The following is a 40,387-nucleotide window of genomic DNA, read 5'->3' as shown; positions in this document are numbered from 1 at the left end:
GGGGCTGACGTGTCGTCCGACGGGGCTGACGTGTCGTCCGACGGGGCTGACGTGTCGTCCGACGGGGCTGACGTGTCGTCCGACGGGGCTGACGTGTCGTCCGACGGGGCTGACGTCTCGGCAGAGGGCTACGGGGAACACAGAGGTAACCCGGCCGTCATATGTTAGCGTTCACATCGCCTCGAACCCCACCCCGAGCCGTCGGGCAGAAACGGAGCCGTGATGACGCAGCGAACAGGCCGCCTGCCTGACCTCGGAGAGACCGCGCTCGGCATCGAGCTGGGCTCCACCACGATCAAGGCGTGCCTGATCGGGCCCGACCACGCGACCGTCGCCACCGGCTCCCATCTGTGGGAGAACGAGCTCGTCGACGGCCTGTGGACCTACTCGCTCGAGGCGGTCTGGGCAGGTGTGCAGGGCGCGGTGGCCGCCCTCGGTGACGAGGTCGAGCGCCGCTACGGCCGTCGTCCGGACACCTTCGGGTCGATCGGGGTCTCGGCGATGATGCACGGCTACCTCGCCTTCGACGAGGCCGGCGAGCTGCTGGTGCCCTTCCGCACCTGGCGCAACACCAACACCGCCGTCGCCGCGGCCGAGCTGTCGGAGCTCTTCGGCACCAACATCCCGTTGCGCTGGTCGGTCGCTCATCTCTACCAGGCCATCCTCGACGACGAGCCCCACCTGCCGAAGATCGCCTCGCTGACCACGCTCGCGGGCTACGTCCACCGCGCGCTCACCGGACACCACGTGCTCGGTGTCGGCGACGCCTCCGGCGTCTTCCCCATCGATCCGGCCACCGGAACCTACGACCAGCGGATGCTCGAGCAGCTCGGTCATCTGGCCGCCGCCAAGCGCCCCGGTCTGCGGGTCGAGGGGCTGCTCCCGCAGGTCCTCCCGGCAGGCGCCGCCGCCGGCCGGCTCACCGAGGAGGGTGCCGCGCTGCTCGACCCGACAGGCACGCTCCACGCAGGCATCCCGCTGTGCCCGCCCGAGGGCGACGCCGGCACCGGGATGGTCGCCACCAACTCCGTGGCCAAGCGCACCGGGAACGTCAGCGCCGGCACCTCGATCTTCGCGATGGTCGTCCTCGAGGCCCCGCTGGCGACCGTCCACCACGCCATCGACATCGTCACCACCCCGGCCGGCGACCCGGTCGCGATGGTGCACTGCAACAACGGCGCCAGCGAGCTCGACGCCTGGGCCGGGGTCTTCGGCGAGTTCGCGGCCGCGCTCGGCCACCCCTGCGAACCCGACGCCGTCTTCGGAGCCCTGCTCACCGCGGCCCTGAAGGGCTCGCCCGACGGCGGCGGCCTGCTGGCCTACAACTACCTGGCCGGCGAGCCCATCACCGGCCTCGACGAGGGCCGCCCGCTGTTCGTACGCACCCCCGGCGGCCGCCTCGACCTCGCCGGGTTCGCGCGCGCCCAGGTCTACGGCGTCTTCGGCACGCTCGCCCTCGGCATGCGCGTCCTCGCCGATCAGGGCGTCGAGATCGACGCGATGTTCGCCCATGGTGGCCTGTTCCGCACCGCGGGCGTCGCCCAGCGGCTGCTCGCCGCGGCCATCGGCGCCCCGGTCGCTGTCGGCCGTACCGCCGGCGAGGGTGGCGCCTGGGGGATCGCGGTCCTGGCTGCGTACGCCCGGGCGGCCGAGGGCGAGGACGACCTCGGCCTGAGCGCCTACCTCGCCGAGCGCGTCTTCGGTGACATCGACCTCGAGGTCGTCGAGCCGGACGCCGCCGACCTGGCCGGGTTCCGGACCTATCTCGAGCGTTACGAGGCCGGCCTGGACATCGAGCGCGCCGCCGTGGCCGCGCTCGCCCCGACCGCAGGAACCGCAGCAGAAGGAGACCAGTGATGACCGGCGTACCCGCCGCGCTTCGCACCGCCGTCGACGCCGCCAAGGAGCGCGTCGCCGCGCTGCACGCCGAGCTGCCCCGCTGGGAGCTGGTCGTGTGGACCGCCGGGAACGTCTCCGAGCGGGTGTCGAACCCGGACGGGGAGGACCTGCTGGTCATCAAGCCCTCCGGTGTCGCCTACGAGGACATCACCGCCGAGGCGATGGTCGTGTGCGACCTGGCCGGCAACCTCGTCGAGGGTGAGCGGTCGCCGTCCTCGGACACCGCCGCCCATGCGTACGTCTATGCCAACATGCCCGAGGTCGGGGGAGTGGTCCACACCCACTCCACCTACGCCACCGCCTGGGCGGCGCGGGGGGAGGAGATCCCCTGCGTGCTGACGATGATGGCCGACGAGTTCGGCGGCCCGGTCCCGGTCGGCCCGTTCGCGATCATCGGCGACGACTCGATCGGGCGCGGCATCGTGGAGACGCTGCGCGACTCGCACAGCCCCGCGGTGCTCATGCAGAACCACGGCCCGTTCACCATCGGCAAGGACGGCCGCGCGGCGGTCAAGGCCGCGGTGATGTGCGAGGAGGTCGCCCGCACGGTGCACATCGCGCGCCAGCTCGGCCAGCCGCTCCCGATCGACCCCCATCACGTCGACGCGCTCTACGACCGCTACCAGAACGTCTACGGCCAGCACTGAGCTGCGCCGTCCTCGAACCACATCCAGCACTGGAAGGACCCCCCACATGAGCAACCCCACAGCGCCGAAACCCTATGGCGACCGCGAGGTCTGGTTCTTCACCGGCAGCCAGGACCTCTACGGCGAGGAGACCCTTCGCCAGGTCGCTGAGCAGTCCCAGGAGGTCGCCCGTGCGCTGGACGCCTCCGGCGACGTACCGGCGAAGGTCGTGTGGAAGCCCGTCCTGAAGGACTCGGCGGCCATCCGCCGGGCGATGCTCGAGGCCAACTCCGACGACAACGTCCTCGGCGTCATCACCTGGATGCACACCTTCAGCCCGGCCAAGATGTGGATCGCCGGCCTGGACGCGCTGCAGAAGCCGCTCCTGCACCTGCACACCCAGGCCAACGTCGAGCTCCCCTGGTCGGAGATCGACATGGACTTCATGAACCTCAACCAGGCCGCGCACGGCGACCGTGAGTACGCCTACATCGCCACCCGCCTCGGCGTCGCCCGCACCACCGTCGTCGGGCACGTCTCCAACCCGGCGGTCACCCGTCGCGTCGGCACCTGGGTCCGCGGCGCCGCCGGCTGGGCCGCCACCCACGGGCTCAACCTGGTCCGTTTCGGCGACAACATGCGCAACGTCGCGGTCACCGAGGGCGACAAGACCGAGGCCGAGCTGCGCTTCGGCGTCTCGGTCAACACCTGGGGTGTCAACGACCTGGTCGCCGCCGTCGAGGCCGTGGACGAGGCCGCCGTGGACGCGCTCGTCGCCGAGTACGAGGACCTCTACGACGTCGTCCCCGAGCTCCGCCGTGGCGGCGAGCGTCACGACTCGCTGCGCTACGCCGCCCGCCAGGAGATCGCCATGGAGGCGTTCCTGGTGGAGCGGGACGCGAAGGCGTTCACCACCAACTTCGAGGACCTCGGTGGCCTGCGCCAGCTCCCCGGCATCGCGGTGCAGCGGCTGATGAGCAAGGGCTACGGCTTCGGTGCCGAGGGCGACTGGAAGACCGCGGTCCTGGTGCGGGCCGCGAAGGTGATGGGGGAGGGGCTGCCCGGTGGCGCCTCCCTGATGGAGGACTACACCTACGACCTCACCCCGGGCGCGGAGGTCATCCTCGGTGCCCACATGCTCGAGGTCTGCCCCTCGCTGACGACCTCCACCCCGCGCGTCGAGATCCACCCGCTCGGCATCGGCGACCGCGAGGACCCGGTCCGGATGGTCTTCGACGCCGATCCTGGCGAGGGTGCCGTGGTCGTCTCGCTGGCCGACATGCGCGACCGCTTCCGGCTGACCGCCAACGTGGTCGACGTCGTCCCCCCGACGCAGGCGCTGCCCAACCTGCCGGTCGCGCGCGCCGTCTGGGCCCCGCGCCCCGACTTCGCGACCTCGGCCGAGGCCTGGCTGACCGCCGGCGGCGCGCACCACACGGTGATGTCGACCGCCGCCGGGATCGAGGCCTTCGAGGTCTTCGCCAACATCGCCCGCACCGAGCTGCTGGTCATCGACGAGTCCACCACCCGTCGCGGCTTCGCCGACCAGGTGCGCTGGAACCAGGTGTTCTACCGGGTCGCCCAGGGGCTCTGACGCCACACGTCGAGGAGCTCGGCCTCGCGGGTCGGCGAGATGCCGGTGACGTACGCATCGGGGGTGGCCTCCAGCCAGGCGAGGGAGTCTCGGGCGGTCTCGGCGATCGGGCGGGTGGTGAGGCCGGCTGCCATGGCCGAGGTGGTGTCGTGGGCGAGCATCCCGTCGTACTCGGGGCGGGGGAGCCACAGCGGGATCGAGCCGGCGCCTGACCAGGGGTCGACGTCGTTGGCCTGGAGGAAGTCCTGGGGGAGCCAGCTCCAGGCCGGGGTGGTGCCGACGCCGCTCGCGGTCTCGGTCAGCAGGGTGCTGATCGGCATCGACGGACCGGTGGCGTCGAAGGTGCCATCGGTCCGGTTGGTGGCGCAGTGGAGGATCCAGTCCGCCAGGTCGCGTACGTCGATGACCTGGGTGCTGTCGTCGGGCGTGCCGGGAGCGAGGATCTCGCCGCCGGCTCTCAGGCGCCGCGGCCAGTAGGAGAACCGGCCGCTGGGGTCCCCTGGGCCCACGATCAGGCCGGGGCGGACGACGGTGGCTGAGGCCGCACCCGCACGGACGAGCTCCTCGCAGGCGACCTTCATCGAGCCGTACGCATCGGGGTCGTCATCCTCGACGTCGTCCGTCGCCGGAGCGAGGACAGGGAGCGAGTCCGGAGTGCCGCCGGGGGTGCCGTGGTCGGCGTACACGCTGATGGTCGAGACGAAGACCCAGTGGGCATCGCTGAAGGCGGCGACGGCAGAGCGAACCAACGAGGGGATCCGGGCCACGTCGACGACCGCGTCGAACTTCGCAGCCGTCAGGGCGGAGGGAGGTGTCTCGGTGCGGTCCCACGGCACCAGCTCCGCGCCCTCCGGGACGGTCCCCGACCGGCCGCGCGCTGCGCAGACCACCTCGTGACCGCTGCGTACTGCCGACTCCGCCACTGCGCGGGAGAGGAAGACTGTGCCGCCGAGCACCAGGATTCGCATGAGGACACGCAATCACCGCGAACGCCACGCGGCAAGCGATTCTGCTTCAGGCAGAGCGCTGCTCTGACTCACAGCACCTTGCGAGGGTTCATCACCCCGTCGGGGTCGATCGCCTGCTTGACGGCACGCAGGAGGTCGACCTCGACACCCGTCTTGTACGCAGCCGCCGCATCCCGCTTGAGCGCGCCGATCCCGTGCTCGGCGGAGATGCTGCCGCCGAGCGCGGTGACGGCGTCGTAGACGATCCGGGTCAGGGCGGGAGCGTCCCGCTTCAGCGCCGCGTCATCGCCGACGGGCGCGGAGATGTTGTAGTGCAGGTTGCCGTCCCCGATGTGTCCGTACGTCACCAGCCGCAGCCCCGGCAGCGCGGCGAGCAGCGCAGGGCCGACCTCGGCGACGAACCGGGACAGGGACGTGATCGGCAGGGTGACGTCGTGCTTGAGGGTGGTGCCCTCGCTCTTCTGCGCCTCCGATACGCCTTCGCGCAGCGCCCACAGCGACTCGCGCTGGGCCGGGCTGCCGGCGATCACGGCATCGACGAGCAGTCCCTGCTCGGCGGCGGCCCCGAGGGCCGACTCGAGGCGCTCGTCCACGTCGGTGGAGGTGCCGGCGAGCTCGACGAGCCCGTACCACTCGTGCCGCTCCGCGAACGGGTCGCGCACGCCGGGCAGGTGGGCGAGGACCAGGTCGAGCGCCTGCCGGCCGAGGAGCTCCCAGGTGGTCAGCTGACCGCCACCGTGCTCGCGGAGCAGGGGAAGCAGCTCGGTCGCGGCCTCGACCGACTCGAGCGCGACGAAGGCGGTCGCCCGGCGCGGTGTCGCGGGCAGCAGCCGCAGCACGGCGGCAGTGACGACGCCGAGCGTGCCCTCGGAGCCGATGAAGAGCTGCTTGAGGTCGTAGCCGGTGTTGTCCTTGCGCAGCGGTCGCAGCCCGTCCCAGACGCGGCCGTCGGGGAGCACCACCTCGAGCCCGAGCACCAGCTCGCGCATCATCCCGTAGCGCAGCACCGCGGTGCCGCCGGCGTTGGTCGCGATCGTGCCCCCGATGGTGCACGAGCCCTCCGAGCCGAGCGAGAGCGGGAAGAGCCGCCCGGCGGCCGCGGCGGCCTCCTGCGCGGTCGCCAAGGGCGTTCCGGCCTCGACGACGAGCGTGTCGGCGACCGGGTCGACCTCCCGGACCCGCCGCATCCGACCGAGCGAGAGCACGATCTGGTCGCTGCCGGAGTCGGGCACACCGCCGCCGACGAGGCCGGTGTTGCCGCCCTGCGGGACGACCCCGACGCCCGCCTCCGCGCACAGCCGGACCGCCGTCGCGACCTCGGCGGTCGAGGCCGGGCGCACGACCGCGAGGGCGGTGCCGGTGAAGCTGCCGGTCCAGTCGGTGACGTACGCCGCCATGTCGGCCGGATCGGTCAGCACCGCGCTCTCGCCGAGGGCGGCTCGCAGGTCGTGGACGAGGTCGGTCATCGGGTTCTCCTCGGGTCGGGTGGGGGAGGCGGGCGCGGTCATGCGGACCGCAGGCGTACGTGCTCGGGGCCGATCGCGGCGATGTCGGGGGTGCCGAGCAGGCACATCGCTCGGCGCAGCTCTTCGACCAGCAGCGTCAGGGTGGCGTCGACCCCCTGCTGGCCGGCGACCATCAGGCCGTAGAGATAGGGGCGGCCGATCACCACGCCGCGGGCCCCGAGCCCGAGCGCGGCCGCGATGTCGCCGCCGGAGCGGACCCCGGAGTCGATGTAGACCTCGGCCAGGTCGCCGACCGCGTCGACCACGGCCGGCAGCAGCTCCAGCGGAACCGGGGCGCGGTCGAGCTGACGGCCGCCGTGGTTGGACAGCACCACGGCGTCGGCGCCGGCCTCGACGCAGGCGACCGCGTCGGCGACCGAGAGCACACCCTTGACCACCACCGGGCCGTCCCAGTGCTCCTTGAGCCAGCCGATGTCCGAGGGCCGGATCGCCTGCTCGCGCAGCTCGTTGGACATGCCCCACCGGCCGTAGTGCGACCCCTCGGGGAACGTCGCGAACCGCAGCGGCTCGGTGGTCAGGATGTCGGCGACCCAGCCGGGGTGGCGGGCCATGCCCGCGAACGTACGCAGGCTCAGCTGGGGCGGGATCGCGAACCCGTTGAGCTTGTCCTTGCGCTTCATCCCGGTCACGGTCGTGTCGATGGTCAGCATCAGCGCCTCATAACCCTGCGAGGCCGCCTCGGTGATGTGGTCGAGCGTCACCGCCCGGTCCTTCATCAGATAGACCTGGAACCAGTTGCGTCCCTGCGGCGCCGCGTGGGCGACGTCGGTGATCGAGGTCGTCGCGTACGTCGAGAGCGTGTAGGGCAACCCCGCCGCGGCCGCCGCCGCGGCGACCGCCCGCTCGCCGGTGTGGTGGCTGAGCCGGGTGTAGCCGGTCGGCGCCAGCACGATGGGTGCCGCCGCGGGCCGACCCAGGATCGAGGTACGCACCTCCGGCTCGGCCACCTGGCCGAAGGCCGTGGGCCGCAGCTCGACGCGGTCGAAGGCCGCCCGGTTCCGGTGCATCGCGTGCTCGCCGTCCGAGCCGCCGTAGACGTAGTCCCAGACCGCCGTCGGCACCCGCCGGCGGGCGGCCCGCTCCAGGTCGTCGACGCTGAGACAGCGCGCCAGCCGCCGGTCGGCGGCCCGCCAGCGGAACGGCCGCGGCCGCAGGAAGGGCGCGAGATCGCGCCATCGGGGGACCTGCCGGACGACCTGCCGTACGACCTGAGAATCGGGCACGCTCTGGACTCCTCACCACTCATCGGATAAGTTCTGAACTTGTCATACAACTTAGCCCATCGAGGAGCATCCCGCCATGGCCGCCGACCGCATCACGTCACTGACCCTCTCCCACGTCGTCCTCCCGCTCGAGAACCCGGTCAGTGATGCCAAGGTGCTCACCGGGCGGCAGAAGCCGCTCACCGAGACCGTGCTGCTCTTCGTCGAGGTGACCACCGAGCAGGGCTTCGAGGGCATGGGGTTCAGCTACTCCAAGCGCGCCGGTGGCCCGGCGCAGTACGCCCACCTCAAGGAGATCGCCCAGGTCGCCATCGGCCAGGACCCCTCCGACATCGCCAAGATCTACGAGTCGCTGATGTGGGCCGGCGCCTCCGTCGGCCGCAGCGGTGTGGCGACCCAGGCCGTGGCCGCTCTCGACGTGGCGCTCTACGACCTCAAGGCCCGCCGCGCCGGCCTGCCGCTGGCCAAGCTGCTGGGTGCGCACCGCGACTCCTGCCGCGTCTACAACACCTCCGGCGGCTTCCTCCAGGCGAGCGTCGAGGAGATCAAGGAGAAGGCCACCGCGTCGCTGGAGGCCGGGATCGGCGGCATCAAGATCAAGGTCGGCCAGCCCGACTGGGCCGAGGACCTGCGTCGCGTCGCCGCGCTGCGCGAGCACCTCGGCGACACCCCGCTCATGGTCGACGCCAACCAGCAGTGGGACCGCGCCCGCGCCCGCCGGATGTGCCGCGAGCTCGAGCAGTTCGACCTGATCTGGATCGAGGAGCCCCTCGACGCCTGGGACGCCGTCGGCCACGCCGACCTGTCGCGTACGTTCGACACCCCGATCGCCACCGGCGAGATGCTGACCTCGGTGCCCGAGCACATGGCGCTGATCGACGCCGGCTACCGCGGCATCGTGCAGCCCGACGCGCCGCGCATCGGCGGGATCACCCCGTTCCTGAAGTTCGCCACCCTCGCCGCCCACGCCGGTCTGGCGCTCGCGCCGCACTACGCGATGGAGATCCACCTCCACCTCGCCGCGGCCTACCCGACCGAGCCGTGGGTGGAGCACTTCGAGTGGCTCAACCCGCTCTTCGAGGAGCGCATCGACATCCACGACGGCCAGATGTGGGTGCCGGACCGCCCGGGTCTCGGCTTCACGCTCAGCGACCAGATGCGCAAGCACACCGTGGAGACGGCTAAGTTCTCGGCATGACAGTTAGCGCCGGGCTGGCCGATCGCGTCGTCTCCGGGATCAAGGACCAGATCCTCGCCGGAGACCTCGCGCCGGGTGAGAAGCTGCCCTCGGAGTCCGACCTGGTCGGGACGTACGGGGTGTCGCGGACGGTGGCGCGCGAGGCGGTCACCCGGCTGCGCGCCGAGGGTCTCGTCGAGACCTTCCAGGGTCGCGGCTCGTTCGTCCTGGCGGTCCCGGCGCCCTCGCCGTTCGCGCTGGAGTCCTCCGCGATCCGTACGCAGCACGACGTGCTCGACATGGTCGACTTCCGGCTCGGCGTCGAGTGTGAGGCGGCGGCCCTGGCCGCCGCCCACCTCGACGAGCAGGGCTCGCGCGCCATCGAGGAGGCGCTCGCGGCGCTGGCTGCCGCGGATCCCGACGGCGCCGTGGAGGCCGACTTCGCCTTCCACCGTGCCGTCGCGGCCGCGACCGGCAACCGCTTCTACCTCGACCTGATGGACTCGCTGGGCCCGATGATGATCATGCTGCCCCGCACCCGGCTCGGCGACGCCTACTCGCCCAGCGACGCGCTCCACGTCGAGCGGGTGCAGCGCGAGCACGACAACGTCGCGGCCGCGATCCTCGCCGGTGACGCCGACACCGCCCGGGCGGCGATGCGGGTGCATCTGGGCAGCACCCGCCGGCGTCTGCGGCAGTGACCCTGGGAAAAGGAGAACGGGTGGCCCGGCGACAGCCGGACCACCCGTTCCCCATGGGGTCTATTTCTGTTGCTGCTCACCCAGCGGCGTGAAGCAGAACTTCCCTCCGGCCAGGCGCTCCTCAGGACCCTGCGGACCATCGTCGATCGCATCGCCGAGCAGTTCGGCGGCGAAGATCTCGGAGTCGTCCTGCGGGTGGTAGCCGATCGCCTCACCGGCCTCCAGCGACCACCAGCGACGGGTGTTGCGGGAGATGCCCCACACCACCCGGAAGCCGGGCTCGGGAGTGGCCAGGCACGCCTCGAGGAGCCGCGCGCCGTCGTCGGGTGACATCCACGTCCACAGCGAGCGGCGGTCCCAGGGCCTCTCGAAGCACGAGCCGATCCGCAGCGCGGTCACATCGATGCCGTAGCGGTCGTGGAAGAGGCTGCCGAGCGCCTCCATCGCGACCTTGCTGACCCCGTAGTAGGTGTCCGGTCGCGGAAAGGCGCCGGCGGCCAGCCCCTCGGCGGGGCCCTCGGAGCGCACCGTGTCGAGGTCGTAGAAACCGGCGGCGTGGTTGCTCGAGGCGAGCACCACGCGCGCCACCCCGGCGTCCCGGGCGGCCTCCAGGACCACCCGGGTGCCGTCGATGTTCGCCGAGAGGATGTCGGCCCAGGGCCCCTCGACGCTGATGCCGCCCAGATGGATGATCGCCTCGACGCCCTCGCAGGCAGCACTCATCGCCGCCTCGTCGGTCACCGACGCCTCGATGACCTCGACGGCCTCGCCCTCGGCGGGAGGCTCGGGACGTACGACGTCGAGGAGGCGAAGCACCCGGCCCTCACGGGCCAGGCGAGTGCGCATCAGCCGCCCGACGACGCCGCTGGCCCCGGTGATCAGAACGGTCTCCGTCATGCGCTGCGCAGCTCCTCGACGGCGGCGATGTAGTCGCCCAGGTCCGCGCCGTGCCTGTCGATGACCGACTGGGTCGCCTCGCGCCAGGGCGCGAGGTCGCTGATCTCGTTGACCGTGACGCCCTCGCCGCGGAGCTTCTCCAGGTCGGTCTCGACCTGGGCGTCCCACTTCTCCCGCTGGAACGGGGCGGCCTCGTCGGCGGCCTTCTGCAGCGCCTCCTGATCCTTGGAGTCGAGCCCGTCCCAGGTGTCCTTGTTGATGAGGAGCACCTCGGCGACGCGCATGTGCCGGTCCAGCGTGTAGTTCTTCGCGACCTCGTAGTGGGACGCGGAGTAGTAGGAGGGCTCGTTGTTCTCGGCACCGTCGAGCAGTCCGCTCTGCAGCGAGCTGTAGACCTCGCCGTAGTCCATCGGGGTGGGGGAGCCGCCGAGAGCCTTGATGAAGTCGATCTGCACCTGCGACTCCTGGACCCGGATCTTGAGTCCCTTGACGTCGGCCGGCGCCGTGATGGGCTTCTTCGAGGTGTAGAAGCTGCGGGCACCGGGGTCGAAGTAGCCCAGCCCCTTGAAGCCGGCGCCGTCGGCCTCGCCGAGCAGCTTCTTGCCGCTCTCGCTCTCGAGGAAGCGCCACAGGTGGTCGGCGTCGTCGAAGAGGTACGGCAGGCTGAACAGCCCCATCGCGGGCACGAACTCGCCCATCGGGGCCGAGCTGATCCGGGTCATCTCGATCGAGCCCATCTGCACCTGCTCGATCGCGTCGGACTCCTCGCCGAGCTGGGCGTTGGGGTAGACCTGGATCTTGATCCGGCCGTCGCTGTACTTCTCGGCCAGCTCGGCGAACTTCTTGTCGCCCAGCGTGGTCGGGTAGTCGTCGGGATGGGTCTCGGCGAGCTTGAAGGTCTTCGAGCCTCCGCCTCCGCCGCCGCTGCCGGCGAGAGACCCGCCGCCGCACGCGCTGAGGGCGAGGCCGCCGGCGACCGCGGCGGCACCGAAGGCGCCGGCCTTGAACAGGGAGCGCCGGGCGAGCGGCGTGGGGGATGAGGTGTTCATGGTTGGGTCCTTTCGATGGTGACTACTGGCCGAGCGCATCGGGGAGGGCGAGCGAGAAGAACGGGACGTACGTGATCAGCAGCAGGACGATGAGCATCGGGATGAGGAAGAGGCCGACCATCTTGATGACCTTCTCGATGGACGTACGTCCGATGGCGCAGCCGACGAAGAGGACGTTGCCGACCGGCGGGGTGATCAGCCCGATGGCCAGGTTGAAGACGAGCATGATCCCGAACTGGACCGGGTCCATGCCGAGCCCCGTGGCGACCGGCAGCAGGATCGGCGTCATGATCACGATGAGCGGAGCCATGTCCATGATCGCGCCGAGCACGAGCAGCAGCAGGTTGATCAGCAGCAGCACCACGACGATGTTGTCGGAGATGCCGAGGAGGGCGTCGGTGGCCAGCGCCGGCACCTGCAGGAAGGCCAGGAAGTAGCCGAAGGCACCCGCCGCCGCGATGATGAACAGCACCACGCCGAGGGTGCGCAGGGCGCTCTGCAGGATCGGGATCATCGCCTTGAGCGGCAGGTCGCGGTAGACGAAGAAGGTCAGGATGAAGGCGTACAGGCAGGCGATCGCAGCCGACTCGGTCGCGGTGAAGATGCCGCTGAGGATGCCGCCCAGGATGATCACCGGCATCAGCAGGCTGAGCAGGCCCTCGCCGATGATCTTCGGTACGTCCTTGAGCGGGACCAGCTCCTCCTTCGGGTAGCCGCGCTTGACCGCCACGATGTAGGCCATCACCATCAGCGACGCACCGAGCAGGAGCCCCGGGATCACGCCCGCCGTGAACAGGGCGCCGATCGAGACGCCGCCCGCTGCCATCGAGTAGATGATCAGGTTGTGGCTCGGCGGGATCATGACCGCCTGGGTGGCGCCGGAGACGGTGACGGCGACCGCGTAGTCGGTGTCGTAGCCGCGCTTCTTCATCATCGGGATCGTCACCGACCCGATCGCGGAGACGTCCGCGACCGAGGAGCCGGACAGGGCACCGAAGAAGGTGCTGGCGCCGATGTTGACCATCCCGAGGCCGCCGCGGACCCAGCCGACGAGCAGCCCGGCCAGGGCGATCAGGCGGCGGGAGATCCCGCCCGTGCCCATGATCTCGCCGCCGAGGATGAAGAACGGGATGGCCAGCAGGGCGAAGGTGTCGAGACCGGCGACCATCCGCTGGCCGACGGTGGTCAGTGGCAGGCCGATGTAGAGCGCCTCGAAGATGGCGGCCAGGGCGAGCGCCAGGGCGACCGGGACGCGGAGCAGGACGAGGACGGCGAAGCCACCCAGCAAGATGGCGATGGCAAGTGGATCGATAGGCATGGGGGAGTCCTTCGGCTTGCGGCGGCTCAGCCGATCTCGGCTGCATCGTCAGGCTCGGCGTACCGCTGGGTACTGATGCCGAAGGCCTGGAGGACGGTGTAGAGGATGATCATGGCGCCGGCGACCGGCATCATGAGGTAGAGGACGCTGCGGGGGAGCCCGGTGCCGGCCAGGGTCGCCGCCTGGGCGTCGATGACGAACTGGGTTTCCTGGAGGATCAGGAAGAGACCGAACCCGAGCAGCAGCACCTGGACGAACCGGTCGATCACCGACCTGAGCGTCGCCGGGAACTTGTCCACCAGGAAGGTGACCGCGATGTGGGCGCCCTCGCGGAAGCCGATCGCGGCGCCGAGGAAGCCGATCCAGACCAGCAGGATCCGGGCCGTCTCCTCGCTCCAGCTGGGGGAGTTGCTCAGCAGCTCACGGCTGAACACCTGCCACAACACGATGACGAGCGTGGCGACCAGGCACAGGATGCAGAAGGCCTCGAAGACCGTGTCGACCGCGCGCCAGGCGCGTCTGAGCGTTCCGTTCTCGTTGCGGGTGTTCATCGGCGTCGCTCCGTCCTCGTCGCGGCGGTGGTGGGGACCTTGGTCGCCTCGGCGAGCAGGTGCTGCCTGTCCGCGCTCGCCAGACCGAGGTGGTAGAGGTGGATCTGGTCGATCCCGGCATCGACCAGCGCCCGCACATGGACACCGAAGGCGTCCTCGGTGGTCGGCGGGAGAACGGTGACGTACGCAGCTGCTGCCGCCCGGCCGTCGACGGCTTCGACGAGCCGGCGCCCGGTCTCCACCGAGGCCTCGGTGGTCGGCCAGCAGAAGGAGACGACCAGGTCGACGTCGTCGGCCGTGGTCGGCGTCAGACCCGGGCTGGCGCCGGTGGCCCACGGGTCGGGCTGGGCGTGCAGGCCGATCTCGGCGATGTCGGGGGCGGCCTCGCGGACCGCCGCGATCACCCGGTGGCGGAGCTCGTCGGCCGCGGCATGGCGGGAGGCGAGGATCGCATCCAGCGCGGCCGGGTCCACGCCGGCTCCGGACGGTGCCGCGCCGGTCGCGTCACGCAGGGCGGCGACGGTGGCCTCCGGGTCGAGCCCGCGGGCGACCCAGTCCTCGCGACAGGCCCGGCAGCAGCAGATCGAGAGCAGGTCTTGGGCGGCGGCGTCGTAGGCGCCGTCGGTCTTCTCGTGGTGCCCGCCGTGGCCGAAGCCGAGGTGGCCGCAGGCCTCCAGGATCGCTGTGGAGACCGGGGCGTCGCGTACGGCCTCGGCGGCCAGGGTCTCCGCGTAGCGGCGGACGTCCTCCTGGCGGGCGCACAGGGCGTAGGAGTAGGGCTCGTCCCAGCAGTTGACGACCGCAAGGTCCGGGTTGGCCTCCCCGAGAATCGTGGAGTGGGTCAGGACGATCCAGGCGGCGACCTCGATCCCGGCCTCGGTGAGGATGGCTGCGGCCTCGCCGAACGGGTCCTCCGCCGCGACCCAGGTCGCCGCGGGCGGCACCAGTCGCGCGCCGGCCCAGGCCTCGGCGCGCAGCGGGCGGTAGAGCGCCGCGCTGCGAGCCTCGACGATCCGGTGCCCGGGGTGGAGCGGGGTCGCGGCGCGGGCGGTGTGGTAGGCCGCGGCGAGGGCGACCTTCGTGACTCCGAGCCCCCGGGCGCGATCGGCGAACGCAGGATCGCCGATCACGTCCCAGGGGTAGGCATATCCGACGACCGGGACGGTGCCGGTCCTTCCCGAGTCGGTCTCAGTCACCGGTGTCTGCTCCTGCCAGCCAGGGGTGTGGGGCGGAGCCGAGTGTGGCCCCGGTCACAGGAGACTGTCAGGATGCGCGATTCGTGTCCAAGGCACTTATCGCATCAGGCGATACCTCATAGGTATCGACCGATCGGTCACCAGCGTGAGGTGTTCGGCATGAAGTCCGGCTCGAAGGTACGCATGTAGACGGTGTCCTCCCGGCGACGCACACCGCAGCTGAGGTACTGCTCGTGCAGTTCGCCGAGCAGGTCACGATCGAGCTCCACACCGAGGCCGGGGCCGGTCGGCACCGCGACCGCGCCGTCCTTGAAGTCGAGCACCCCGGGGCGTACGACGTCCTGGGTCTTCCATGGGTAGTGGGTGTCGCAGGCGTAGGTCAGGTTGGGGGTCGCGGCGGCCAGGTGGATCATCGCGGCCAGGGAGACGCCGAGGTGGGAGTTGCTGTGCATCGACAGGCCCAGCCCGAAGGTGTCGGTGATGCCGCCCAGGAGCGCCGACTGGCGCAGTCCGCCCCACAGGTGGTGGTCGGAGAGCACGATCTGGACCGCGTCCGCCGCGATCGCCGGCTTGAGGTGCTCGAAGGCGATCACGCACATGTTGGTGGCCAGAGGTACGTCGGTGCGGGCCGAGACCTGCGCCATCCCCTCGATCCCGGGGGTGGGGTCCTCGAGATACTCCACGACGCCGGCCAGCCGCTCGGCGACCTTGACCGAGGTCTCCGGGGTCCAGGCGCCGTTGGGGTCGAGCCGCAGCGGCAGCTCGGGGAAGGCATCGCGGAGCGCCTCGATCGCGGCGCACTCCTCGTCGGGATGGAACACCCCGCCCTTCAGCTTGAGCGAGCCGAAGCCCCAGCCGTCGACCAGGCGCTTCGCCTGCGCGACGATCTGCTCGGGGTTCAGCGCCTCGCCCCACGCGTCGTCCGGCTGGCCGGGGTGGCCGGCCCACTTGTAGAACATGTAGCCGCTGAACGGCACCCGGTCGCGCACCGCGCCGCCGAGCAGGTCGCTCACCGGACGGCCCGCCTCGCGGGCGACCAGGTCGAGGCAGGCGACCTCGAAGGGGGAGTAGACCGTGTCGACCGCGGAGGAGACGTCGAGCATGCCCCCGAAGGAGGCACCCGCCCCGCCGGTCTCCTTGCCGAGCACGTCGACGACGAGCCGGCGCAGGCCGTGGGTGTCGTAGGGGTCCCGTCCGGGTAGGGCGGCGGCGACGGCGTCGAGGCGGGCGAGGTGGGTCTCGTCGGCGTACGTCTCCCCGAGCCCGACCAGGCCGGTGTCGGTGTGCAGCTCGACGATCGCGCGCAGCGCCCACGGCTGGTGGACGCCGACCACGTTGAGCAGCGGCGGGTCGGCGAACGCGACCGGGGTGACGACGACCTTCGAGATCCGGCTGGCGTTGAGGCCGGCGCTCATGCGGTCGGCTTCACGGCGAGGACGGGCACACCGGCGTCGAGCAGGATGCGCTGGGCGTCGCTGCCCAGCAGCGCCTTGCCGACCGGCGAGCGGCGGCGCAGCCCGATCACGATCAGCCGGGCGCCGGTCGAGGCGACCAGACCGTCGAACGTCTCCACGACGTCGGCGCCGTGCGTGGTGTGGTCGACGCGAGCGCTCACCCCGGCCTCGGCGGCGCGGGCGACGAGCTTCGCGGCCGCGGCCTCGTCGACGAGGTCGGTGTCCACGGTGGCGCCGCGGCGCGGGCTGTTGACGATGACGACGTCGTCGCCGCGGGCCGCCGCCTCGGCCAGGCCGGCCTCGAGGGCCGCCTCACCTACCGGTGTGGGTACGTAGCCGATCAGGATGGTCATGGTGTGTGCCTCTCTCAGCGGGTCGGGCTCAGCGGGTCGGGGTGTCGACGTCGTCGCGCTCGGCCGGGGCCGCGGCGACGGTGGCGGTCTTGCGCCGGCCCAGGATCGCCTTGGCGGCGGGCCAGAGGGCGACCAGGACGAAGGCGGCCAGGATGGTGCCCGAGATCGGGCGGGTGAAGAACCCGGTCGGGTCCCCGTCGAAGATCAGCATCGAGCGGCGTACCCCGTCCTCCACGATCGAGCCCAGGACGAAGGCGAGCACCATCGGGCCGGGCTCGAAGCCCACCTTCTTCATCAGGTAGCCGATCAGGCCGAAGGCGATCATCACGAAGATGTCGAAGGTGGAGTTGTTGATCGTGTAGACGCCCAGGATCGTGATCAGCGCGGTGATCGGGGCCAGGATCGCCGGGCGCACCCGCAGGATGCGTACGAAGATGCCGACCAGCGGGATGCTCAGGACGAGCAGGATCAGGTTGCCGATGTACATCGAGTTGATGACGCCCCAGAACAGGTCGGGGCGTTCCTCGACCAGCTGCGGACCGGGCGAGATGCCGAGGATGAGCAGGGCACCGAAGAGCATCGCCATCGACGCGTTGGCCGGAATGCCGAGGGTCAGCAGCGGGATGAACGAGGAGGTCGCGGCGGCGTTGTTGGCGGTCTCGGGAGCCGCGACGCCCTCGATGGCACCGCGCCCGAAGCGCTCGGGGTTCTTAGCGATGCGCTTCTCCGTGGCGTACGCGGCCAGGGAGGACATCACCGCGCCACCGCCGGGCAGCACGCCGAGGACGAAGCCGATCACCGAGCCGCGGCCGATCGCGCCGGAGGACTGCTTGAGGTCCTTGCGGGAGGGCCAGATGTTGGCCACGGCGGCGGGTACGTGGGGCTTCCCGTGGCGCTCCTCGAGGTTGTAGAGGATCTCGCCGACGCCGAAGAGACCCATCGCGACGACCACGAAGTCGATGCCCTCGGTCAGCTGCAGGCTGCCGAAGGTGAACCGCTCGGCGCCGGTGAAGCTGTCACGGCCCACGGTGGCCAGCAGGAGGCCGAGCGCGGCGGCGATCATCGCCTTGAGCTTGTTGCCGTTGCCGATCGTGGCGACCAGCAGGACGCCCAGCAGGGCCAAGGCTGCGTACTCCGGGTCACCGAAGTTGAGCGCCCACCCGGCGATCACCGGGGCCACCAGGGTCAGGCCGAGGATGGAGACGGTCGCTCCGACGAAGGAGCCGATCGCGGCGATGCCGAGGGCCGTGCCGGCCTTGCCCTGCTTGGCGAGGGCGAAGCCGTCGAAGACGGTGACGACCGATGAGGCCTCACCCGGCAGCCGGAGCAGCACCGAGGTGATCGTGCCGCCGTACTGGGCGCCGTAGTAGATGCCGGCCAGCATGATGATCGCGGAGACCGGATCGATGCTGTAGGTGATCGGCAGCAGGATGGCGATCGTGGCCGCCGGCCCGAGGCCGGGGAGCACGCCGATCAGCATGCCGATGAGCACGCCGATCAGGCAGTAGAGCAGGTTCTGCGGTTCGGTGACGAGCCCGAAGCCGTCGAGGAATGCGTTGACGTCCACTGGGGGGCTCCGCTCAGAACAGGTGGGGCAGCGGGATGCGCAGCCCGTAGAGGAACAGGAAGTAGAAGGCGGCGACCGTGAGGACCGACGTGATGATCGTGCTGCGCCACGACTCGCCGCCGAGGAACCTCAGCCAGACGACGCACAGCAGCAGCGACGGGATCTCGAAGCCGATCACCGGCATCAGCAGGGCCAGCCCGATGAAGGTGACCAGGCCGACGGCGGGAAGCACGCTGGAGCGGGTGAACTTCTCGCTGTCGGTCAGCCCGCGGCCGACGACGAGCAGCGCTGCGGCCATCGCGGTGATGGCGATGCTGACGATGAACGGCCACATCCCGGCGCCGGGCTGGCGCAGCGTACCCAGGCCGTAGCCGTAGGAGAGCACCGCGCCGCCGATGCCGACGACGAGAACGACGAGCGCACCCACCAACTGGTAGACCGGTCCGCCCGAAGGAGGTCGTTCCTCCTCCAGGTCATGGGCCACCTCGGCCTGGATCTCGGCCAAGATGTCCTGGTCAGGAGTTGGGGTGCGTTCGTCGCTCATCGTCTTGCCTTCGTCGTGTGGGGGAGGGTCAGCTCGCGCCGAGGTTGAGACCGTACTGCTCGACCAGGTCGGCGAACCGCTTCTTGTCCTCCTCGAGCTGGGTCACCACCTCGTCGCCCGAGATCTCCATCGGGGTGAGGCTGTTCTGCTTGTTGAAGGCCTGGTACTCCTCGGTCTTGAACGTCGCCTGCATCGCCTCGGCGATGGCGTCCTTGACGTTGTCCGGGGTGCCCTTCGGGACGGTCATGAAGCGGTACTGCGCGACCTCGACGTCGAGGCCCTGCTCCTTGGCGGTCGGGACGTCCGGCAGGAAGTCGACCCGCTCGGGACCGAAGACGCTCAGCGGGGTCAGCTTGCCGGACTCGATGTTCTCGATCGCCTCGCCGACCTGGATGCAGGCGGTGTCGACCTGGTTGCCGAGCACCGCGGTCAGTGCCGGGGCGCCGCCGTCGAACGGAACGGCCTCGGCCTCGACGCCGGCCGAGCCGTACGTCAGGCCGCAGGAGAGCTGCGCGCCCGTGCCGACGCCGGTGGTGCCGTAGGTGACCTTCTTCTTCGCGGCCTTGATGTCGTCGAGCGTCTTGAAGCCGCTCTTCGGGCCGGTGACCATGACGTAGTCGTCACGGGAGACACCCTGGACGACGTCGAAGTCGCCGAGGTCGGTGGCCTCGTCCTCGCTGACCGCGAGCGGCGTGATCGCGAACAGGGAGGCGTTCTGGATCGCGATGGTCTGACCGTCGGCCTTGGCCTTGGCGACCTTGTTGGCGGCGAGCGCACCGTTGGCGCCCTCCAGGTTGATCACCGGGAACGAGGCGCCGAGCTCGTCGGAGAGGCCCTTGGAGACCGCCCGGCTGATCAGGTCGCTGGAGCCGCCCGCCGAGGCACCGACGTACATCTCGACGTTGCCGGCGGGATACTCCTCGCCGTCCCCGCTGCCTCCGGTGGTGTTGGAGACTCCGCAGGCGGAGAGGGCCAGGGCCGCGACGCCGGCCGTCGCGGCGAGAAGGTGGGTGGTCGTACGCATCGTTGCTCCTAGGTCCTGGTGGCCGGGCTGGTGGTGGCAGGGGATGGCCCGACGTCGTGTGACCACCGACACTAAGAGTCTTAGCGATACCGGTCCAAGCCCGTTTCGGCATAGAGTGTTCCACCTGGTGCATCGTGGTCTACTCTGGCCCGATGATCACGCTCGACCAGGTGCGCTCTTTCGTGGCGGTCGCCGAGGAGCTTCACTTCGGCCGGGCCGCCGAGCGGCTGCGGATGACGCAGCCGCCGCTGTCGCGACAGATCCAGAAGCTGGAGAAGGCCGTCGGCGCGCAGCTGCTCGAGCGGGACAATCGCCGGGTCGCTCTGACGGGTGCGGGAGCGGCTTTCCTCGACGAGGCGTACCGGATGCTCAACCTGGTCGAGAGCGCCGGCGACCTGGCCCGTCGGGTGGATGCGGGAGCGGCCGGCATGGTCCGGCTCGGCTTCACCGCGGTCTCGGCGATCTCGATCCTGGGGCCCCTGCTGCGCCGCCTCACCGTCGAGCTCCCGGATGTCGAGGTGCGGCTCTCCGAGCGGGTCACCCTGGCGCAGGTCGACGGCATCCGCCACGGCGAGATCGACATCGGCCTGGCCCGCCCGCCCTTCGACACCGAGCTGCTCTCCTCGAGGGTCATCTCCCGGGAGCCGCTGATGGCCGTGCTCCCGCAAGGCCACCCCCTGGCCGAGATCGACCGACCGCTGACGCCGGAGGACTTCGAGGGCCAGCCCGTCATCGGCTACCACCCCCAGCAGTCCCGCTACTTCCACGAGCTCTCCGTACGCTTCCTGGCCAACGCCCACCCCCGCATCGAGCAGCGCGTGCACCAGGTCCTCACCGCCATGCTCCTGGTCTCCGCCGAGCGTGGCGTCGGCTTCGTCCCGGTCTCGGCCAGCTCGCTGCACGTCGAAGGTGTCGTCTTCCGCCCCATCGAGCACGGCGGCGGCGACACCCGTCTCGACAAGGATCCCGAGCGGCCGGTCGAGCTCCATGCGATCTGGGCTCGGGGGTCTGTCAGTCCGGTCGTTCGGCGGGTGCTGGATGCGATCGTCGAGATGAATCGGTAGGTGGGTTGGTGAGGGGCGGCTTTCGCGGGGTGCGGTTTCGCATGGGCTGGTGGCCGCCGACCCGTTACGGAGGGTGTTCTCGCCGGATCCCGGAGTAAAGGACGGCCTGCGGCCGCCGGCTTCGCCGGCCGCTTCGCGGTCCTTGACACCGGGCTCCGTCGAGAATTTTGGCTGGTTATCGGGTCGGCGGCGGGGTTTGGCGCGGATTCCTTGAGGTGGGTACGGGCTTGGGAATTGGCGTCGATGTCCCTGAGGGGGATGGCGGGGTCTCGGGCCTTTTACAAGACGATGACACCTTGTGAAGGATTCACAAGCCTGGGTAGCGCGGGGCGGGTAGTGGGTTGGCTGCCTAGCGGCACGGACGGTGACAGCGGCGACGCTGCGGGCACTGTGCACTGTGCCCCGCCGAGATGTTGGTCCCTCTGCTGCGGAGCGTGGGACCTCACCGTGGCTTGGGGCAGCATCTGTAGCAGTGGGGTAGCCCCATCCAGGCGGTAGCCCCATCCAGGCGTGGTGCGCGACCAGACCGGGGCACGTTCCCGCGCAGCACGGTCCCGCGTCGAGCTCGGGTGCGGTCCGGTGATCGGCACCGGGCCGGCGATCTTCGCCGGTTCGAGGGCTGGCAGTGGTTCGACGACGGTCAGTCCTACCGGGGTCAGGGAAGCGCGCACCGATCGTCTCAGCGGGCGCGGACGCATAGGGGCGAAGGACGTGTGTGGTGGGGTGGTCTTGTTCGGGTACGACCAGTTCAGGTTCGTCGAGTGAACCGGATCTGTCCGTCCGGGAGTCGCTCATACTCAGCGCCGGCGTCGTGGATGCGGCGGTGGTCGCTGGGACACAACAGGACCATGTTTCCCAGGTCTGTTCTCCCGCCTTCGGACCAGGGTTTGAGGTGGTGGGCCTCGGTCCAGGCGGCGGGGGCGTCGCAGTCTTCGGCTTGGCAACCTTGATCGCGTAGCCGCAATGCTCGGTGTTGGATCGGATGCGCCAGCCGGGCGGTACGACCCAGGTCCAATACCTCGGAGTTGGTGCCGAGGACGGCGGGGACGAGGTTGGCGTTGCAGGCCAGGCGGCGGGCCTCGGCGGCGGTGATCTGGTCACCGTCGAACCCGAGAGATGCGGTGCCGAGATCCTTGCGGAGGTCCTCGACGCTCATCGTGATGAAGACCGTGGTGGCGTGACCGCCGTGGCGGGGCAGCTGGTCGACGTCGTAGGTCTCGACCACGCGGGCGAAGGCCTGGCCGAGGAGGCGGTCGTAGGGGGCTTTTGCGGCCCTTGTCCTCGGCGGACCACTTCCGGGGCTGGGCCAGGGAGTCGAGCATGGTCCGCAGTCGGACCCCGACCGCACGAGAGACCCGGGCGTGGATGTCGACGGTGCCGTCACCGTTGTCGTGCGAGGAATAGAACGTGCGCCGTTGGGCGTGGTCCTCCTCGCGCTGCAGCGCCTTCGCCTCGGCTTCCTCGAACCGGGCTGGGTCGATCTCGGCCAGGATCCGTTTCCCGACGATCTTCAGCTCGTTGGCCGTCAACCGGGTGGCGTAGTCGACCAGGAGCTTCTCGGCGAGACTCAGGTGCTCGACGCTGGCGGCCGGGTCGGTCTCGATGGCGTCGAGCGCCTTCGTGATCACCCGGGCCTTGTCCTGGGATACCACACCCTCAGCCAGCCCGGCTGCGACCAGGTCGTACTTGGCGACCGCGGTGGCGAGTTTCACCTGGGCGCATCCGATGGTCTTGTCGACGAGGAGCTCGGTCCGCAGCCACCCGGAGGCGTCCTTGGCGCCGGTCTCCTCGGCGATATCGCCGGCCGTGGCCAGGACCCGGAGCTTTAACGCGGCCTGTTGGGCCTGGAGCTTCTCCAACCGTTCCAGCAGGTCCTTCTTCTGCCCGGTGCGCCAATACGCGGGGTCACTCGAGAGGAGGTCGTGGAGGGCAGTCTCGATGGCCTGCAGGGCGGCGTCGATCGCGTCGCCGGGGTTGGTGCCCCAGTGGTCGATGTCGCGGCCGAGACTCATCGCATACCCTCCCTTAGAGGTGTGTCGTGATGTTTCTGATTCTACGCTTCGAATGGATATCTAACCACCCATAGGTGCAGGTCAAAAGCCAGTTTCGCGGTGAGCGAACGGCATCGCTCCTGTGGATGGTAAGTGGCCCGAAGGGCCACCCGTCCACCCCCACAAGCCCCACCTCCCCAGCAGGATTCCGCTGCGCCACACCCGGGCCGCCGCCCCGATAGCCAGCCAAATATTTTCTCGACGGGCCCCGGTGTCAAGGACCGCGATAGCGGCCGGCGAAGCCGGCGGCCGCAGGCCGTCCTTTACTCCGGGGTCCGTCGAGAAGACCCTCAGAGAAAGGGTCGGCGGCCCCGACCACCCCGAGACAGAGTCCGAGACAGATGTAGACCAACCCCACGTACCTCCAAATGTGATGCCCCCAAAGCATCACTAGATTCAAATTCGGGCTTGGACAAGCATCATCGAACGTTCATAACGTGATGGTCACCACCCGCATCACCAACACCTGAAGGACGTGACTCGTGACCGAGTACAGCCCGACCGACCTGGCCGCCCAGCTCAAGAGTGGGCTCCTCTCGTTCCCGGTCACCCATTTCACCGAGGACCTCCAGTTCGACGAAGAGGGCTACCGCAAGCACCTGAGCTGGCAGGCCGAGTTCCCGGTCGCTGGCCTCTTCGCCGCAGGCGGGACGGGCGAGGGCTTCTCGCTGAACCCGGAGGAGACCGACCAGGTCGTACGCGCCGCGGTCGGCGAGGTCGCCGGAGCGGTGCCGGTGCTGGCGCCGGCGACGGGCAGCACCGCCAACGCGGTGGCGCAGGCGAAGGCGGCCGAGGCCGCGGGCGCCGACGGGATCCTGCTGATGCCGCCCTACCTCACCGAGGCGGGCCAGGCGGGTCTGGTCGAGCACGCGAGCCGGGTCTGCGAGGCGACCGGCCTCGGCGTCATCGTCTACAGCCGCGCCAACGCGGTGCTGCGCGACGAGGCCGTGGCACAGCTGGCCGAGCGCAACCCCACGCTGATCGGCTTCAAGGACGGCATCGGCAACATCGAGCAGATGACCCGCACCTACGCCCGGGTCGGCGACCGGCTCATCTACATCGGCGGCCTGCCGACGGCGGAGACGTTCGCGCTGCCGCTGCTCCAGCTCGGCGTGAGCACCTACTCCTCGGCGCTGTTCAACTTCGCGCCGCAGTGGGCGATCGAGTTCTACGATGCCGTACGCGCCCAGGACCGCGACGAGGTCTACCGTCGTCTCAACGAGTTCGTGATCCCCTACCTCGACATCCGGGACCGTACGGCCGGCTACGCCGTGTCGATCGTCAAGGCCGGTCTGGCCGCGATCGGCCGACCCGCCGGCCCGGTCCGCCCGCCGCTGACCGACCTGCGCGAGGACGAGGTCGCCGAGCTGCGCGACCTGATCGCCCGGATCTCCTGACCGGCCCGAGACCAGCAGAGACCGACCCGATAGGAAAGGGACCATGACCTACCGCTCGATCATCGCCGGAGCCGACTCCGAGCAGCCTGACGTCACCGCGGCCACCAGCGCCGCGGCGGAGGCCTTCGCCGGCTACCGCGCCACCTCCCCCGAAGCCCGGGCGGACTTCCTCGAAGCCGTCGCCGCCGAGATCGAGGGGGCCCGGGCCGAGATCGTCGAGGCCGCCGTCGCCGAGTCGCACCTGCCCGAGGGCCGGATCAGCGGCGAGGTCGGCCGCACGACCGGTCAGCTCCGGATGTTTGCCGGCGTCGTGCGACGCGGCGACCACCTGGGCGTACGCATCGACCCGGCGCTCCCGGACCGGACCCCGCTCCCGCGGGCCGACATCCGCCAGCGCCAGATCGCGCTGGGTCCGGTGGCGGTCTTCGGTGCCAGCAACTTCCCGCTCGCCTTCTCCACCGCCGGCGGCGACACCGCCTCGGCGCTGGCCGCGGGCTGCCCCGTGGTGGTCAAGGGCCACCCGGCGCACCCGCTCACCGGTTACCTGGTCGCGCAGGCCATCACCCGCGCGGTCGAGAAGGCCGGGCTGCACGCCGGCACCTTCTCCTTCCTCCTCGACACCGACTTCAAGGGCGGCATCGAGCTCGGCCAGGCCCTCGTGGTCGACCCGCGGATCAAGGCCGTCGGCTTCACCGGCTCCCGCGGCGGCGGGCTGGCGATCGCCGCGGCTGCGGCGGCCCGGCCCGAACCGATCCCGGTCTACGCCGAGATGTCCTCGATCAACCCGGTCGTCATCCTTCCCGGGGCTCTCGAGGGCGACACAGATGCGCTCGCCGCCGCCTACGTCGGCTCGCTGACCCTCGGCTCCGGCCAGTTCTGCACCAACCCCGGCCTGCTCTTCCTCCCGAAGAGCGAGGCGGGGGACGCCTTCCTGGCCGCCGCCGGCCGGGCCACCGCCGAGGCCATCGGCGCGACCATGCTGACCTCCGGCATCGCCGCCGCCTACGAGAAGGGCACCGCCGCCCTCCGCGCCACCGACGGCGTGACCGTCGTCGGCGAGGGCACCGCCGGGGAGACCGACGCCCCCGCGCCCCAGATCGTCGAGGCCGCCCGCCTCGCCGGCGTGACCGACGAGGTCTTCGGTGCCTCCGGCGTCGTCGTCCGCTTCGACTCCGTCGAGGACCTGCTGCCCAGCCTGGCCTCTCTCGAGGGCCAGCTCACCGCGACCGTCCACGCCACCGAAGCCGACAACGAGGCGGCGGCGCAGGTCGTCTCCGCGCTCGAGGTCAAGGCCGGACGGATCCTCTTCAACGGCTGGCCCACGGGCGTCGAGGTGGGCCACGCGATGGTCCACGGCGGCCCGTTCCCGGCCACCTCCGACTCCCGCACCACCTCGGTCGGCAGCCTCGCGATCGAGCGCTTCCAGCGCCCTGTCGCCTACCAGGACGTACCTGCCGCCCTCCTCCCGGAGGCCGTACGCGACGACAACCCGTGGCACCTCGCCCGCCGCGTCGACGGCGAGCTGCAGCTGCCATGAGCCTCACCACCACTGTGCCCACCATTGGGAAGGTCGAGGTCGTCCCGGTTGCGGGCCACGACTCGATGCTGCTCAACCTCAGCGGCGCACACGCGCCGTTCTTCACCCGCAACATCGCGATCCTCACCGACTCCGAGGGCCGCGAGGGCGTCGGCGAGGTCCCGGGCGGCGAGCCGATCCGCCGCACCATCGAGGAGGCTGCCGAGCTGCTCGTGGGGCAACCGGTCACCCGCTACCGCACCCTGCTGCGGCAGGTCGCGGAGCGCTTCGCCGACCGCGACGCCGGCGGTCGCGGGGCCCAGACCTTCGACCTGCGTACGACCGTCCACGCCGTCACCGCGCTGGAGTCCGCGCTCCTCGATCTCGCAGGTCAGGCCCAGGGCGTTCCGGTCGCCGAGCTGCTCGGCGACGGCCAGCAGCGCGAGAGCGTGCCGATGCTCGGCTACCTCTTCTACGTCGGTGACCCCGACAAGACCGACCTGCCCTACCTGCGGGAGCCGGACGCCGCCGACGAGTGGGACCGCGTCCGCAGGGAGGTCGCGCTGACCCCCGAGGCCGTCGTACGTCTCGCCGAGGCCGCTCAGGCCCGCTACGGCTTCGCCGACTTCAAGCTCAAGGGCGGTGTCCTCGCCGGTGAGGAGGAGGTCGCTGCGGTGACCGCGCTCCATGAGCGGTTCCCCGACGCCCGGATCACCCTCGACCCCAACGGTGGCTGGCTGCTCGCCGACGCGGTCCGGCTCCTCGAGGGCAAGGACGACGTGCTCGCGTACGCCGAGGACCCCTGCGGCGCCGAGGGCGGCTACTCGGGGCGCGAGATCATGGCCGAGTTCAAGCGCGCCACCGGGCTGCGTACCGCGACCAACATGATCGCCACCGACTGGCGCCAGATGTCCCACGCGATCCGCACCAACGCCGTCGACATCCCTCTCGCAGACCCGCACTTCTGGACCATGTCCGGCTCCGTCCGCGTCGCCCAGATGTGCCACGACTTCGGGCTGACCTGGGGTTCCCACTCCAACAACCACTTCGACGTCTCACTGGCCATGTTCACCCACGTCGGCGCCGCCGCGCCGGGGGAGATCACCGCGCTGGACACCCACTGGATCTGGCAGGACGGCCAGGGTCTGACCGAGTCTCCGCTGGAGATCCGCGACGGTGCAGTCGCGGTCCCGGACGCGCCCGGGCTCGGGATCCGGCTCGACCACGACCGGGTCGCGGCCGCGCACGAGCTCTACCTCGAGCACGGGCTCGGCGTACGTGACGACGGCGTCGCCATGCAGTACCTGGTGCCGGGGTGGACGTTCGACCCCAAGCGCCCGTGCCTGGTCCGGTGAGCGCGGAGGCAGCGCGAGTGTCGGCCCGGTGAGCGCCGAGCTCGCCTGGCTCCTGCTCGCCGGCGTCGGCGCGGGCCTGACCGGTTCGGTGGCCGGTCTGGCCTCGCTGGTCAGCTACCCCTCCCTGCTGGCCGCGGGGCTGCCGCCGGTCGTCGCCAACGTCACCAACACGGTGGCCATGTTCGGCGTCACCGGCGGCACCATCGCAGGGTCGCGGCGCGAGCTGCGCGGCCAGGGCAGAAGGATCGCCTGGCTGGCCCTGGCCTCCTTCCTCGGCGGAGCAGTCGGCGCTGCTCTTCTGCTCACCACGCCGGCCGAGGCGTTCGAGACGGTGGTGCCCTGGCTCGTCGGCGCCGGGGCGGTGCTCCTGCTGCTCCGCGACCGGATCCGGGCCTGGGCCGCGGCCCGCGCAGCCGCGCGGCCACCACGGCAGGCGTCCCCGGCAGGTGTCGAGGAGCGACGTACCCTGGCCCGCGGGTTCGGCTGGGGCGTCATCGTGTTCGTGCTCGGCATCTACGGCGGCTACTTCGGCGCCGGCGTCGGGATCATCGCGCTGGCCGTCCTCGTGCTCGAGCGCACCGAGGCCCTCGCGATCACCAACGCGGTCAAGAACGTCGCCACCGGCGTGGCCAACGGCACTGCCGCGATCGCGTACGTCTTCTTCGCTCCAGTGAGCTGGCCGGCCGCGATCGCCCTCGGAGCGGGTGCCGTGATCGGCGGCTTCCTGGGGCCGGCGATCGTCCGGGTCGCCCCCGAGCGCCCGCTGCGCTGGCTGGTCGGTCTCGCCGGCCTCGGCCTCGCCGTCCACCTGGCGACCAGCTAGGCTCCGGCCGCTGTCACGGGTCACAGGAGGACGAAGCGAACATGGGTTCGGAAGACATCTCGGTGCGCGGGCGGATCCGCGCGCTGGTCGATGACGACACCTTTCAGAAGGTGATCATCGGGGTGATCATCCTCAACGCGGTGGTCCTCGGCGTGGAGACGATGGTCCCCGAACATCTCGCCCACGAGCTGGCGCTGCTCGACAGCGTGCTCCTCGGGGTCTTCGTCGTCGAGCTGGTGCTGCGGCTGGTGGCGTACGGCCCCAGGTTCTTCCTCGACCCGTGGAACATCTTCGACACCGTGATCGTCGCGATCGCGCTGGTGCCAGCGACCGGACCGATGTCGGTGCTGCGGGCGCTGCGGATCCTGCGCGTGCTGCGCCTGGTCAACTCGGTCCCGTCCATGCGTCGCGTCGTCGACGGCCTGATCAAAGCGGTGCCGGGGATGGGCGCGGTCGCTGGGCTGCTGGGGCTGATGATGTACGTCGCGGTGGTCATCTCGACCAACCTCTACGGCTCGATCGCTCCGGAGTACTTCGGCGACCTCGGCACCAGTGCGTTCACGCTGTTCCAGACCATGACCGGGGAGGCCTGGCCCGACATCGCCCGCGAGGTGATGGCCGAGGACCCCTCCGCCTGGATCTTCTTCGTCGTCTTCATCCTGGTGATGACCTTCGCGGTCCTCAATCTCTTCCTCGCCGTGGTCGTCTCCGGCATGGAGAGCGTCGAGACCCTCGCCGAGCACGAGGAGGAGTCCGACGCCGAGATGATGGCCGTCCTCACCTCGATGCGCGAGGACCTCACCGCCGTACGCGAGGAGCTGGCCGCGACCCGGGCCGAGCTGCGGTCGGAGTCAGCTGCCCGGTGAGGTGATCTCCTGCAGGACCACGTTGCGGGGGCCGTCGGCAGTGCCCCTGACCACCCGCAGGAAGTAGGGCTGGTCGGGGTTGTGGTTGGGGTCGAAGGACCAGTTCCCGCGGGGGCTGACGATGGTGCCGACCGACCCGAGGGAGTCGGCGATCTCGTTGCGGTTGACGTCATCGGAGAGGCCGAGCGCCTTGTCGAGCGCGGCCGCGGCGTCGTAGGCCTGCACCGAGTAGACCGTCGGGGTGGCGTCGTACGCCTTGCGGTAGTCCTTCACGAAGGCGTCGTTCATCAGCGAGTCCATCGTGTCGCTGTAGTGCAGCGCGGTCCGCACGCCGGATGCCGCGCCGCCCAGCGCGGACAGCACGTCGCCCTCGGTGAGGAACCCCGGGCCGTAGAGCCGGATTCGCTTGGCCAGACCCGACTCGCGGTACTGCGTCACGAACGCCTCCGCCTCCTTCCCGGCATAGGCGGCGAAGATCGCGTCCGCGCCCGACTCCTCCACCTTGTCGAAGAGCCCCGACCACTCCTCGGTCACCCCCGCCGGGGTGTAGCTCTGACCCGCCACGGTGCTGCCGGACGCCTCGAGGGCGATCATGAAGCTGTCGGAGAACTCATGACCGGTTGCGTCGTCGGAGCCGATGACGTACGCCGAGCCCCGGTCGGTTCCCTGGGCGACCGCCTTCCCGAGCGCGCTGCCCAGGTCCGTGTTGGTCGAGGACGTACGCCACAGGTAGTCGGACCCGTCGGCGAACCCGTCGGCACCGGCGCCGGTCACGATCAGCGGCGTCTCGCTGTTGATCGCCACGTCCTTGGCCGCCAGCGCCGTCTCCGAGCTCACCACCCCGACGACCGCCTGGACCTCGTCGTCCTGGATCAGCCTGGTCACCGCGGCGACGCCGATCTCGGTCCGGTCGCCCTCGTCGGCCTCGACGACGTCGATCAGCCGGCCGCCGAGCTTCCCGCCGTGCTGATCGAGGTAGAGGTCGAAGCCCCGGGACATGTCGGTGCCGATCGACTTGTGGACGCCGGAGGTCGGCACCACCAGACCGATCGAGACCGTCGACTCCGAGGTCGTGGCGCAGGCCGTCAGGCTGAGTGCGAGCGCCGAGATGGGCGCGAGAACGAGCAGCTGCCGATGAACCGAGCCTGTCACGGGGGACTCCATCTGTGGGGTGGCGCCGGGAGGTTCCGAGTAGGCGAACCCTGGCACAACCGGCGGCCGGAGGGCGAGCAATTCGGTGCCGTGTCCGCAAGTGGGTAGTCTCGCCCTGCCAGTCGTACTCCATGCCTGATGGGGTCAGGGAACCCGGTGAAAGTCCGGGACTGACGCGCAGCGGTGAGGATGACGGGCGGGGCACGCACTCCTTCCGAGGAGGGCAGTCACTGGAGCCTGGCTCCGGGAAGGCGCTCCGCTCCGATCGATTCCGAGTCCGAAGACCTGCTGGCTCTGGCGGCATCCGCCGCCAGGTCACCACGTGCCCCGCGCAAGGGCACATGACGCAGAGCAGGTGTCCTGATGTCGCGAGTCCGAACCGACCGGTGCCCCGGAGTCGGTCGTCCGTGGGCGGCCGAGGACGGCCTGCTGGTGCGGCTGCGCCTGATCGGCGGGTCCGTCTCCTCCGCCGCGCTGCTCTCGCTGATCTCCGTGGCGGAGACCTACGGCGACGGACGAATCCATCTCACCGGCCGCGCCAACCTGCAGGTGCGCGGCCTGCCCTCCGTCGACGGCGCGCTCCCGGGTGAGGTACTCACCGCCCTGAAGGCGACCGGTCTGGTGCCGGCGCAGACCCATGAGCTCGTACGCAACGTGATGGTCTCCCCGCAGACCGGGCTCGCCGGCGGACGGGCCGACCTGCGCGGCGTCGCGGCGTCGCTGGACCGGCTGCTGTGCGCCTCGCCCCGTCTGGCCGCGCTGCCGGGGCGGTTCCTCTTCGTGCTCGACGACGGCCGCGGCGACCTGGTCTCGCGGGAGTGCGACCTGGGCGTGGTGGCGCTCTCCGCGGCTGAGGGTCAGCTCCGGGTCGGTGGCTCGTGGGGGCCGGTCGTGCCGCTCGCCGAGGCCGCCTACCGGTTGGTCTCGCTCGCTGCCCGCTTCCTGGACGTACGCGGCGAGGGGCCGTCCGCGCCCTGGCATGTCGCCGAGCTCGACGCACCGATGGTCGAGCCGGTCGCGGCCGACGCCCGGGTGCCGGCGCCGGCCACGGAGCTCGGCTTCGGTGAGGTGCCCGGCGGCGAGCACGTCGGCTTTGCCGAGGGGACGCTGGACCGGGCGGCGGTCACGGCGCTGGCCGAGCGGGCGCCATCGCTCGTGGTGACGCCGTGGCGCGGCGTACTCGTGCCCTCACCGCAGGTCCGTCCGACCCGGCGCTACGACTACATCGACCAGGGTCCGGCGATCTACGTCGACTCCTTCGCGACCATCCGGCGCGAGGCCGACCTCTCCGCGGTCCCGGCCGACGCCGAGCGGCTCGCGGTGCGGATGATCCACGGCAGCGGGCAGGTCGACCTCGCCGCCGATCTGGACATCCACCCCGGCCTGGTGAAAGCCGCGCGGGGTGCCTTGGAGGCCGGGGCGCCGATCCTGTGCGACGCGACGATGGTCGCGACCGGGGTCACGCGCAGCCGGCTCCCGCGCGAGAACGAGGTGCTCTGCATGCTCGGTGACGACCGGGTCCCGGAGCTGGCCCGGATGTGGAGGACGACCCGCACCGCCGCCGCGCTGTCCCTGTGGGAGCCCTACCTCGAGGGTGCGGTGGTCGCCATCGGCAACGCCCCGACGGCGCTCTTCCATCTGCTCGAGATGATCCTCGACGGCGGCCCGCGGCCGGCCGCGATCGTCGGCTGTCCGGTCGGCTTCATCGGCGCGGCCGAGTCCAAGGAGGCGCTCGCCTCGTTCGCCGCCGATCACGGGATCGACATCCCCTTCGTCACCGTCCGGGGTCGCCGTGGCGGCTCCGCGATGACCTCCTCCGCCCTCAACGCACTCGCCCAGGAGCAGGAATGAGCACTCCGATCCGTGGGAGCTTCACCGTCGTCGGGATCGGCCCGGGCGACCCCGAGCTGATCACCCTCAAGGCCGCCCGGATCGTCGGCGCGGCATCCGTGGTCGCCTACCACGCCGGGGTGCGCAAGCAGTCCCACGCCCGCCGGATCGCGTCGTCCCTGATCCCAGCGGAGGCGATCGAGGAGGAGCTGCGCTACCCGGTCACCACCGGGACCACCTCGCACCCGGGCGGCTATGTCGGGGCGATGGCCGAGTTCTACGAGTCCTGCGCGGTCCGGCTCTCCGCTCACCTCGACGCCGGCCGCGACGTCGTCCTGCTCGCCGAGGGCGACCCGCTCTTCTACGGCTCCTCGATGTATCTCCACGACCGGTTCAAGGAGATCTACCAGACCTCTGTGGTCCCCGGGATCCCTGCCTTCGCAGCCGCCACCGCCGCGGTCTCCACCCCGCTGGTGCGCCAGACCGACGTGCTCACGGTCCTGCCGGGAACGCTGCCCGAGCCCGAGCTCGCCCGTCGACTGGCCGACACCGAGGCGGCGATCATCATGAAGCTCGGCCGGACCTTCCCCGCGGTTCGTTCCGCGCTCGCGGCTGCCGGGCGGCTCGAGGGTGCCTGGTACGTCGAGCGTGCCTCGCAGCCCGAGGAGCGCTGGCTTCCGGTGGCCGACGTCGACCCGTCCTCCGTGCCGTACTTCTCCCTCATCGTGGTGCCGGGAGACACGGCTCCCGCACCTGCCGCGGCGCGGCTGCGGCAAGAGCTACCCGCGGTCGAGCCTGTCGAGGCGGCGCGCGGGGGCGTCTCGACGGGCTCGACCGGCGGGGAGGTCCTGGTCGTCGGGCTCGGGCCGGGCCCCGACGGCTGGCTGACCCCCGAGGCCAGCTCGGCGCTGGCCGAGGTCGGCCATGTCGTCGGCTACGCGCCGTACGTCAACCGGGTGCCGCAACGCGAAGGCCTGCGGCGGCATGCGTCGGGCAACACCGTCGAGGTCGACCGGGCCCGGCACGCGCTGGACCTGGCGGTCGCGGGGGAGCGGGTCGCCGTGGTCTCTGGCGGTGACGCCGGTGTCTTCGGGATGGCGTCAGCCGTGTTCGAGGCTGCCGAGGATCCGGCCTACGCCGGCGTACGCGTCCGGGTGCTGCCCGGGGTCAGCGCCGTCCAGGCGGTGGCCGCGCGGGCGGGCGCCCCGGTCGGGGCCGACTTCGCGGTGATGTCCCTCTCCGACCGGCTCAAGCCGTGGTCCGTCGTCGAGGACCGGCTGCGCGCGGTCGCGGCCGCCGACCTCGTGCTGGCCATCTACAACCCGGCCTCGCGCTCGCGCACCGAGCAGATCGGGCTGGCTCGCGACGTACTCCTCGAGCAGCGCAAGCCGGACACCGTGGTCGTAGTCGGGCGCGACGTCGGGCGGGCCGAGGAGTCGCTGACCGTGACCACTCTCGGCGAGCTGGATCCGGCCTCGATCGACATGAAGTGCCTGGTCATCGTAGGCGCGAGCTCGACCCGGGTCACCGAGGCCGGGCAGGTCTGGACGCCGAGGTACGTGCGGTGACCGGCCAGCAGGCCGTCCACTTCGTCGGCGCCGGTCCAGGCGCCGCTGACCTGCTCACCGTGCGCGCGACGAGGATGCTCGCGGCCGCCGACGTGGTGCTCTATCCCGGCACCTACCTCGACCCTGAGGTGCTGGGACACTGCAGCCCCGCGGCCGTGCTGGTCGACACCCAGAAGCTCGATCTGGACCAGATCGTCGGCGAGATCGTCGCCGCCCATCGGGGCGGCAAGCAGGTCGTACGCCTCGTCTCCGGCGACCCGTCGGTCTACTCGGCGGTCGCGGAGCAGACCCGGCGGCTCGATGCCGCCGGGGTGCCCTGGGACGTCACGCCGGGCGTGCCCGCCTACGCGGCGGCAGCAGCGCTCGTGGGACGGGAGCTGACCGTCCCGCTGGTGGCGCAGTCGGTCGTCCTCACCCGGACCCAGGCCCGGTCGACGGCCATGCCGGAGGGGGAGTCCCTGGCCGCGTACGCCGCGACCGGCGCCACGCTCGTGCTCCACCTCGCGATCCGGCGCACCCGCGAGCTGATGGCCGAGCTGTTGCCCTACTACGGCCCCGAGTGCCCGGTCGTGGTCGTCTACCGTGCCAGCCAGCCCGACGAGCTGGTCCTGCGCGGGACGGTCTCCACGATCGGCGACGCCGTCGAGGAGGCCGGCCTGCGACAGGCCGCTGTGATCCTCGCCGGGCCCGCGCTGGCCCGCGACGGGGGCGAGTCGTTCCTCTACGACGCGGCCCGCCCGCGAAACCTGGAGGCGCGTGCCTGATGGACCTCTACGACGCCATCAACCGCCGCCGGGACACGCGCGCGGAGTTCACCGGCGAGCCGGTCGCTCCGGACGTTCTGGAGCGGCTCCTCTCCGCAGCCCACGCCGCCCCGAGCGTCGGCATGTCGCAGCCCTGGGACTTCGTGCTCGTACGCGACGCCGACCGCCTCGAGCGCTTCCACGCCCACGTCGCGACCGAGCGCGACACCTTCGCCGCGACCCTGGCCGGCGAGCGGGCCGAGACCTTCTCCCGGATCAAGATCGAGGGCATCCGCGAGTCCGGGCTGGGCATCGTGGTCGGCTACGACCCGACCCGCGGCGGCCCCAACGTCCTCGGCCGCCACGCCATCGCCGACGCCGGCCTCTACTCAGTCGTCTGCGCCATCCAGAACCTCTGGCTCGCGGCCACAGCCGAAGGACTCGGCGTCGGCTGGGTCAGCTTCTACCGTGAGGAGTTCCTGCGGGACCTGGTCGGCATGCCCGAGGGCGTACGTCCCGTCGCCTGGCTCTGCGTCGGGCCCGTCGCCGACCTCCCCGACGTCCCCGACCTGGAGCGCTTCGGCTGGCGCCACCGCTCGCCGCTCTCGACGGTGGTCCACGAGGAGAAGTTCGGCTAGTCCGTCAGTATCTCCGGGCCACTGACCGGATCGACACCTCGCGAGTGCTGACGCGCGCTGTAGGACCAATGCACGACCGTGCGCTGGGGTGCCCAGCCGCGGAAGGTGCCGATCGCGTCGACGGACTCCACCGAGATCCGGGTCAGCTCGCCGCCCAGCTCGGCGTGCTGTCGCGCCAGGAGCTGCTCGGTCTCCAGGGTGACGCCGTGGACCACCAGGCGCCCGCCGGGGCGCAGGGCGGCGAGGCAGGTGTCGAGCACGCCGGGGCGGGTCGCGCCGCCGCCGATGAAGATCGCATCCGGGGCAGGGAGGCCGGCCAGGGCATCGGGTGCACGGCCCTCGACCACGCTCAGTCCCGGAACCCCGAGCCGGGCGGCGTTGCGGGCGATCCTGGCCGCCCGCTCGGAGCTGCCTTCGATCGCGGTCGTGGTGCAGGTCGGATGCGCCCGCATCCACTCGATCCCGACCGAGCCGGCACCGGCACCCACGTCCCACAGGTGCTCCCCAGGAGCCGGCGCCAGGCGGGCCAGGGCCGAGGCCCGCAGGTCCCGCTTGGTCAGCTGGCCGTCGTTCTCGAAGGCTTCGTCGGGGAGGCCGGTGGACCAGCCGTAGAGGGATGCCCCGGCGCACTCGATCGCCACGATGTTGAGCCGGGGTGACTCGCCCGTCCAGGTCGAGGCGGTCGCGGTCCGGGCGCTCTCCGTGTCCGCTCCCAGCTCTCCCAGCACGGTCATGGTGGAGGCCCCGAAACCGGCTTTGGCCAGGAGGATCGCGACCGAGGCGGGGGTCGCCTCGTCGGCGGAGAGGGCCAGGATCCGGCGGCCGGGAGCGAGCTCGCGCGCGACCAGCGACACGTCGCGGCCGACGAGGCTGACGACCACGCACGTCTCGGCCGCCCAGCCCATCCGGGCGCGGGCGAGGGCGACGGAGGAGACGGCCGGCTCGATGCGTACGTTCTCCCGGCCGAGGAGCGTGATCAGCGTCGTGCCGATGCCAGAGACCAGCGGGTCACCCGAAGCCAGGGCGACCGCGTCCCCGATGCCGTCGAGCAGCGCCGGGAGGCCCTCGCGCAGCGGGGAGGGCCAGGGCTCGCGCCGCTGGCCGGGGACGTCCGGGACGAGGTCGAGATGACGCTTGCCGCCGAGGAGGACGGCGGACTCCCGGATCAGCTGCTGGTGACGTACGGGGATCTCGTCCCAACCTCCGGCACCGATGCCCACCACGACGATCATGAGGCCAGACGCTACAGTGACCGCACAGGCGCGAGGTGCCCCGACTGGGGAGAATCTGGGAAGCCGGTGAGATTCCGGCACAGGCCCGCTGCGGTGAATCGAGCCCCCTCACGGGGACTCGACAAGTCCGAAGACCGGCCTCGCGTCCATCCATCCAACGCGATAGGGAGCGGGAGCCTCTCATGCCGGTGCACTACCCATTTTCTGCCGTCCTCGGCTGCCAGGCGGACGACCTCGACGACATGGGCCTCGCGCTCGTGCTGACCACCATCTCCCCGGAGATCGGCGGGGTACTGGTCCGTGGCGAGAAGGGGACCGCGAAGTCGACGGCCGTACGCGGTCTGGCGGCCGTGCTGCCCTCGATCTCGGTCTACGCCGGGGACAGGTTCTCGATCGACCCCGCCGACCCCTCCGCGGAGTCGCCGGACGGTCCCTTCGGGTCCGCCGCCGTCGTGGAGAGCCGGCCGGTGCGGCTGGTCGAGCTCCCGGTCGGGGCCACCGAGGACCGCGTCGTCGGCTCGCTCCATCTGGAGAGCGCGCTGTCGCGCGGCGCGGTCGAGTTCGAGCCGGGGCTGCTCGCGCGGGCACACCGCGGCCTGCTCTACGTCGACGAGGTCAACCTGCTCCACGACCACCTCGTCGACCTGCTGCTGGACGCGGCGGCGATGGGCCGGGTCAGCGTCGAGCGGGACGGCGTCTCGGTCGAGCACGCCGCCCGGTTCGTACTGATCGGCACCATGAACCCCGAGGAGGGCGAGCTGCGCCCGCAGCTGCTGGACCGCTTCGGGCTCACCGTCGAGGTCGCCGCCCCCCGGGATCCTTCCCTTCGGGCGGAGGTCGTACGCCGTCGGATGGCCTTCGACCTGGACGCGCCCGGGTTCGTCGAGCGCTATCTGGCCGCCGAGCGCGACCTGACTGCTCGGGTCTCCACCGCGCGTGCCCTCGTCGGGAAGGTCCGGCTCACCGCACCGGGGCTGCTCAAGATCGCCGAGATCTGCGCGGCGTTCGAGGTCGACGGGCTGCGCGCCGACATCGTCACCGCCCGCACCGCGGTCGCACACGCGGCCTGGGCCGGGCGCTCCGAGGTCACCCGCGCCGACATCCGCCGCGCCGCCCTGCTCGCCTTGCCGCACCGGCGCCGGCGCAACCCGTTCGACGCTCCTGGGCTGGACGAGGACCTGCTCGACCGCATCCTCGGCGACGACGAGCTGCCGCCCGAGCCGCCGGAGGGCGGGGACTCGAATGAAGGTGGCGCTGACGATTCTGTTGGTCTCGACACGCCTCCGCCTAGCGGCTCCGGCGGCTCGACCAGCGATGGGGACGGCTCGACCGATCAGCCACCGTCGGTTGAGCCCGCGAGCGAAGCGAGCGGTGTCGAAACCAACACAGCCGATGACGCACCCGGCCAGCCACAGACTCCCTCCGCTCCCGCAGGCGAGTCCGTCACCGCCGCAGCCCCGGCCTACCGCCCCCGCCTCCTGACCGTGACCGGCCTGGGTACGGGCCGCACCGGCGGCCGGAGCAAGGCGATCGGCAGCAGCGGCCGCCGGATCGGCGCCAGCGTCAGCACCCGCGGATCACTCCACCTCGTCGAGACGCTCAAGGCGGCAGCAGGCAAGCAGGCGGTCCGCTCGCGCACCTCGGCCAAGGTCGAGCTGCGCTCCGAGGACCTGCGGACCGCGATTCGCGAGGGCCGCGAGGCCAACCTGGTGCTCTTCTGCGTGGACGCCTCCGGCTCGATGGCCGCGCGCAAGCGGATGGCGCAGGTCAAGGCCGCGGTCCTCTCGCTGCTGCTGGACGCCTACCGGCGCCGCGACAAGGTCGGGATGATCACGTTCCGCGGCGAGGGCGCCGAGCTGGTGCTGCCGCCGACGAGCTCGGTCGACCTCGCGGCGGTCCGTCTCGACGAGATCCCCGCCGGAGGACGTACGCCGCTGGCCGAAGGCCTCCTCGAGGCCGCCCGCGTGCTCCAGCGCGAGCACCTGCGCGACCCCGATCTGCGGCCGTTGCTGGTGGTCGTCACCGACGGCCGCGCGAACTCGTCCCAAAAAACTGCGCAGGCCCACGGCAAGGACGCCGTCAGGCGATCGCAGCAGGCCGCCGCGTACGTCGCCAGCCTGGGTGTCACGACCGTCGTCATCGACTCCGAGAGCGGGCCGATGCGGCTCGGGCTGGCCCGCCAGTTGGCCGAGCACCTGGGCGCCGAGCACGTGCCGGTCGCCGAGGTGAGCGCCGAGGCGCTGACCTCCGCGGTGCACGGCTACACCACCAGCGGGAAGGGAGCAGCCTGATGCCCAAGGGACAGCCGCTGAACGTACCCGACGACGGGCTCACCACCCGCCAGCGCCGCAACCGGCCGCTGGTGATGGTCCACACCGGGCCGGGCAAGGGGAAGTCGACCGCCGCCTTCGGGCTCGCGCTGCGCGGCTGGAACCAGGGCTGGCGGATCGGGGTCTTCCAGTTCGTGAAGTCGGCCAAGTGGCGCATCGGCGAGCAGACCGTGCTCGAGCGCCTCGGGAAGCTGCACGAGGAGACCGGCGAGGGTGGGCCGGTCGACTGGCACAAGATGGGCTCCGGCTGGTCCTGGTCGCGCAAGCAGGGGGAGGCCGAGGACCACGCCGCGGCCGCCGCCGAGGGCTGGGCCGAGATCAAGCGGTGCCTGGCCGCGGAGACGTACGACCTGCTGGTCCTCGACGAGTTCACCTACCCGATCAAGTGGGGCTGGGTCGACGCCGCCGAGGTCGCCTCCGTGCTCTCCGAGCGGCCGGGGCGCCAGCACGTCGTGATCACCGGCCGCGATGCCGACCCCGCCGTGCTCGAGGTGGCGGACCTGGTCACCGAGATGACCAAGATCAAGCACCCGATGGACGCCGGCCAGAAGGGCCAGCGGGGCATCGAATGGTGACCCTGCCCCGGCTGGTGGTCGCTGCTCCCTCGACCGGGTCGGGGAAGACGACGATCGCCACCGGCCTGATGGCGGCGCTGCGTTCCGCCGGGCACGAGGTCAGCGGTCACAAGGTCGGCCCGGACTACATCGACCCGGGCTACCACGCGCTCGCCACCGGGCGGCCGGGGCGAAACCTCGACCCTCACCTGGTCGGGGAGTCGAGGGTCGTGCCGCTGCTCCTCCACGGCGCCGCCGGGGCGGACGTGGCGATCATCGAAGGTGTCATGGGCCTCTACGACGGCCGCCTCGGCACCGACGGCTTCGCCTCCACCGCCCATGTCTCCTCGCTGACGTCCTCGCCGGTGGTCCTGGTCCTCGACGTCGCCCGGATGTCCCGCTCCGCCGCCGCGATCGCAGCCGGGATGGCCGCCTTCGACCCGTCCGTACGCATCGGGGGAGTCGTGCTCAACCGCTGCTCTCCTGGGCGGAACGCCGAGGAGATCCGGCGAGCGCTGGACGGTCTCGGGCTGCCGGTGCTCGGCATGCTGCCGCGTGATGAGTCGCTCGCCTCCCCCTCCCGCCACCTGGGTCTCGTCCCCGTCGCCGAGCGCGACGAGTCGGTCGCGCTGATCGAGCGGCTGGGTGAGCAGGTCGCCGCCCACCTCGACCTCCCCGCCCTCCTCGACCTCGCCCGCTCGGCGCCGGGGCTCGAGGCTTCTCCGTGGGATCCGTTGGCGGCGTTGCGCGGAGACGACGATGCGACCGCTGGTCGAGCCGCCGGAGCCGCAAGGCGGAGGCGTGTCGAGACCAACACAGTGCGCCCCGTGATCGCGGTCGCGGGTGGGCGGGCGTTCACGTTCCGCTACCCCGAGACCGAGGAGCTCCTGGAGGCGGCAGGCTGCGACGTACGCTCCTTCGACCCGCTCACCGATCCCGCGCTTCCCGAGGGGACGAGCGGGATCTACCTGGGTGGAGGCTTCCCGGAGATGTACGCCGCCGACCTCGCCGCCAACCACAGCCTCCTCCGTGATCTGCGGGCCGCCGTCGAGGCCGGGACCCCGACCGTCGCCGAGTGCGCAGGTCTGCTCTATCTGGCCGAGTCCCTCGACGGCGTATCAATGGCCGGCGCCATCCCCGCCCACGCCGCGATGAGCGAGCGACTCACGCTTCGCTACCCGGTGGCCACCGCTGCCTCCGACTCCCTGCTCACCCGCGCCGGCGAGCAGGTCACCGGCCACGAGTTCCACCGCACCACCACCTCGCCCCCGGCCGGGACCCAGGCGGCATGGACCGTCGACGAGATGCCGACCGGCTTCAGCAGCGACACGGTCCACGCGTCGTACCTCCACGTGCACTGGGCCGGCCATCCCCACCTTGCTCGCCGCTTCGCCGAAGCCTCGCGCGCCTTCGCCGCTCGATCGGTCGCTGATCGAGCCGACGCCCCCGCTGGTCGAGCCGACCCCGTCGGTCGAGCCGACCCCGTCGGTCGAGCCGACCCCGTCGGTCGAGCCGACCCCGTCGGTCGAGCCGACGTCGTGAGGGACGAACGACGTCGTGTCGAGACCAACACGGTCCCATCGAGCGCGACAGGGGACCTG

At 71.2% G+C, this 40,387-nt stretch carries 35 protein-coding genes, 1 pseudogene and 2 riboswitches; of the genes and pseudogenes, 19 read left to right on the top strand and 17 right to left on the bottom strand.

Annotated elements, in window-relative coordinates:
* Window positions 1–222: 222 nt before the first annotated feature.
* The 3 genes from ACFV9G_RS21490 to araA are packed head-to-tail and all read left to right on the top strand — an operon-like array spanning window position 223 to window position 4,119.
* A complete protein-coding gene (locus tag ACFV9G_RS21490) occupies window positions 223–1,857 on the top strand; it encodes a xylulokinase (RefSeq protein WP_378729677.1) in 1,635 nt (544 codons plus the stop codon).
* Entirely contained in the window at window positions 1,857–2,546 is a 690-nt protein-coding gene (locus ACFV9G_RS21485) for an L-ribulose-5-phosphate 4-epimerase (RefSeq protein ID WP_378729675.1), read from the top strand. The genes ACFV9G_RS21490 and ACFV9G_RS21485 overlap by 1 nt, the downstream gene beginning before the upstream one ends.
* A gap of 46 nt (window positions 2,547–2,592) precedes the next feature.
* Entirely contained in the window at window positions 2,593–4,119 is a 1,527-nt protein-coding gene (araA, locus tag ACFV9G_RS21480; RefSeq protein ID WP_378729673.1) for an L-arabinose isomerase, read from the top strand.
* On the opposite strand, the gene ACFV9G_RS21475 is transcribed toward araA, so the two are convergent.
* From ACFV9G_RS21475 to ACFV9G_RS21465, 3 genes are all read right to left on the bottom strand, one after another.
* A complete protein-coding gene (locus ACFV9G_RS21475; protein WP_378729671.1) occupies window positions 4,095–5,087 on the bottom strand; it encodes an NAD-dependent epimerase/dehydratase family protein in 993 nt (330 codons plus the stop codon). The genes araA and ACFV9G_RS21475 overlap by 25 nt on opposite strands.
* Before the next feature lie 68 nt (window positions 5,088–5,155).
* Window positions 5,156–6,553, bottom strand: a complete 1,398-nt coding sequence (locus tag ACFV9G_RS21470; RefSeq protein ID WP_378729669.1) for an FAD-binding oxidoreductase — start codon at window positions 6,551–6,553, stop codon at window positions 5,156–5,158.
* Window positions 6,554–6,591: 38 nt separating this feature from the next.
* Window positions 6,592–7,836, bottom strand: a complete 1,245-nt coding sequence (locus ACFV9G_RS21465) for an alpha-hydroxy acid oxidase (RefSeq protein ID WP_378729667.1) — start codon at window positions 7,834–7,836, stop codon at window positions 6,592–6,594.
* A gap of 76 nt (window positions 7,837–7,912) precedes the next feature.
* Between ACFV9G_RS21465 and ACFV9G_RS21460 the strand changes: the two genes are divergently transcribed.
* Window positions 7,913–9,034, top strand: coding sequence for a mandelate racemase/muconate lactonizing enzyme family protein (locus ACFV9G_RS21460; RefSeq protein ID WP_378729665.1), 1,122 nt, complete (start codon window positions 7,913–7,915; stop codon window positions 9,032–9,034).
* Window positions 9,031–9,714, top strand: coding sequence for a FadR/GntR family transcriptional regulator (locus ACFV9G_RS21455; protein ID WP_378729663.1), 684 nt, complete (start codon window positions 9,031–9,033; stop codon window positions 9,712–9,714). Before ACFV9G_RS21460 ends, ACFV9G_RS21455 begins: the two co-directional genes overlap by 4 nt.
* Window positions 9,715–9,774: 60 nt before the next feature.
* Here the strand turns inward: ACFV9G_RS21455 and ACFV9G_RS21450 are convergent, their stop codons facing one another.
* From ACFV9G_RS21450 to ACFV9G_RS21405, 10 genes are all read right to left on the bottom strand, one after another.
* Entirely contained in the window at window positions 9,775–10,611 is an 837-nt protein-coding gene (locus ACFV9G_RS21450) for an NAD-dependent epimerase/dehydratase family protein (protein WP_378729661.1), read from the bottom strand.
* Window positions 10,608–11,660: a TRAP transporter substrate-binding protein gene (locus ACFV9G_RS21445; protein WP_378729659.1), complete on the bottom strand. Its 1,053-nt coding sequence runs from the start codon at window positions 11,658–11,660 to the stop codon at window positions 10,608–10,610. The genes ACFV9G_RS21450 and ACFV9G_RS21445 overlap by 4 nt, the downstream gene beginning before the upstream one ends.
* A gap of 22 nt (window positions 11,661–11,682) precedes the next feature.
* Window positions 11,683–12,978 carry a TRAP transporter large permease gene (locus tag ACFV9G_RS21440; RefSeq protein WP_378729657.1) on the bottom strand — a complete coding sequence of 432 codons (1,296 nt, stop codon included), beginning with the start codon at window positions 12,976–12,978 and terminating at the stop codon, window positions 11,683–11,685.
* A 26-nt stretch (window positions 12,979–13,004) separates the two neighbouring features.
* Window positions 13,005–13,529 (bottom strand): TRAP transporter small permease, encoded by a 525-nt coding sequence (locus ACFV9G_RS21435; RefSeq protein WP_378729655.1) that lies wholly within the window; start codon window positions 13,527–13,529, stop codon window positions 13,005–13,007.
* Window positions 13,526–14,725 carry a hypothetical protein gene (locus ACFV9G_RS21430; RefSeq protein ID WP_378729653.1) on the bottom strand — a complete coding sequence of 400 codons (1,200 nt, stop codon included), beginning with the start codon at window positions 14,723–14,725 and terminating at the stop codon, window positions 13,526–13,528. The genes ACFV9G_RS21435 and ACFV9G_RS21430 overlap by 4 nt, the downstream gene beginning before the upstream one ends.
* Window positions 14,726–14,862: 137 nt before the next feature.
* Window positions 14,863–16,140: a glucarate dehydratase family protein gene (locus ACFV9G_RS21425; protein WP_378729651.1), complete on the bottom strand. Its 1,278-nt coding sequence runs from the start codon at window positions 16,138–16,140 to the stop codon at window positions 14,863–14,865.
* Window positions 16,137–16,532, bottom strand: a complete 396-nt coding sequence (locus ACFV9G_RS21420; RefSeq protein WP_091048245.1) for a universal stress protein — start codon at window positions 16,530–16,532, stop codon at window positions 16,137–16,139. Before ACFV9G_RS21420 ends, ACFV9G_RS21425 begins: the two co-directional genes overlap by 4 nt.
* Before the next feature lie 28 nt (window positions 16,533–16,560).
* Entirely contained in the window at window positions 16,561–18,099 is a 1,539-nt protein-coding gene (locus ACFV9G_RS21415; protein ID WP_378729649.1) for a tripartite tricarboxylate transporter permease, read from the bottom strand.
* A 13-nt stretch (window positions 18,100–18,112) separates the two neighbouring features.
* Window positions 18,113–18,643 carry a tripartite tricarboxylate transporter TctB family protein gene (locus ACFV9G_RS21410; RefSeq protein WP_378729647.1) on the bottom strand — a complete coding sequence of 177 codons (531 nt, stop codon included), beginning with the start codon at window positions 18,641–18,643 and terminating at the stop codon, window positions 18,113–18,115.
* A 28-nt stretch (window positions 18,644–18,671) separates the two neighbouring features.
* Window positions 18,672–19,667 (bottom strand): tripartite tricarboxylate transporter substrate binding protein, encoded by a 996-nt coding sequence (locus ACFV9G_RS21405; RefSeq protein ID WP_378729645.1) that lies wholly within the window; start codon window positions 19,665–19,667, stop codon window positions 18,672–18,674.
* 152 nt (window positions 19,668–19,819) lie between these two features.
* Between ACFV9G_RS21405 and ACFV9G_RS21400 the strand changes: the two genes are divergently transcribed.
* Window positions 19,820–20,731 (top strand): LysR family transcriptional regulator, encoded by a 912-nt coding sequence (locus ACFV9G_RS21400; protein WP_378729643.1) that lies wholly within the window; start codon window positions 19,820–19,822, stop codon window positions 20,729–20,731.
* Between the two features lie 748 nt (window positions 20,732–21,479).
* Here the strand turns inward: ACFV9G_RS21400 and ACFV9G_RS21395 are convergent.
* Together ACFV9G_RS21395 and ACFV9G_RS21390 are read right to left on the bottom strand one after the other, a co-directional pair.
* Window positions 21,480–21,887 carry an HNH endonuclease gene (locus ACFV9G_RS21395; RefSeq protein WP_378729641.1) on the bottom strand — a complete coding sequence of 136 codons (408 nt, stop codon included), beginning with the start codon at window positions 21,885–21,887 and terminating at the stop codon, window positions 21,480–21,482.
* Window positions 21,829–22,743 carry a DUF222 domain-containing protein gene (locus ACFV9G_RS21390; RefSeq protein ID WP_378729639.1) on the bottom strand — a complete coding sequence of 305 codons (915 nt, stop codon included), beginning with the start codon at window positions 22,741–22,743 and terminating at the stop codon, window positions 21,829–21,831. The genes ACFV9G_RS21395 and ACFV9G_RS21390 overlap by 59 nt, the downstream gene beginning before the upstream one ends.
* Window positions 22,744–23,264: 521 nt before the next feature.
* Here ACFV9G_RS21390 and kdgD point away from each other — a divergent pair.
* Genes kdgD through ACFV9G_RS21365 form a run of 5 tightly spaced genes read left to right on the top strand, consistent with a single transcriptional unit; the run spans window position 23,265 to window position 28,739 of the window.
* Window positions 23,265–24,179, top strand: coding sequence for a 5-dehydro-4-deoxyglucarate dehydratase (gene kdgD / locus ACFV9G_RS21385; RefSeq protein ID WP_378729637.1), 915 nt, complete (start codon window positions 23,265–23,267; stop codon window positions 24,177–24,179).
* 43 nt (window positions 24,180–24,222) lie between these two features.
* Window positions 24,223–25,716: an aldehyde dehydrogenase (NADP(+)) gene (locus ACFV9G_RS21380; protein ID WP_378729635.1), complete on the top strand. Its 1,494-nt coding sequence runs from the start codon at window positions 24,223–24,225 to the stop codon at window positions 25,714–25,716.
* A complete protein-coding gene (locus ACFV9G_RS21375; protein ID WP_378729633.1) occupies window positions 25,713–27,050 on the top strand; it encodes an enolase C-terminal domain-like protein in 1,338 nt (445 codons plus the stop codon). Before ACFV9G_RS21380 ends, ACFV9G_RS21375 begins: the two co-directional genes overlap by 4 nt.
* A gap of 28 nt (window positions 27,051–27,078) precedes the next feature.
* A complete protein-coding gene (locus tag ACFV9G_RS21370) occupies window positions 27,079–27,873 on the top strand; it encodes a sulfite exporter TauE/SafE family protein (protein ID WP_378729631.1) in 795 nt (264 codons plus the stop codon).
* 41 nt (window positions 27,874–27,914) lie between these two features.
* The gene (locus ACFV9G_RS21365) at window positions 27,915–28,739 is read left to right on the top strand and encodes an ion transporter (protein ID WP_378729629.1); all 825 of its coding nucleotides are present in this window, start codon (window positions 27,915–27,917) and stop codon (window positions 28,737–28,739) included.
* Here the strand turns inward: ACFV9G_RS21365 and ACFV9G_RS21360 are convergent.
* Window positions 28,725–29,891 (bottom strand): ABC transporter substrate-binding protein, encoded by a 1,167-nt coding sequence (locus ACFV9G_RS21360; protein ID WP_378729627.1) that lies wholly within the window; start codon window positions 29,889–29,891, stop codon window positions 28,725–28,727. The two genes, ACFV9G_RS21365 and ACFV9G_RS21360, sit on opposite strands and share 15 nt — an antisense overlap.
* 102 nt (window positions 29,892–29,993) lie before the next feature.
* Window positions 29,994–30,199, top strand: a riboswitch (cobalamin riboswitch).
* A gap of 55 nt (window positions 30,200–30,254) precedes the next feature.
* Here ACFV9G_RS21360 and ACFV9G_RS21355 point away from each other — a divergent pair.
* The 5 genes and pseudogenes from ACFV9G_RS21355 to bluB form a co-directional block, all read left to right on the top strand.
* Window positions 30,255–30,443 (top strand): annotated as a pseudogene (locus ACFV9G_RS21355) (nitrite reductase); the annotation flags it as partial.
* Window positions 30,444–31,073: 630 nt separating this feature from the next.
* Entirely contained in the window at window positions 31,074–31,742 is a 669-nt protein-coding gene (locus ACFV9G_RS21350; RefSeq protein WP_378729679.1) for a precorrin-8X methylmutase, read from the top strand.
* Window positions 31,739–33,289, top strand: a complete 1,551-nt coding sequence (gene cobJ, locus ACFV9G_RS21345) for a precorrin-3B C(17)-methyltransferase (RefSeq protein WP_378729625.1) — start codon at window positions 31,739–31,741, stop codon at window positions 33,287–33,289. Before ACFV9G_RS21350 ends, cobJ begins: the two co-directional genes overlap by 4 nt.
* Complete coding sequence (gene cobM, locus ACFV9G_RS21340) at window positions 33,286–34,053, top strand: precorrin-4 C(11)-methyltransferase (RefSeq protein WP_378729623.1); 768 nt, start codon at window positions 33,286–33,288, stop codon at window positions 34,051–34,053. The genes cobJ and cobM overlap by 4 nt, the downstream gene beginning before the upstream one ends.
* Window positions 34,053–34,670: a 5,6-dimethylbenzimidazole synthase gene (gene bluB, locus ACFV9G_RS21335; protein WP_378729621.1), complete on the top strand. Its 618-nt coding sequence runs from the start codon at window positions 34,053–34,055 to the stop codon at window positions 34,668–34,670. Before cobM ends, bluB begins: the two co-directional genes overlap by 1 nt.
* On the opposite strand, the gene cbiE is transcribed toward bluB, so the two are convergent.
* Complete coding sequence (gene cbiE / locus ACFV9G_RS21330; RefSeq protein WP_378729619.1) at window positions 34,667–35,902, bottom strand: precorrin-6y C5,15-methyltransferase (decarboxylating) subunit CbiE; 1,236 nt, start codon at window positions 35,900–35,902, stop codon at window positions 34,667–34,669. The genes bluB and cbiE overlap by 4 nt on opposite strands.
* 16 nt (window positions 35,903–35,918) lie before the next feature.
* A riboswitch (cobalamin riboswitch) is annotated at window positions 35,919–36,060 on the top strand.
* A gap of 24 nt (window positions 36,061–36,084) precedes the next feature.
* On the opposite strand from cbiE, the gene ACFV9G_RS21325 reads away from it, so the two are divergent.
* The 3 genes from ACFV9G_RS21325 to ACFV9G_RS21315 form a co-directional block, all read left to right on the top strand.
* A complete protein-coding gene (locus ACFV9G_RS21325; RefSeq protein ID WP_378729617.1) occupies window positions 36,085–38,193 on the top strand; it encodes a VWA domain-containing protein in 2,109 nt (702 codons plus the stop codon).
* A complete protein-coding gene (cobO, locus tag ACFV9G_RS21320; RefSeq protein WP_378729615.1) occupies window positions 38,193–38,807 on the top strand; it encodes a cob(I)yrinic acid a,c-diamide adenosyltransferase in 615 nt (204 codons plus the stop codon). The genes ACFV9G_RS21325 and cobO overlap by 1 nt, the downstream gene beginning before the upstream one ends.
* Window positions 38,801–40,387: cobyrinate a,c-diamide synthase (locus ACFV9G_RS21315; RefSeq protein ID WP_378729613.1), on the top strand; the 1,587-nt coding region annotated here is incomplete at its 3' end. The genes cobO and ACFV9G_RS21315, both read left to right, overlap by 7 nt.

The organism is Nocardioides sp. NPDC059952, assembly GCF_042730435.1.
In the GTDB taxonomy this organism is placed as follows: domain Bacteria; phylum Actinomycetota; class Actinomycetes; order Propionibacteriales; family Nocardioidaceae; genus Nocardioides.
The sequence above is the reverse complement of the archived record's forward strand: the minus strand, read 5'-3'. Positions and strand labels throughout refer to the sequence as shown.

Bases quoted from the DNA above. Each gene is read 5' to 3' on its own strand.
- ACFV9G_RS21490 (WP_378729677.1), top strand. From the start codon at position 223: ATGACGCAGCGAACAGGCCGCCTGCCTGACCTCGGAGAGACCGCGCTC.
- ACFV9G_RS21485 (WP_378729675.1), top strand. From the start codon at position 1,857: ATGACCGGCGTACCCGCCGCGCTTCGCACCGCCGTCGACGCCGCCAAG.
- araA (WP_378729673.1), top strand. From the start codon at position 2,593: ATGAGCAACCCCACAGCGCCGAAACCCTATGGCGACCGCGAGGTCTGG.
- ACFV9G_RS21475 (WP_378729671.1), bottom strand. From the start codon at position 5,087: ATGCGAATCCTGGTGCTCGGCGGCACAGTCTTCCTCTCCCGCGCAGTG.
- ACFV9G_RS21470 (WP_378729669.1), bottom strand. From the start codon at position 6,553: ATGACCGACCTCGTCCACGACCTGCGAGCCGCCCTCGGCGAGAGCGCG.
- ACFV9G_RS21460 (WP_378729665.1), top strand. From the start codon at position 7,913: ATGGCCGCCGACCGCATCACGTCACTGACCCTCTCCCACGTCGTCCTC.
- ACFV9G_RS21455 (WP_378729663.1), top strand. From the start codon at position 9,031: ATGACAGTTAGCGCCGGGCTGGCCGATCGCGTCGTCTCCGGGATCAAG.
- ACFV9G_RS21450 (WP_378729661.1), bottom strand. From the start codon at position 10,611: ATGACGGAGACCGTTCTGATCACCGGGGCCAGCGGCGTCGTCGGGCGG.
- ACFV9G_RS21445 (WP_378729659.1), bottom strand. From the start codon at position 11,660: ATGAACACCTCATCCCCCACGCCGCTCGCCCGGCGCTCCCTGTTCAAG.
- ACFV9G_RS21440 (WP_378729657.1), bottom strand. From the start codon at position 12,978: ATGCCTATCGATCCACTTGCCATCGCCATCTTGCTGGGTGGCTTCGCC.
- ACFV9G_RS21435 (WP_378729655.1), bottom strand. From the start codon at position 13,529: ATGAACACCCGCAACGAGAACGGAACGCTCAGACGCGCCTGGCGCGCG.
- ACFV9G_RS21425 (WP_378729651.1), bottom strand. From the start codon at position 16,140: ATGAGCGCCGGCCTCAACGCCAGCCGGATCTCGAAGGTCGTCGTCACC.
- ACFV9G_RS21420 (WP_091048245.1), bottom strand. From the start codon at position 16,532: ATGACCATCCTGATCGGCTACGTACCCACACCGGTAGGTGAGGCGGCC.
- ACFV9G_RS21410 (WP_378729647.1), bottom strand. From the start codon at position 18,643: ATGAGCGACGAACGCACCCCAACTCCTGACCAGGACATCTTGGCCGAG.
- ACFV9G_RS21405 (WP_378729645.1), bottom strand. From the start codon at position 19,667: ATGCGTACGACCACCCACCTTCTCGCCGCGACGGCCGGCGTCGCGGCC.
- ACFV9G_RS21400 (WP_378729643.1), top strand. From the start codon at position 19,820: ATGATCACGCTCGACCAGGTGCGCTCTTTCGTGGCGGTCGCCGAGGAG.
- ACFV9G_RS21395 (WP_378729641.1), bottom strand. From the start codon at position 21,887: ATGAGCGTCGAGGACCTCCGCAAGGATCTCGGCACCGCATCTCTCGGG.
- ACFV9G_RS21390 (WP_378729639.1), bottom strand. From the start codon at position 22,743: ATGAGTCTCGGCCGCGACATCGACCACTGGGGCACCAACCCCGGCGAC.
- ACFV9G_RS21380 (WP_378729635.1), top strand. From the start codon at position 24,223: ATGACCTACCGCTCGATCATCGCCGGAGCCGACTCCGAGCAGCCTGAC.
- ACFV9G_RS21375 (WP_378729633.1), top strand. From the start codon at position 25,713: ATGAGCCTCACCACCACTGTGCCCACCATTGGGAAGGTCGAGGTCGTC.
- ACFV9G_RS21365 (WP_378729629.1), top strand. From the start codon at position 27,915: ATGGGTTCGGAAGACATCTCGGTGCGCGGGCGGATCCGCGCGCTGGTC.
- cobJ (WP_378729625.1), top strand. From the start codon at position 31,739: ATGAGCACTCCGATCCGTGGGAGCTTCACCGTCGTCGGGATCGGCCCG.
- bluB (WP_378729621.1), top strand. From the start codon at position 34,053: ATGGACCTCTACGACGCCATCAACCGCCGCCGGGACACGCGCGCGGAG.
- cbiE (WP_378729619.1), bottom strand. From the start codon at position 35,902: ATGATCGTCGTGGTGGGCATCGGTGCCGGAGGTTGGGACGAGATCCCC.
- ACFV9G_RS21325 (WP_378729617.1), top strand. From the start codon at position 36,085: ATGCCGGTGCACTACCCATTTTCTGCCGTCCTCGGCTGCCAGGCGGAC.
- cobO (WP_378729615.1), top strand. From the start codon at position 38,193: ATGCCCAAGGGACAGCCGCTGAACGTACCCGACGACGGGCTCACCACC.